Raw genomic sequence first — 57,671 nt, 5'->3', positions numbered from 1 at the left:
TCGACTGTTCTGCGGGCATCGTGCAGGGACAGAAACACGTTCTGATTTAAGCACTCATCCCGAAATTTTCCGTTAAAGCTTTCAATGTGCCCATTGTCCGTGGGCTTCCCCGGACGAGTGAACTCTATCTGTACTCCATGCTCAAAAGCCCAAGCGTCCAAGGCCTTACCGCTAAATTCTGGACCGTTATCAACCTTGATACGTTGCGGTAACCTTCCTTGGAGGCGTAGTTTTTCAAGGACGCGCACAACTCGAGCTCCAGGCAACGACATATCCACTTCGAGCACCGGGCTTGAACGATCCCACAGATCAGCAATTGTCAAAATTCGGATGCGTCGCCCTCCCATAAGGGAGTCGCTTACAAAATCCATCGCCCATTGTTCATCTGGGCCAGCCTGGACAATACGGGCATGGCTTGGACGCTTCACGCGTTTGCGGGTACGCAACGAAAGGTTTTCTTCCTGGTAAATCCTTTCTGTCCGCTTGGTCCCGGCGCAACAACTCATGTAGGCGCGGAGAACCGAAACGCCGCCGATCTTCCGCCAGTTCCAGCATCCGCGTCCGTAAAAGAAGATCACGGTCTTTAGATGGTGATCGCCTGGCTGAACAGCGGTTAAACTGAATCACTCGGCAAGCCCGCCGCTCTGAGTAGCCATGCGCAGTCTGAATGTGCTGCACGGCTGCTCTATTAGCTGCGGGCTTCAAAAGTTTTTTGAGATCACATCCTTCAGGACGACAATATCAAGTGCCTGTTCGCCTACAAGTCTTTTCAGCCGTGCGTTATCTTCCTCCAACTGGCGCAACCGCTTTGCGTCAGAGATGTTCATCCCACCGAATTTACTGCGCCATTTGTAAAAGGTCGCATCCGAAATACCATTCTGACGGCACAGATCGACAACGCGCACTCCAGCCTCGGCCTGCCGCAAGATCCCAATAATTTGCTCTTCGGTGAATCTGCTACGTTTCATTCTTGTGCTCCTATGTCAGGAACACTAACTTTTCAATGGCATACTTCTCGGGGGGAGGGTCAAAAGAATCTTATGTTTGATGAAAATGAGATTCGTAACGTTTTCAAATATGAAATAGAGAAAAAATCTATCTCCGATGATCCAAAACAGTACATGTTAGAGCGTTGTAAAGAATTGAAGGAAATTCATAAGGACAATGAAGATAATCTAAAGATAATTATGGCGTATATGTTGGCACTTGAGGGGATTGTGTGGAGAAAGATAAATGAAAAATTGTGGGATCATAGCAAAGATATAAATAATAATACGACTTTTGTAAGTCGGAGGCTAAAGGATTTTAAAGAGATAGCTGCAGAGTATAAAATTCCATTTATTGCAGCTAACATCTGGAATGGTAGGGGTAAAAGCAAGCGTGTAGATAGGGGATCCATTGTAAAAAACATGCTTGAACAGCTTGCATTTTTTTACGCAAAAAAGTGAGGTTGACCTCAAATTTTTTGAAGATTGTTTAAAGGCGGGTCTGGGTATGCGGCACATCTGACAGCGATTAAAGTGTCAAAAAGAGGAAGGGAGAGTTACCGGGCGTACGCTCGCGTTGGCGTAGACTCATATTTTTATTTTTCAATGGTGGTAGCCCGGTGGTAGCCCAACGAAAAAAGCCCTTACAGCGATTAACTGCAAGGGCTTGTTTTCTTTTGGCTCCCCGAGACGGACTTGAACCGCCAACCTAGTGATTAACAGTCACCCGCTCTGCCAATTGAGCTATCGGGGATCGTTCAGGCAAGGAAGTGTTTACGGAAAATACGGGGTAAGGTCAAGTCAAAAATGCAAAAATTTTTTTATCGGGCTAAAATCAGGCGTGCCAGCTTTTTTTCATAGCGCTCGGCTTCGCTATAAATACAGCCACAGTAGGGCTGGCGGTACAGTTCCATCGACTTTGATCTGTCGATGCCTTCCTGCCAGTCTTCACGAAAATCCCTGTACACGAAGTCGGGGCCCACGCCGTCCGGGCTGGACAGGCGTTCCCCTGTCTGCCTGATGACATCGTGGGGTTGATAGCGTGAATACAACAGGCTGCTGCTCACAAAGGCGAAGCCAAGCTGGCTGGCGGCGGCAAAGGCAGCCTCAATGCGGCTTGAGCAACAGTATGCGCAGCGTTGGGGCGCGACATCGCGGCCCGCCACTGCCCGCAACCATGTGGTGACGTTCCAGCTGGCATCGTCATAAAGAATGGGAATGCCCATCCTTTCGGCGCATTCGCCCGCAGCGTCCCTCCGGCGCAGATATTCGGAGAGCGGGTGTATGTTGGGGTTCATATACCAGGCTGTGACTGCAAAACCCTCATCCAGCAGCCGCGTGATGGGCATGACGGCGCAAGGGCCACAGCAGACGTGCAGCAGCAGGTTGCGCGCACGGGGCGTAGCGGCGGGGGAGGATTGCGGGCCGGAGAGGTCAGTGGGCACTGGATTTGCGGATATGGCTGCGGCAGCCTCCGGGAAGCCGGGCTTCCCGGAGGCTGTGCCTTGCCCGCCCATTACGGACGAACGGATATTTCCAGACATTTGCTGTAGCTTTGTTCCATTTCACGCAGACTGTCGCGCTTGTGGTTGAGCAGATACAGAGCCAGCTCGGGCGAGGCGTTATAGACGCACTTTTCTTTGTTTTCAGCGCGCAGCATGCGGTGCATTTCCCGCAGGGCCTGGAGGGCCTGCCACTCGATGTTGCGGCGCTGGCCCGTGCCGCCGCAGGAGGGGCAGGGTTCCATGGTGATGGCCAGGGCCGATGATCCGGTACGCTGACGCACGAGTTCGAGAAGGCCAAAAGAGCTCATGCGCCCCACATCATGCCGCGCGCGGTCATTTTTCATGATGTTGCGCAGGGTTTTTTCCACTTCAATGACGTGCTTTTTATCACGCATTTCAATGAAGTCGATGACCACCTGTCCGCCAATGTCGCGCAGCTTGAGGTGACGGGCAATGGCTTCGGCGGCTTCCATATTGGTTTTATGGGCCATGGCCTCGAAGTTGCCCTTGCCGGATATTTTGCCAGAGTTGATGTCAATGGCCATGAGGGCTTCGGTCTGGTCAAAGACCAGCCGGCCGCCAGAGGGCAGCAGCACTTCGCGGGTATAAATCTGGTCAAGCTGGCGGCGCAGGTTGAACCGTTCCCACATGGAGGTGCGCACGTCATTGTGCAGCCGCACGAGATCACTCTTGCGGGGGAAGAGCAGGTTGACGGTTTCGCGGATGCTCTGGGCCACATCCTCGTTGTCCACCCATATTTCGCCCACGTCTTCTGTCAGATAGTCGCGAACGGCGCGTTCCGACAGGCCTGGCTCCTGATAGATAAGGGCAGGGGCCGTGACCTCGGTGGCTTTTTTGCGAATGTCGCGCCAGACGCGCTTCAGATATTGCAGGTCGGTCTTGAGGGTCGTTTTGGTGGTTCCCGCGCTGACCGTCCGCACGATGACTCCCAGCCCCGGGCCGGGGTCAATGCCGTTCATCATTTCGCGCAGGCGGCTCCGTTCTTCATCATCGTCCACTTTGCGCGAAACGCCGATCTGTTCCTGTCCGGGGGTGAGCACAAGAAAACGTCCGGCCAGCGAGAGCCACGTGGTCAAAAACGCGCCCTTGCTGCCCGTAGGCTCCTTCACAACCTGAACAAGCACTTCCTGTCCGGCCTTGAGAACTTTCTGGATGGGCGGAAATTTTTTGCCCTTGGCTGGCTCGTGATGCGTCAGCCAGTATTCGGGATGGATTTCGTCAATCTGCAGGAAGCCGTTTTTGCCTGCGCCGTAGCTCACAAAAGCGGCCTGAAGATTGGTGTCTATGTTGTGGATGACGCCCTTGTAAATATTGCCCTTGATTTTGCGCTGATGCAGCATGTCCAGGTAATATTCAAGCAACTGTCCGTCTTCGGTCAGGGCCACCTCAACCTGCTCGCCTGGCAAAACGCTGATGAACATGCGGCGTCTGCCGGAGCTTGATTCGGATTTTCCCTTACCCTTGGCCGTAGGCGCTGCCGGAGCAGATTTCTGGTTGTTGGCAGTCTTGGCCGGTTCGGGGGTTTTCTTGTCAGGGCTGGCGGCAGGCGTGGCGGCGCTGGCCTGGCCCGTTTCGGCAAGGGCCTGGCTCTGACCATTTTGCGGGGCGTCGTCAAAAACCTCGTCGGCAGCAAGTCCATCGCTTGCCTGCATCTCGCCATTATCGCCATTCTGCTCTTTTCTGCGGTTGCGGCCACGTCCCCCGCGGCGTCCACGCCTGTTCTTGCGGCGCGGCGCGTCATCGGAGCCTTCAGGGCGTCCTTCAGTATCCTGGGTGTCGGTGACAGCTTCCAGCGCCAGGGTTTCGGAGGCCGTAATGGCAAGCGATTCGCGGCTGGCAATGGCCAGCTTTTCGCCGGAAGCCAGTGCCAGCACTTCTGTGGATGTTACCGTCGCAGTGACGGAAACCGTGGCGTCCTTGACCTCGGCAGCGGGTTTGCCAGTGTGCGCGGTCTGCGGCTGGCGCTGACCGGCTTCTGTTCTGGCCGGGGCAGGCCTGGCCTGAGGAGCGGCGGTGGAGGACGGAAGATTTTTCTTTTCAGGCTGTGCGGCGGCCTTTGGAGCAGGACTCTGGGCCGACGTTTTTGTGCGGGGCGCAGCGGCGCGGGCCCTGGCCGAAGGGCGGGCCCCGGCAGCGGTGGCCGGTTTTGCGTCAGGTTTTGCGTTGGGTCTGGCTTCAGATGTCGCACCCGCGCCCGGAGCGGCGTCGGCAGGCTTGCCAGCGGCGCTTGTGGCGGCATCCGGCTTGGCGGCCGTGCTTTTGCCAGCATGCGATCGGGCCGTGCCCCTGGCTGCTCCAGTTTTTGTGCCCCTGCTTCTGGCAGTGCCTTTTTCGTTGGCAGACATGTCTTTAGCCGTGGCTGTCGCTGGAGCGGCCTTGCCCTCTGCCTTGGCAGCGGTAACGTCGTCCTTGCCAGTCCTGGCAGCTGTCTGCCTGCCTCGGGCGGTTCTGGATTTTGCGGCGGACTTTTTGTCGCCGCTGGGCGTGGAGGGAGCGGCAGCAGCAGTGGCGGCTGGCGCTTTTTCCACACTCTTTTCCGCAGGCGTCTGCGCCGTGGTCGCGGCAGGCCGGGCTGTCTTTTCAGATGCAGCCTTTACCGCAGGCGCAGTGCCAGATTTTGCGGGCGCGTTGTCAGGCGTGCCAGCCTTGGGGGCGTCTGCCGTGCCGGAGCTTTTTTTGGCCGAGGCGGATTTGCCCGTCGTGTTTCTGGCAGTCTTGGGCCTGGCGGCTTTTGGCGCGGAATCCGCGCTGGCGGAGGAAGGAGAAGCCTTGGGAGAAGTCTTGGAAGCGGGGGAAGGGGGCGCGGTTTTTTCTGCCGTTTTGGCGACTGTTCCAGGGGCAGTAGCCGTCTTTCCGCGGGCAGAGGCGCGGGTCTTGGGTTTGGAAGGCTTCGGGCTCGGTTCGCCTGAATTTTGGGTCTCTGTCACTGGGGTTTCTTGGTCTTTGGTCATGAAAGTCCTTTGGCTGCGGGGCGGGTTCACCACCGCGAAAAATTTCAGCAGCATGCCGTAATCCCAAAAGGAATTTGCCGCAGCAGCACCGTGTGGCGCGCATTTGCGGCAGGCATACCAGTCTGCTTGTTGGAGAGTACGTTTTTTTGAAAAATATGCAAGCGTTCCTGTGCAGTGAAGAAGAGTAATACGTGTATGCCGTCGGTTGGGGCATTCATTGTGAATGTGCTTGACGACCGTGCTGGCAGGCGTCTGCCGCAAAGGCGTAAACAAAGCTTGAGCGGTGCCCGCAGAGCGATTTGAACTGTTGGGGGGGGCTGTCCTGCGGAGGGGGGAGCAGCGGCGCACTGTGCGGTATTCTATGCGAAAGACAGCACGCCGCTTCATGCGCTGAACGTTTTTGCGTGGAGCGCCATAGAGCTTTTGGCAACATACACTGTGCCTGCCGATATCGCAACCAGGAATCCTTACTGTCGCGACGGAAGAAAGCCTCATTCGACGATGGCATGAATCCACGTGCGCGCAGATGCAGGCATGTGGCAGGGAGCAGGGCTTTCACGCGCCACCGCCGACGTTTCCAAGCCTTTCAAAGAATTTAGCAGGGCAAAAAAGTGCGGTTCAACCTGGTGTGGCCGAAGGGCAGCCGCCCCTGCGGGCGGCCATCCTCCACATGACAGCACGCCATTATCCGGCATGCTTCTCTTTCAGGCTTTCGTGAGCGTCGCTTGTGGCGCGGGCTTCCCTGGTATTTTCATCTGCGAACACAAGCCAATGGAACAGGCCCACAAGCACGCCGCCGCCAAGGATATTGCCCAGTGTTACCGGGATGAGATTTTTCAGCACAAAGTTTTCCCAGGTGAGCAGCGAGAGCGTGTGAACAGGATCGGCCAGCTTGGCCGCTACTTCGGGCGGCATCATACCGCTGCACAGTATGCCCATGGGGATCATGAACATGTTTGCGATGCTGTGTTCGAATCCGCAGGCAATGAACAGGCCCACAGGAAAAAGGCAGGCTGCCATCTTGTCAAAGAGCGAGCGGCCGGAATACCCCATCCACACGCCAAGGCAGACCATAAGGTTGCACATGACGCCCAAAAACAGGGCCTCGATAAAGCTGTGGGTCAGCTTGTATTCGGTTGTCTTGATGTAATAAAGGGCAATGCTGCCGCCGTCGTTCCAGGGGTGCCCGCTGAGAAGGATAAGGGCTACCAGCGCAATGGCGCCGACGAAATTTCCGGCATAAACGATGCCCCAGTTTGCGAGCATCTGCCCCCAACTAATCCTGTTACTCGCGCGGGGCACAAGCGTCATGGTGGTCGAGGTGAAAAGATCGCCGCCCAGCACCACCACAAGCATGAGGCCAAGGCTGAACACAAGCCCGCCAACGATCTTGCCTGCCCCTGTCACATTGGCCACAGCGCAGTAAACAAAGCCCAATCCTATAAACAGACCCGCCATCACGGAAAGCAAAAAAGCCTGGCGGGGCGGCCGTGTGGCCTTGATTATCATGGTTTCCACAACCTTGCCGTACATCTGGCGAGGATTCAGCGCTTCAAAAGACGCTCCGGTCATGAACAGTCTCCTTATGGAGGGAACAGTGTGGATGGACTCTGAACAGTGCTGCGCGGGCAGAACCTGAAACAAAAAGTCCGTCACCGTACACCAGCCATGAAAAAATATCCATAAGGACAGGTGTTACTGTATATAAAATGATACAATAGGCCTTATGCGTTGATAAGGGTGGGTATTGAGTTGGTAAACGTACTTTTGAATATAAATATATTGTAGTTGTCGGGTATTGTTATATCTATGGCAAATGTATATTTTTTTTATTTGCACTGCGTTTCATGCATAATTTGCTCTAAGTTTTTTATATATATTTATGCTAGTTATTTTATTTTCTAAATATGCCAGCATATTAAATGATTATAGACAAAATTTGTCGCGGAGTATTGCCCGGTTATGTACAAAACCTGCCCTGCCTTTTTTGGGGCAAAACGGAAAAAAATTCTGTGCAGTAACACAGTAAATAACTGTACTATAAGGCGTATTTTAAAATTTATATTTTGTTGTCCGGGGATTGCTGAACAACAAAACAGTAATAAGGTTTGACCTGGATTCATTTAGCCCATAATACATGAAGAAATATCGTTGTATCTATTGTATCGCCCCGACCGCTTCAAATTGAAACTGAGGTAAGCGAGAGATGCATGTTGTTCTTATTTCTGAATGCACCAGGAAATCAGTTTCAAGAACGCAAAGAATTTTAGACAGCTACGCGCCAAGAGCCGGTATTCGCACATGGATAACGCCCATAACCCGTGAAGGGTTGGCAGAACTTCATGCGGCTCTTCGCAAAAGTGCAACCCGCAATACGGCGGTGGCCTGTTATCAAAATGACGGCCGCCGCCGTATGCGTTTACTGTGGATTGTGGGCGCGCGGGGCAGGTTTTCTGCCGATGGCGCTGTTGCCGTGCGAACATCGCGGCGCTTGGCCAGGCGCGCGGCAGAAATTCCGCTCTGGCTTCGCTGTGTCTGCCTGTTGGCGCAGGCTGCCGCCCTTGTTCATGACCTTGGTAAGTATTCAATATATTTTCAGAAAAAGTTGCGCGATCGCAAAATGCTGTGCGATGACGTGCGCCATGAGTGGATAAGTGTCTGCCTGCTGCGCGCTTTACGGCAAGGTGTAAGCTGGCAAGAGGCATGGCGGGTTTTGCATGACGATAAGGCGCTTGACGAAGTTATTAAACGTCCAACAGACCCAGGTTCAAGGGCGTTCCACGCCCCGGCCACCGCTTTGGAAGCCGTGGATTTTCTTGTGGCAAGCCATCATCTGCTTTTTTCTGGCGGTGAAGATGGCGGAAGGGTTCCTTCGGTGGCGGCTTCCCATGTCCGTTCAAAGAATGTTCCTCAAGACTACTGCCAGCCCCACGCGCCCCTGCCCGAAGACATATGCAAAAATTTTCAGCGGCTTGAATCAAAATTGAGCGCGCTGACCGAGGCGCTGCAGGGCCGGGAGCATACGGAATTCTGGTGGGCATGCCTCATCCTGGCCAGGGCCGCGCTCATTTTTGCTGATCACACCGTTTCGGCCAGAGCCTATCCCACCCCTCCTGATGACGGCACAAGCGCCGCCAATACCCGGTTTGTCGAAAACAAACGTGTCCTTAACCAGCCATTGCACTGGCATTTGACCGAAGTGGCCCATGTGGCTGCCAACGCCGCATGGCGCATGGGCCAACTGTCGCAGAGCACGGCGGGCCCGCTTGAAGGGCTGCAAGAGGCTTCAGTGGCGTCCATTGTGGAACCGGCGGACGAAGCCTCGCGTTATCACTGGCAAAACCTCGCTGCCGATGCCCTGGCCCGCTGGCGGCAGGATAACCCCGACACGCCCTGCCTTGTGTTCAATATGGCTGGTACGGGCAGCGGCAAGACAAGAATGAACCTGCGCGCGGCCTGCATTCTTTCGCGTGATGCCGCGCCGCGTTGCTCCATTGCGCTCAATTTACGCAGCCTGACCTTGCAGACAGGGCACTCCCTGCAATCTGACCTTGGCATTTTGCCCGCCGACATGGCCACGGTCATCGGCGATGGCGTCACCCAAAGGCTTTTTGACTGGGCCAGTCGAACAGAAACCGTTGACGACAGAGACGTGGTCGAATCCGAGATCCTCTGCAGCGGCGATTCCGGCCCATTGCCCGCATGGATGGAACCCTTCTGGCGCACGGCGCGTGAAAAGGTGATCGTCGGTTCGCCCTTGCTGGTATCTACCATTGATTTTCTGGATGCCGCCGGCCGTCCTGACCGTCAGGGGCATCACGTCAAAGCCCTGCTGCGCCTCATGACAGCCGATCTGGTGCTGGACGAGGTCGACGGCTATGAGCCGGAAGCCCTTGTGGCTGTCTTGCGGCTGGTGCAACTGAGCGCTTTTTTCGGGCGCAATATCATCTGTTCTTCGGCCACACTTTCTCAGGCCACGGCTGACGCCGTCCATGCCGCCTGGATTTCCGGCCAGAAGCTCCGGCGCGCATTGATGCAGGAGCCAGACGCGGCCCCTGCGCGTTCGGGCATTGCCGTCATTGATGACAGTCTCGCGCCGGAAGTGCTGGTTTCTGACAACAAAAGCGCTGCATTTTCAGAATGGTATGCCAAACGCATGCAGGATATGACGTCCCATTTGCAACGCATGCCCTGCATGCGACGGGCTTTTTTGCAGCCGGTGGAGCCCTCCATACAGGGATTTCAGAATGCGGTGCTGGAAGCAGTGCAGCGCCTGCACGCTGAAAACGCCTGGGAATTTTCGCCGGGCAGGCGGATTTCTTTCGGTCTTGTACGTGTGGCGAACATCAACGGCGCTGTTGCCACGGCGCGCAGCCTGGCCCAGGCGCTGCCCCATGCCCATGTGGCTTGCTATCACTCTGGCGACTGGCGCATCAGCCGGTTTCATAAAGAGCGCCGCCTCGATCATCTGCTGACCCGCAAAAGAGGGAATGCCCATATCCTCGCAGACAAGGAAATACGGGTGCTTGTGGCCCGCGCCACGCAGCCGCAAGTGCCTTTTATTGTTGTGGCCACGCCCGTGGAAGAGGTGGGCAGGGATCACGACTTTGACTGGGCTGTCATTGAGCCTTCCAGCGCGCAATCCATTGTTCAGGTTGCAGGACGTGTCAACAGGCACCGTCTTGTTTCCCGCGACAACGCACACAATATCGCCATACTCAGACACAATTTGCGTCATTGTAAAAATTGCGAACAGGGCTCGAAAGATACTCGTGCTTTTATTTTTCCTGGATACGAGGGCAAAGGTCAGGTGAGGCTATACAAGGGGCATGACCTTGCCCAGCTGCTGCCCTGGCAGGCGGAGGCGCTCACCATTGATGCCGGGCTGCGGCTTGGCGGAGGAAGTGCCTTTGCCGTTGCTGACGACAGGGCCATCGCCACGAGGGTTACGCGGTTTTTTGGCGCAGACAGCGATGGAAGTGAGGGGCTGTTCAGCCGTAGTCCCATAGATGCCTTTCGCATGTCGGCCACGCCCTATGAGCAAACGCCTCTGCGTAGCATATCTGGCCGCAAGCAGCTTTGGCTAATGCGGGTCGAGGGTGAAAATGCGCTGTATTTCCGTTGGGATGAGGATTCTCACGGCGCAAGCTGGGTATGTAACGAGCATGAAATGCGCAAAGAAAAGGCTATGCCCAATGCCTGGCTGGCGCTCAGCCCGCCGGAAATGGAACGCTTGTGTCATGAGGCGGGCATATGGCCGGAAGAAGGCCTGCAAGCCGAGCTGACCTCATATAATAATGACAGTTTTATGTATGATCTGGGTTTTGGCATACGGCGAATAACTTGAAACCAGCCGCAGTAGCGGACGGAAAGGAGCGCCATGAGCGAAGAATGGAAACCATACCCTCCCCAGAAATACCGAGAGGAAACGGAGCGTCTTGTCCATTTTAATTCAAAGACAGTCAATTCTAACGCAAGCCTTGTGGGCATACGCCTCGGGCCTGATGCCGCGCTGGACTTGCCCTATATTTCGTTGCGTACCCTTCTGGGGAGTGGTCTTTCCTTCCCGTTGGACTATGCGGAAGGCGGGGCAGCCAAGGCGGGCATCGTCAAGCAGATCAACTGGGTTCTCGCTGAAGCGCCAAAAGCGAAAGACGCGGGGGCTGACGAAAAAAAGGCAATCATTGAAGGCATCGCGGCTGCCAATGCGTCCGGCTACAGTATTGGCACGGACTTTGTGGATCACCGTCTGCGCCAGTTGCTTATTCCCAAAAAAGACGCGCCGGGCGGCTATGTGAGTATGACGCCAATAACGGCAAGCAGCATTTGCCCGCTGTTTTTTGACAGTGAGCAGGGTCTTGTGCCGCGTCATAACGAGGCAGCAACGGAAGAATCGGAAGGGGCAAGGCGAAAGCTGCGCCAGGCCCAGTTCGGTATTGGCGGATCCAACCCGCAAAACGTCGGCAGTCTGGTGCGCTCCATGCAACGTCCCCTCATGGTGTCGGCCCCAGGGGCGTCGGCGTCCACCCGTGATGCCTTCGCGCTCTATCATAAAGGCCTGCCGCTTGATGTGCATGTCCCCGGTCCCTTCAGGGAAGCTGTCCAGACATATGCCGCATTTCGTGAAGAAGTGCTGAGGGCGGAACCGGATGAAAGCACAATTACCTTGAGGGAAAGAGAGCGGGAAGAAAAGCTTGTTGCGGCCATTGGCCGTGCCGTGCTGGATATGGCGGTAGAGGCCCAGGAACTGCTGGTGCAGCATGAGCATCTTCTGCCGGAAGATGAGCTTTTGCCCCACCTGGACCCGCCGCGTCACGCCCGCGTCTCGCCCCATGTACGGCCGCTGGAAATCCGGGGATTGCTGGACCCGTCGCTATGCGGGCTTTGCGATAACTGGGCACGCCGTATGGCACGGCTGGTAGTCGCCAAAATGCTGATGCCCCACAAAGGCACCGGGCACAGCCTTTTGAAGCTGGATTCGTCTGCCCGCTTTAGCCTTGAGGTTATTCTGGAGGAGGCGTTTCGATGACATCCTATCTTGTTCTGTCGCATATGCGGGTTCAGGGCGCCAACATGTATAATGCCGCCTTTCTTTTGGGCGGACCGCCCGTGCTCGCAGCCTGGCTCATGGCGCACGCTCTTGGCCGTAAAGTAGATATGGCGGACGACGTGCTTTCAATGGCTTTTGTGTTGCACAGTTACACGCCGCTTGGAGATTCATTTTACGGTAGATTCAACCCACAGTTGCGGCGAGGAGCGGCCTATACTTTTATGTCTTCAAGGAAACATTGGGACTATTCCGCCAAAAATGACCATGCATTGTCCCTCCAGCCGGTGGCCCGTGCCCATATGGAGGTTTCTCTGGTTATTGGCATTCGGGATCTCGCCACCGCCGAAGATATTGATGCCCATGTTGCAACAAGCCGACTTGCTGGCGGCGCGATCACCCGTAAGGGAAAATCACGTTTGTGCAGTGATGTCAGTGAGGCTCTTGAACATATTGGCACTGGCTATGTTGTGATGGATCGCCGCGACCTGCTGGAAAGGGAAGGGGCAGGCAACCGCGCGGAGCAGTTCGTGGCCGCTCTGGGCCACAAACCTGTGGAAGGCGACGGCATGGGCTGGCTTTCAGCCACCTGCCTTGGCTATGCCGCCACCACCCCGTTTGAAAAACGCTCCGGCGTGCGTGAAGGGTACGAGCATGCCTTTGCGGAACCGCTTGTGGGGCTTGTGCAGTACGTGCCCATACGCCGCTGCCTTGATGAAGACAGGGCGGAACAAACTTTGTGGAGATCAGAGTGGGCAACGCCCGACGTGTACAGAATATATCAGGATCAACGCTAACCCCCAGTAAAAGGAAAATATCATGGCAAAAGCTCTTAAAAAACTGCCCGGTGTTCTTTCATTTCAGCGTTGCCTTATGGTTACTGACGCCCTTTTTTTCAATGTGTTTGCCGATGGCAGTATTTCGCCGCTCCCCGTCGTGCGGCATGGCATCAGGGGTACACAAAATATCAATAAACCTGATACGAAAGATAAAGAGAGCGCCAGCGCAAAAAGCGCCCCACGCGAAGAAGTTTCCAACATCCAGACCACAGATTCAGCCAAACTTGACCCCATGGCCGAAAAGTTGCGCGTCCGTTTTGACGTGCGTTTTCTTGATCTTTCTTCAGCGCTTTTTGCCTGCGCTCCTGGAAAAACAGATGATATGGAAGACCTGACTGCCTTCAGGGAAGGGCTGACTGCCTTTATCGACAAAGGCAAAGAGAGCGCAGGCATGACAGAACTCGCCTGCCGCTATGCGCGCAACCTGGCCAATGGCCGGTTCTTGTGGCGCAACAGAGCCATTGCGGAGCATGTAAGCGTTCGTGTGCGGGACAGGGCGGACCTGGATGTTCATTTTGACGCTCTGCAAGTACCCCTGAATACGTTTGATTCCTATTCCGAGGCGGAAAAGGCCGTTGCCGAACGCATCGCAGCCGGACTGCGGGGACAGCGCGACGTGTCTTTGCTGGTAGAGGCGGATGTGGACTTTGGCGTGCGCGGCGCACTGGAAGTCTTCCCCTCGCAAAACTATCTGGAAAACAAGGCCAAGGGCTTTGCCCGTCCTCTGTATTGCGTTGGCGAAGCGCCGAAAAATCAGGACAAGCACAGTGTTCAGGAGCGCGGGCAGGCGGCTTTGCGCGACCAGAAGGTGGGCAATGCCCTGCGCACCATTGATACCTGGTATCCGGGCTATGGGGAGCGCGGCCTTGCTATCCCTGTAGAACCCAACGGCGCAAGTCTTGATGCACAGCTCTTTTTCCGTAATGAGAAAAAAATCTCTGGTTTCGGCTATATGTTGCGGGCGGGCGATATGGACCCCGATACGCCCGAAGGCATGTTTTTGATGGCCTGCATCATTCGCGGCGGCGTCTTTTCAGAGAGTGCATAGCCATGATGCCGCGCGTGTATTTTGACATCGAGGCCTTGGCCGCCGCTGAAGACACGGGCATGAGCGCTCCCGCATTACGGGGGCGCATGCTGACCCTGCTGCATCCCTTGTTTGCGGCAAAGCCGCATACCTATGCTCTGGCAATACCGACAGGACGTCAGGCCGTATGCGACAGAGGTGGAGGAGCATTACGGGTATTCGCCTCCAGCAGGGATGATCTGGATGCCCTGGCGGCCTCGCTCTCTGGCCTGCCCTGGATGCGGGATTATGCCAGACTGCACTATCCCGCATCAGTTCCTGAAAACTATGCGGGAGCCTGGGTGGCCTTCAGACGGTATCGCGTACCTAGTTTGAAAAGCGACCGCAGAACAGGGGCAGAGGCCGGGCAGCTGCGCCAGCGCCGCATGCAGACCGTGCAAAAGGAGAAGATGGACTACTTTATTGTGAGCAGCAAAACCACGGAGCAGCGCTTTACGCTGGCGGTGCGTCGTGAGTCCGGGTCGCCGCCGCAGGCCGAGTGCCTGCCGAACAGCTATGGTCTGTGCAGCGCCCATAACGTTTTCTGCGTGCCGGACTTGCCGTGATCTGCCATGAAGGAGAAAAAACAGGTCAATCCCCGGCCCGTGATGCTCTCCAAGCGCGCCAATGTGTTTTATCTGGAACACGTGCGCGTTATGCAGATGGACAACCGCATCGTCTACGCAACGCAGGATGGCGGGGAGATTGAGTCGTATTTCAATCTTCCGGAGCGTAACACCGCCTTTGTTTTGCTGGGCAAAGGGTCATCCATAACGGATGCGGCCATGCGCCGCATGGCCGAGTCCCATGTGATGGTCGGGTTTTGTGGTTCAGGAGGGTCGCCGCTTTTTGGCGCTCTGGATATGGCTTTCATGCCACCGCAAAGCGAATACCGCCCGACAGAGTATATGCAGTCATGGATGGTCAAATGGTTGGACGAAAATGAACGTGTGAAAATTGGAAAACAACTGCTGAAAGAACGCGCCAGTTATGCTGATGCTCAATGGCGAAAAAATGTGGATCTGCAAAAGGCTGGCATTGGCATCCCCAATGCTCTTCACGAGTCATTCCTTAAAGATGTGGATGGCGCTGAATCCACCCAACAGCTATTGCTTGCCGAGGCCAGATGGGCCAAAGCGCTTTATGGTATATTGGCAAAAGCGTTCGATTTCAGCTTTACACGTGAGGAAGGCAAAAGGGCCGGAGCCACCCGCGCCGATGTGTGCAACGCTTTTCTCGATCACGGGAACTACATAGCTTATGGGTATGCCTCCGTTGCGTTGTGCGGGCTTGGAATAAGCTTTTCCTTGCCCGTATTGCACGGAAAAACACGGCGCGGAGCCTTGGTTTTTGACTTTGCGGACGTTGTAAAGGACGCTCTGGTCATGCCAACGGCTTTTACCTGCGCAGCGGGCAAAAAAACACATAAGGATTTTCGGGAAGAACTGATTGAACGTTGTCAGCAACAGGAGGTGTTGGACTATCTTTTCGGGTTCATTATTGGCCTGTGCGAAAATAGTTAATAGTTCAAGTGTAATAAGTGTGGCTTGAAAAAATGAAGCATACTGCTGCAAAAAACATATAACATGCTTTATGTGTTATATTTTTAGCGGGAAGTGTCTAGTTATCCGCCGCGTAGGCGGCTTAGAAGCGCTGACCAAGGCCCAGGTGGCCCCGTACTTCGTTATCCGCCGCGTAGGCGGCTTAGAAGCGGGCGCTGGCGCACCCAAAAAAGAAGAAAAAGTTATCCGCCGCGTAGGCGGCTTAGAAGTGTTGATGTGGCAGAGCTGGTTAGCAACCTCTGTTATCCGCCGCGTAGGCGGCTTAGAAGTGGGCGTGTGGCCACGCTGCTGCCCTGGGACTGTTATCCGCCGCGTAGGCGGCTTAGAAGTCAAAGACAACCCTGCTTTTTATGCGGTAGTTGTTATCCGCCGCGTAGGCGGCTTAGAAGGGGCCGCTGACCTCTTCCCCCTTGATATACTCGTTATCCGCCGCGTAGGCGGCTTAGAAGAGGTAGACCATAAGGTCGGCCTGCCCGCAGGAGTTATCCGCCGCGTAGGCGGCTTAGAAGTCTTGGCTCCCAGCCGCTGACGTGCTCATTGAGTTATCCGCCGCGTAGGCGGCTTAGAAGATGCCAATTTGAACCGCAGTGTCTTTGCCGGAGTTATCCGCCGCGTAGGCGGCTTAGAAGGGTACGAACAGTTTTTGATGCGGCGTAAGCACGTTATCCGCCGCGTAGGCGGCTTAGAAGGTCATGCACTTTCTGCTGCACTGACTGGATTTGTTATCCGCCGCGTAGGCGGCTTAGAAGAATTCTCGGCCTTGTGCTTCGCTTTTATATTCGTTATCCGCCGCGTAGGCGGCTTAGAAGCATGGTCCTTTCCAACGACGCTTCTGTCATGCGTTATCCGCCGCGTAGGCGGCTTAGAAGGCCATCGCCATCCCCGGCGGCCAAAAGCATGCGGTTATCCGCCGCGTAGGCGGCTTAGAAGACCGGGTAGATCACACCAGCGCCCATCTGCGGGTTATCCGCCGCGTAGGCGGCTTAGAAGACTACGGCGTGGTCAAATGCTTTTGGGATGAAGTTATCCGCCGCGTAGGCGGCTTAGAAGAGAGTGTGTTTTTAGCGGTAGCCCCCCACCCGGTTATCCGCCGCGTAGGCGGCTTAGAAGTATGCTCAACGATATGGAAAAATGGCAAAATAGTTATCCGCCGCGTAGGCGGCTTAGAAGATGATTAGCAGTCATGGCGGGCAGATTTAAAAGTTATCCGCCGCGTAGGCGGCTTAGAAGTATGAAATGCTGGCCCCCCTGCTGGGCGATCAGTTATCCGCCGCGTAGGCGGCTTAGAAGTTGACGGCTCTTCTCGCTCAACTGGCGAAGGAGTTATCCGCCGCGTAGGCGGCTTAGAAGTATCATGCGTGTGTGGCTGCACGGTCTGCCATGTTATCCGCCGCGTAGGCGGCTTAGAAGTTGAGCGTCGTGTTGTCCTTCGTCACTGTCATGTTATCCGCCGCGTAGGCGGCTTAGAAGAAGGTGAGCCTGTTCAATGGCGGTCTTTACGGGTTATCCGCCGCGTAGGCGGCTTAGAAGTTGCGCACACCAGCGTTCACGGAATCGGCAGAGTTATCCGCCGCGTAGGCGGCTTAGAAGATGGCGAGAGCGTAAACTATGGCAACGAACAAGTTATCCGCCGCGTAGGCGGCTTAGAAGCGCTACAGGACGACGACCCCGTGGAATACATGGTTATCCGCCGCGTAGGCGGCTTAGAAGTTCGAGAAAATCAAAGACTACATCAAGAACTTGTTATCCGCCGCGTAGGCGGCTTAGAAGCATATCGAAGGCGCGATTACAGATTCCAGTGAGTTATCCGCCGCGTAGGCGGCTTAGAAGATGATGCCCCTGCTGCAAACCCTGCGCGAATTGTTATCCGCCGCGTAGGCGGCTTAGAAGCATGGAAGATGCCCTGCTCAACAAGATGCTGAGTTATCCGCCGCGTAGGCGGCTTAGAAGACGATGCTAAGACCCGCAACGCTGCCCGTGCGGTTATCCGCCGCGTAGGCGGCTTAGAAGGGCACGGAAACGGGGATCGCCGTTGATGGCGAGTTATCCGCCGCGTAGGCGGCTTAGAAGGGCATGAGTGGCGGCGCGGAAGACAAGCCGCTGTTATCCGCCGCGTAGGCGGCTTAGAAGTTGGCCTGCGTGTATGCGGGAACACCAGAGCCGTTATCCGCCGCGTAGGCGGCTTAGAAGATTGCGCGTGAACGCATGACGCCGAAGGAAGAGTTATCCGCCGCGTAGGCGGCTTAGAAGAAAAAAACAAGGCAAACACAATTTGCAATAAGGTTATCCGCCGCGTAGGCGGCTTAGAAGCTATGCATCGGTCTACTGGCTGGGCTTTGGCGGTTATCCGCCGCGTAGGCGGCTTAGAAGAGTTGAGGGCTGGTAATTATACGTGTCGGTATGTTATCCGCCGCGTAGGCGGCTTAGAAGACGTCAGGGCCGGGCAACGCCCACTCCGTCAAGTTATCCGCCGCGTAGGCGGCTTAGAAGGTCAACATAATCGCAGTAAGCTGACGCGCTATGTTATCCGCCGCGTAGGCGGCTTAGAAGATGCCGGGATACATGTCCGCATAGCGGCCTTTGTTATCCGCCGCGTAGGCGGCTTAGAAGTTAAAAATGGACAGCGCCGTATCGTTCAGAGGGTTATCCGCCGCGTAGGCGGCTTAGAAGTGGTGATGTGCTTGTTGTCGTGCGGCTCGACCGTTATCCGCCGCGTAGGCGGCTTAGAAGTTGATAACAGGGTTTCAGTGTTGCAGTCGCACGTTATCCGCCGCGTAGGCGGCTTAGAAGTGCATGTCTGTCCTGGCCAGGCGGCCGACATAGTTATCCGCCGCGTAGGCGGCTTAGAAGCACCAGCGCTTCAACGCCGTCCACATCGTATAGTTATCCGCCGCGTAGGCGGCTTAGAAGTGCAGCAAACGTGGATAGGCGCAGACGACGCTGTTATCCGCCGCGTAGGCGGCTTAGAAGACCATAGGTGGCCCATCAGGAGACGTCTTTTAGTTATCCGCCGCGTAGGCGGCTTAGAAGACCCCCGTAAATGTCACCGTCACGGAGGTTTCGTTATCCGCCGCGTAGGCGGCTTAGAAGCAACCTCGTACACCTGGCCCAAAGCGTCAAGCGTTATCCGCCGCGTAGGCGGCTTAGAAGGCGTCACCTGTCCCCACCGTCCGCGCCTATTTGTTATCCGCCGCGTAGGCGGCTTAGAAGTGTCAGCCACGTCCAAAATGACTTCAATGTCTGTTATCCGCCGCGTAGGCGGCTTAGAAGCAAGTGCCGTTTTTCTTCAAGAGCTGGGGCGAGTTATCCGCCGCGTAGGCGGCTTAGAAGGGCATGTTTGTCGTGTCGGGCCGCATGAGAGGGTTATCCGCCGCGTAGGCGGCTTAGAAGGAGTGGAACAAGCTTGTTGACGATATCGGCAGGTTATCCGCCGCGTAGGCGGCTTAGAAGAAGCTGCGGATTACCAAGCAGGCGACCATTTCGTTATCCGCCGCGTAGGCGGCTTAGAAGATCGTGCAGGTGCGTTCGGCCAAACATGATCGGTTATCCGCCGCGTAGGCGGCTTAGAAGTCAAAGGGGGCGACTATGAGGGAAAGGATTTAGTTATCCGCCGCGTAGGCGGCTTAGAAGTCACCAGTGAGCGCGTGGCGCGCTCCTGCAGTGTTATCCGCCGCGTAGGCGGCTTAGAAGGTCACCCTCACCAAAGCTGACGGCGGTATCGGGTTATCCGCCGCGTAGGCGGCTTAGAAGTCTGAAGTGACCAGCTGCAGCTTGAAAAGCAAGTTATCCGCCGCGTAGGCGGCTTAGAAGTGCAGCCGGGCAATGTAACCGCGCCAGCATGGGTTATCCGCCGCGTAGGCGGCTTAGAAGTGTTGGTGTGGCAGAGTTGGTGAGCAGTCTTTGTTATCCGCCGCGTAGGCGGCTTAGAAGACATTGCCCGGCTGCAGGGCCACATTTTAAGCGTTATCCGCCGCGTAGGCGGCTTAGAAGGTACTGGTGCCGGATTCCCTCAAGTGCATCTTGTTATCCGCCGCGTAGGCGGCTTAGAAGACGGCAGGACGCAGAGGAATGGAATCGAGATTGTTATCCGCCGCGTAGGCGGCTTAGAAGTTGCCCTGGGCCTGCTGCTGCTCCTGAAAGGCGTTATCCGCCGCGTAGGCGGCTTAGAAGATGAGGTCGGTATCGGTGGGGGTCACGGTGAGGTTATCCGCCGCGTAGGCGGCTTAGAAGACGTCTTGAGGCGTCTCGCTGCTGGTGGCGGGGTTATCCGCCGCGTAGGCGGCTTAGAAGCTGCCGTCGATGGCGTCACCGTTGCACACCAGGTTATCCGCCGCGTAGGCGGCTTAGAAGTGGAGCTTGTTGTGCAAAACAAGCCCCTTTCTGTTATCCGCCGCGTAGGCGGCTTAGAAGAGACAATGGACGCCATTGCCAAAGACCCCGGCGTTATCCGCCGCGTAGGCGGCTTAGAAGTCTGTGCGATGCCAACGCGCGCCGGAACTGGCGTTATCCGCCGCGTAGGCGGCTTAGAAGCAGATTCGCCAAGCGCTACAACGAGATGGCCAGTTATCCGCCGCGTAGGCGGCTTAGAAGCTACAGGGACGCCGCTATGCGGCGACACGTGAGTTATCCGCCGCGTAGGCGGCTTAGAAGTAGAAAACACCGCCCGCTCCAGGGCAAATAATGTTATCCGCCGCGTAGGCGGCTTAGAAGTTGCAGACGTTGAGGATAACAGCAAGATTCTTGTTATCCGCCGCGTAGGCGGCTTAGAAGCAGGCCGCCCGCAACATGCTCACCCTGCCAGAGTTATCCGCCGCGTAGGCGGCTTAGAAGTTGCCGGAAAACGGCGCTATATCCATTGCGGTGTTATCCGCCGCGTAGGCGGCTTAGAAGTTGGACGGGTGAAACTTTTAATTTTGACATAAGTTATCCGCCGCGTAGGCGGCTTAGAAGAGTTGTGTGCGTAGGCTGCGAGGTTAATGCGGGTTATCCGCCGCGTAGGCGGCTTAGAAGCGGTGCGCAGCCCTCCGGGCTGTTGCCATCAAGTTATCCGCCGCGTAGGCGGCTTAGAAGTTAATGGGGGTGTTGCGACCTTGTCAAGCGACGTTATCCGCCGCGTAGGCGGCTTAGAAGACCGGGGGGTGGGCCGTGGCGCGTACTGCAGGAGTTATCCGCCGCGTAGGCGGCTTAGAAGCTTTCCTGCCGCTGCAACTGAAGCACATGATGGTTATCCGCCGCGTAGGCGGCTTAGAAGGAATTGAAACCGTGCCCAGCGTGCCGTGATAAGTTATCCGCCGCGTAGGCGGCTTAGAAGATGCTCAAACGGTCAAGGGCCGTGGCGTCCGCGTTATCCGCCGCGTAGGCGGCTTAGAAGGCCCTGGTGGCGGCATATAATCTGCACGGCACGTTATCCGCCGCGTAGGCGGCTTAGAAGCTTCTGCATCGGAATACCAAAAGTAATACACGGTTATCCGCCGCGTAGGCGGCTTAGAAGAAGCGCGAAACCGCCCCCCAGGGGCAGGAACCGTTATCCGCCGCGTAGGCGGCTTAGAAGTGCGCGGGGAGCGCCACAGGCGCGGGCGAGGCGTTATCCGCCGCGTAGGCGGCTTAGAAGCCCTTAAAGACAAGCCGTCGTGATAATCCAGTGTTATCCGCCGCGTAGGCGGCTTAGAAGTTGGGCGCATTTTGCATGGGCGTCGCGGCCTAGTTATCCGCCGCGTAGGCGGCTTAGAAGTTCTGTGGGATGTCCGAACAGCGTGATGCGCAGTTATCCGCCGCGTAGGCGGCTTAGAAGTGTATGACGTGCGTGTGCGGGCGCTCGACCCGGTTATCCGCCGCGTAGGCGGCTTAGAAGATATTTGGTATAAAAAAATCACGCCGCATGAAGTTATCCGCCGCGTAGGCGGCTTAGAAGAGCCATGCCAGAACTGAAACCCTGCCCAGCGTGTTATCCGCCGCGAAGGCGGCTTAGAAGTAGAGCCGCAGCTATCTCCGAATATCTCTTGCGTTATCCGCCGCGTAGGCGGCTTAGAAGTCGGCGGACATGCCGAGCTGGTTGCAGACGTAGTTATCCGCCGCGTAGGCGGCTTAGAAGCTGCCGATGCCGCGTGCCGTGGTGGTGGCGGAGTTATCCGCCGCCTAGGCGGCTTAGAAGGATACTGCGGACGCGATCTGCTATCACAGCCAGTTATCCGCCGCGTAGGCGGCTTAGAAGGCAAGCCTCGGAGGCCTCGGCGCTCCGCTGCCGTTATCCGCCGCGCAGGCGGCCCAAGCCGTGTATTCCGTCCCGCATTATGTATGTGCTGGTTCCCGGCTGCACAGACGATAGTAGAACAGCAAAATATACAGCGGGACGAGATACGCGGCAGCCATAAGAGCTTCTGTGGCGCTGAAGAACTCCATACAGACGATCATCAGCAGGACGTTGTTGATGACGCCGAATGAAATGAGAAACGCCAGCCGTGTCTGTCGCGTCATGTGGCGGGTGACGGGCAGCGCTGCCAGCGTCATGAGCACGCACAGCAGGCAGGCCGCGCCCAGCGCCTGAAAAATGAATGAAGGTGATTGCCGCAACAGATCACCATAATTGCTGAAAATGGAAATGTTGGAAACAGCAATGGCGACTGTCAATAAGGGAAACTGCTGTCGCAGCAAGGTGTGGCGCAGTTTGTTCCAGTAGGTACGGGTCAGATGGGCAGCGGCGAAGGGCAGCAGAATGGTCACGGCGAGAGAAAGCCCCATATGTCCGAGTTCCAGATGCGGGGGCAGGCTCAGCGGCGTGAGGCCGAGCATGCGCAAGGCGCTGTCCGTGAGCGAAAGCATGGCAGGCAGGCTCAGGGGCAGCAGCAGTGAGGTCGCGATATTGGCCACAAGAATGAGGGCGGTATTGGCCCTGAGCATGAGCGAAAAAACCGCAGCCATGACGCCCACCGGCGACGCGCCCAGCAAGAAAGCCCCAAGGGCGAATTGCGGCATGATCAGGCGAAAGACAGCCAGGCAGAGTATCGGCAGCAAGGCGAGCCGATAAATGGTCAGCAGACACAGCGGCACAGCCATGGTGCGGGTTTCCTGCCGCAGTTCCTCTACGCCCACGGCCAGAAAACTCATGTACAGCATAAATATGAGGATAAGACGTGGCATGGCCGCCAGAGGATCTGCCAACTGGGGTAAAAAAACGCCAGCCGCCATGGAGGCCAGCGAAGAAAATACCATGACGAGATCACGAGGATTCATTAAAGCCCCAATTTTTTCGCCACCCTGCCCAAATCGGACATAAAATTCAAGAGGGCGGCAGACAGTGCCTTCCCCGGATTCTTGCAAAACCGTCCAAAGCGTAAATGCCGCCTTGGCGCTGCACACATCCTTTTTTTACGGGCGGGTGGAAGTTTGCGGCGGTGAAGGCAGGCAAAAGCCTTCCGAGAGGAAAGATTGTTGAAACAGCAAGGCCCCGACGCATGTCGGGGCCTTGTCGGCAGAAAATTCTAGGAAGCACTGATTAGAGCATTGTAACTTTGAAAAAGTGTAAATGCTCTAACGCTGCACGAAGGTGCAGCGCGCCACTACGTGGCGTGGATTCAGCCGCAAATAGCATTTTCGGCTGAATGAAAACTTTGAAATGAGAAGCATTTCAAAGTTGATCTGCGCTAGTGATCCACCCGGATGTCCAGCGAGAGCTTGTCCTTGGACAGGACAAAGCGGACATTGGCCGGCTTGCCGGAAAGATCAATGACAACTCTGGTCTGGCCGTCCATTTTGCCCAGCCGCACATTGGTCACCGCGGGGTTTTTGGGCACACCCGGCGCTTTGACCAACCACTTGCCGTCCAGATCAACCACAAGCCTTTCAGGATTGTTGAGGGTCATGTTCTTGTAGTTGAGGGGAGCCGTACCCACGAGGCGAATGGTTGCCCCCTTGTCGCGGGCAAAAACCACAAATCGCGTGATTTCCAGCTTTTGAGGCGCGGCCTTTGCGGCCTTTTCCGTATTGCTGGAAGCGGGCTTTTCCGCAGGGGCGGTTTTTTCCGGCGTTCTGGCTTTTTCTGGAGCGGCGGCCGCGCCAGATACGGCAGGAGCGCCAGACGCGCCAGACGCGCCAGACGCGGCAGAAGCGGCGGTGCTGGCCGTTTCGGGCCTGGCGGCGTCTGAGGGTTTTTCAGGCGCGCCGGAAAGATCGGGTTTGTGCTTCACCGGTTCAGGCAACGGCGGGTGCACGGGAACGGCTTCAGCCTTGTACGGGGTTTTGTCGCCCAGGCGGGGAGCGGTGTCGGCCGGGGCCGGGGTATGCCCGGATTCCACGGGCAGGGGCGGAAGATAGGGCTGCGCGCCGCCACTGGTTTTGGGTGTCTGCGCGATGTCGCCGAGCGTCGGCAATGCCGCCTCCGGGCCTGTCTGACTGTCCACGCCGGGAGCGGTGGCCTGCTGATTCATGCTCGACTGAGCAACGGGGGCCTGCTCCGGCTTGCGCATCTTTTCATTGAGCATAATGAGGGCCATGCCCAACACGCAGACTGCCAGAAGAAGACTTAAAATCACTTTATTCATGCCAAAAGGCTCCTGCCGAAACGAGTTTGTCCTGAATATGATCAGCGGTCACGGGAGGCGGATTGTTCCCGTTTTTGCAGCATTTCTTTGCGAATATGCACCAGCATACGAAAGTACAACGGTTCTTCGCCACCCATGTTCATGGCTGTGCGTACATGGGCTGCGGCTTCATCAAATTGGCCCATCAAACAGAGAATCCGGGCCAGGTTGAAGTGGGCATGGTCATCATTAGGGGCCAGTTCCACCACTCTACGGCTGAACAAAAGGGCCAGTGCGAGTTGCGAATTCTGACGCAGACTGACGCCGAAATCTCTGAACATATGCTTGTGCGCGGTGCAGATGTCTTCAGTCGATTGTGCAAGCTGTTCAAGGGCGGTCAGCGCGGCCTTGCGTTCGCGCGGGCGCTTGAGGCGCAGCAAGGTCTGACGAAAAGTTTCGCGCAGGCGCGTTTCCGTCCTCTTGGCTTTGCGCATGGCCGCCAGATCCATCGGGCGACTCGTGCCCATGGGGCTTGTGTCCGGCAGGGGCAGGCGCGCCGACATGTCCGTTATATCTGTCGAAAGATCTTTTTCCACCGGTTGCAGGCGCAACTGGGGGGTTCGCGCCGGAGTGGCGACCTCTTTTTTCGTTGGAGCGTCTGTTCGCTTCAGGCTTTCTGGCTCATCGGCGTCCACAGGGCGCAGCGACTTGGAAGAAGGCTTGCGCGCTTGCTGCGCGCCAGGCGTTGCGGCTGAAGCTTTAGCCTGGCCCATGGGCGCCGCGCCTGCGGGCGACGCCAATGGAGCGGCGCTTTGGCGCACGCTGGCGGCAAGGCTGTCAGATTCATTGGCAAAAATTTGCGAATCAAGGGATTGCGGCCCAGCCTGCGGGGCGGGCTGGGCTCCACCTTGCGCGCGGCTTTTCTGGGCAGTCGGTACTTTGCCAGTCGCGTCGCCGGAAGTTCCGGCCGAAGTTCCGGCAGGTGTTCCGCCAGACGTGTCAACGGCTATGCCGCTGGAAGCGCCGTCGGGCGTGATGGCGTCTGGACGCGCGCTCGTCGCAGCCGGAGTTTTGGGTGGCGGGCTGGTTTTGTCAGACGGCTCCGAGACTGCCGCATCCGTTTGCCCGGTCTGCTGTGCGGTATCGGAACCGCCAGCGGATTTTCCTCTGGCTTCAAGACGTGAAAGATCCGGGGTCATGACGGGCATTGCCAGGATTTCTGGCTCTGCCCTGAAGTTTTTGGCAAATGAACTGGCGCTGATTCTTTCTGGCTCGGCTAACGGCTGGAACGCTTTGTTGAGTTCCTGTACCGCAAAGGCTCCGTCAGGCAGTTCCCAGACGAAGTAGTGGTTCTTGCGGTTATTTCCCGTCCAGTCGGTGGAAAAAGAGTACACGCCTGAAAATTTTGAGCGACGCATGGCAGAAATGTACATTATTTACGCCGAATGGCAAGAATGCCTTCCAGCCTTTACCTTGCCGGGGGTTTGCGTTATTGTGCCGTATGCACGAAATGGCAATTGCACAAAGTCTGCTGAAGATGTCGGAAGAAGAAATCTCCCGGCAGGGCTGCACACGTATCGAGGCCGTGAACGTCAAGTACGGGGCCCTCGCCGGTATTGTGCCCGAATCGCTTCAGTTCTGTTTTGAGACCATGATTCAGGGCACGCCCCACGAAGGCGCGCGCCTTGAACTTGAAGAACTTCCCCTGCAACTGCACTGCCCCTTCTGTGGCGCGGATTTTGGCGGCGAGGGTCAGGAAGCCCTTATCCAGCCCTGTCCGGGATGCGGCGAGCAGTTCGGTCATGTGGTCAAGCAGGGCAGGGAACTGTACCTGAACCGCCTTGAGGCCAGCTAGAGCAATTTCGCTTTGAAATTGCTCTGGCGGATGCGGAAGCAGACGCCCGCCGCAGAGGTGTAAGCGCAGTTTATCTGCGCGGTTAAGCACCGAAGCGAGCGTATCTTAAACTTTGAGAATGTACATTCTCAAAGTTTATCTGCTCTAGGGTATTTTACCCTTAAAAAAACATGCTTGAGCGACGCACGAGAATGCGGTGCGCCGTAGCGTGGCGTGCACACTAGAGGGTTTCAGCCGGGAATCCATTTTTACTGTGAAGCATTCCCAAGGTAATCTGCTCTAGATCCGCCCGGATGTTCTCATATCGCCCCATACTTCAAGACCAGGGACTCCGCACGGAGTCTGACAGGAGACAGGCATGCAAATTCCCGTGGTTCGCAATGTGCTGGAAGCCAATGAAAAAATGGCGGCCCATGTGCGCAAGCGTTTGTCTGACAGTGGGATTCTGACGCTGAATCTCATCAGTTCGCCAGGCGCAGGCAAGACGACGCTGCTCGAGCGCACGCTGACCGATCTGGCGGGTGAGTTTCGCATGGCCGTGGTTGAAGGCGACCTGCAAACGGATAACGACGCCCGCCGTGTGGCCGCCACTGGCGCTCAGGCCGTGCAAATCAATACGGACGGCGGCTGCCACCTCGACAGCAACATGATTCTGACCGCTCTGGACAGCCTTGATCTCACAGGCGTGGACATCCTTTTTATAGAAAACGTGGGCAACCTCGTGTGCCCGGTGGAGTTCGACTGCGGCGAAGACGCCAAGGTCGCCCTGCTGAGCGTGGCCGAAGGTGACGACAAGCCCGAAAAATATCCCCTTCTTTTCAATCTGGCGCGCGCCCTAGTGCTCAACAAGGTCGATCTTTTGCCCTATGTGGACTTTGATATGACGCGGGCCCGCAACTTTGCCACCAAGCTGAACAAAGACCTGGATATCTTTGAGGTCTCCTGCCGTCAGGGACAGGGACTTCAGGCATGGTACGACTGGCTGCGCGACAAGCGTGCGGCCAAAAAGGAAGGACGGCCTGTTTAGGGCCATGTCATTCTGAAATGTTTTGTGGGTGAGAAAATTTTGCGGGAAAGAGATATTTTGTGGGGGAGGGAGATTTTGTGGGGGAGGGACCCTTTTGCAAAAGGGTCTCCTCCCCCACGCCCCCACCCCCTAAAACTCTTATTGTATTCTGTGATTGTACAAAGTGTGCTGTGAACTGAAGCGGGGATGGTATTACATCCAGTCAGCTTGAGACAAAAACCCGGCCCGGATTTATCTGGGCCGGGTTTTTGTCTCAAGATTTATGAACCGTACGCAGCCAAAGAGCCGGATCAGCGGCCGCCTTCGCTGGCCTGATACGCAGCCACATCCACCACAAGGTTTTTTGAGCTGTGACGCAGGGTCAGCGTAAACAGCTGCACATCGCTCTGTGGCTTGTCGGCGTCAGCCAGTTGGGGCAGCATGGACGCGGGGGCCAGCATGATTGTGGCTTCGCCCTGACCGGCAGACATGAAGTAGTCCAGCACTTGCTGCAGTATTTCCCTGTGCTTGGCTGTATCTGTCTTGGGCATTTCAACAAAGTTCATATCCAGGCCCGGCAGTTCGGCCTGCCACGGGGCGTAACCCTGCGCGTACAGGGTTGTCAGCAGTTTGTTCAGCGTTGCGGCGTCCAGCTTGCGGCGCAGTTCCATATGCTCAAGGCGGTCAGGCCCGCTTGTGCGGGCAATGCCGGGTTTGCCGTTTTCCACCTGGCCCGGCAGCAGACGTGCCGCCCACACCATGCCCGCGAAACCCAGGCTGGTGAGCACGGCGTCATTGTCGTCATGCGGGGGGCTTTGGTCCAACAGGGCGCACACGTCCTTCATGCGCATGCCAGGGCGAAACTGATCCAGAGCACAGACCGGCCCGCTGTTTTCATCCGGCAACAGGCTGCGCATGCGGGCGCGAAACTGGAGGCTCTCGCCCTTGCCCGTGGCCACGGTCAGGACGTCGGGCTGCGGGCCGAAGGTCAGACTTTTTGCCTGCCCAAGGGGGACGCGGCTGAACGTCCACAGGGCCAGCCCCGTGTCAAGGCGCAACTCGGCCGTGCCGCCGGGATTTTCAATTTCTTCGCTGTTGCCGGGCGTCATGTCCAGCCGCATGAATTGCGTGACCTTGCCCTTTTGCAGGTGGATATTGAGCAGATCTTCGCCTGTCTGGTTGACGATGGTCAGATTTTGCGGCGTTGCCGCCATAGAGGCGGCGCTCCACAAAAAGAGCATGAGGCAGGCGAGAATTAGAGGCAGATTGCACCGTGAGCTATTGCTGATGGTCATGAGCGTACTCCCAATGTCTTTGTAAGACACAGCATATATACCAGAGCGCAGGCCGTGCCCGCAAGTCAGGACGCGGGCGCGTTGCCGCCGCTCTTTACGCTTGAAGCAGCGCCTGTTATGTTATGGCAGGTTTAAAGATTCGTATAAAAAACATAAATGATTCAGTGAAATTAAGGAAAAACCATGCCTCCAGTGTCACGTAACTCTCCGTCAGACCAGCAAGACCCCCCCAAAAGCCTGTGTCTGCGGCCTTCTTCACTGCTGGCGGCCTGTTTTCTTGTTGTGGCAGCCGTAGCGCTTGCCTATGTGGGCGGCGTCATGAGCGGCAGAGCCTACTGGCGGGGGCATCCGGCGCAGGTCAGTGTAGCCGGTGGCGCGCTGAAAAAGGGTGTTGTTGTGGAACCGGCGGAAGAGGACGTTCCCAAGCAAAAAATTCTTGCCGCCGAAGAACTGCGCTTCGCCCGCGTGCTGCGTGGCGAAAGCCTGCCTCCCGGCATGACTGACGGGCCTCAGGCGCGCACACCCGCCGCTGCGGCCATGCAGCCTGTCGGGGCACCGACGGCTCAGGCGGCCGGGCAGCGTTCGCAGGTGCCCGCGCCCGCAAACGCGCCCACAGCAGGCGCAAACGCGGGGCAAGCTGCACAGCCTGTCCCGGAAAACCACCCCGTGGTGCTGAACAGCCTGCAGCCCGTGGGCAATATGTTTGATTACGTGTTTCAGGTTGGAGCCTTCAAGGATGAAGAGAGCGTCGACAGCCTGCGCCAGCGCCTTGAGGGGCGCGGCTTGAGAACGCGCTTGCAGCGGTCGGGCAAACTGCTTGTTATACTGGTACTTTTGAGAGGGAATGAAGCCAGAGCGGCGGAAGTGGTGCATGCCTGCGAAGGTTTGAACCTTGGCAAGCCCATTTTGCGCAGCAAGACTCCGGTGAAGCAATAAGTTATCCATAAAGTTCAAAGAGTTTGAGGGGGTTTAAAGGATTGTTGGTAAATAGTAACAATTACTATTTACAATAGGCTCTTTCCATGTCATCGTCTTGTCAGGGCAGGCAGTAGCGCCCCTTGGCCCGCACAGACAAACCAAGGAGAAGACCACAATGCCGAACGATCAAAACAAACTCACCAACAATGCCGGTGCACCGGTGGCCGACAACAACAGGGTTCTCACCGCCGGGCCGCGTGGGCCCATGCTTTTGCAAGACGTATGGTTTCTTGAAAAGCTGGCCCATTTCGACCGCGAAGTCATCCCGGAAAGGCGCATGCACGCCAAGGGATCGGGAGCCTACGGCACGTTCACAGTCACCCACGACATAACGCGTTTTACCAAGGCTTCGCTTTTTTCCAAGGTTGGCAAAAAAACTGATCTTTTTGTTCGTTTCTCCACCGTGGCTGGCGAGCGCGGCGCGGCCGACGCCGAGCGCGACATTCGCGGCTTTGCCATCAAGTTCTATACTGATGAAGGCAACTTTGACCTTGTAGGCAACAATACCCCTGTCTTTTTCCTGCGTGACCCCCTCAAATTTCCCGACCTCAACCATGTGGTGAAGCGCAACCCGCACACCAACATGCACAGCGCCCAGGACAACTGGGATTTCTGGTCCCTCCTGCCCGAAGCCCTGCATCAGGTCACCGTGGTCATGAGCGATCGCGGCATCCCGGCCTCATACCGGCACATGCACGGCTTCAGCAGCCACACCATGAGCTTTATCAACGCCAAGAACGAGCGCTACTGGATCAAGTTCCACTTCAAAACCCAGCAGGGCATCAAAAACCTCACTGACGCCGAAGCCCAGGAACTTATCGGGCGCGACCGCGACAGCCATCAGCGTGACCTGTTCGAACATATCGAAAAGGGCGATTTCCCGCGCTGGAAGCTCTTTGTACAGGTCATGCCCGAGCTTGACGCCGAAAAGCTGCCCTATCATCCCTTTGACCTCACCAAGGTCTGGTACCACAAGGACGTGCCCATGTATGAAGTGGGCGTGATGGAACTGAACCGCAATCCCGACAACTACTTCGCCGAAGTGGAGCAGGCTGCCTTCAACCCTGCCAACATCGTGCCCGGTATCGGCTTTTCGCCGGACAAGATGCTCCAGGGACGGCTCTTCTCCTACGGGGATGCGCAGCGCTACCGTCTGGGCGTGAACCATCATCTTATTCCGGTCAACAAGGCCCGCTGCCCCTTCCACAGCTACCACCGTGACGGCCAGATGCGGGTGGACGGCAACTATGGCGGCCACACCAATTATGAACCCAACAGTTACGGCGCGTGGCAGGAGCAGCCGGGCGCGGCCGAGCCGCCGCTCAAAATCAACGGCGATGCCGATCATTGGTCGTATCCCTGCGATGACGCTGATTATTACGAACAGCCCGGCAAGCTCTTCCGCCTTATGACGCCCGAACAGCAGGAAGCCCTTTTCGGCAATACTGCACGCCAGCTGGGCGATGCTCCCAAAATGATCAAACTGCGGCACATCCGTAACTGCGCCAAGGCCGACCCGGCATATGGAGCGGGTGTTGCCCGCGCCTGCGGCATCGATCCTTCTGAAATATGATAGCTGAGGGCCAAGCGCCCTCTGCCTGCCCTTGAGCCTCACAGGTCTGTATACGCCCCAATTCCGCCCCCGGCAGCAATGCCGGGGGCGGCTCGTTATGGCGCCGTTCATGTGCAACGCTGTGGACAAGGCGCGCGGCACTGGGTATGTTTTGTACAGGTCGCTTTACGTGGTATGCGGCGGCCGGTCATAGAGCAGATTAACTTTGAAATGCTTCACATTTCAAAGTGTTCATTCAGCCGAAAATGCGATTTGCGACGGCCATCAGCAGGCTGCACGCTCTATTAACCAATTGCTTTTGTCCGTAGCTTCCTTCGTCGCAACGGCCAAAGCTCGGCTGAATCCACGCCACGTTGTGGCGCGCTGCACTTTCGTGCAGAGTTAGAGCATTTACACTTTTTCAAAGCTAAAATGCTCTGGAAGAGGCGGGCAGACAGCGGCGTTAGCCCTGAGGCCGCCCTCAACTACTGCGGACGCTCACTCAAGGCGTCTTGAAATATCGGGAGGCCCATGCAAACTTCTCGCAAGGTTGTAAGTGTGGCTGCCGTGGCGGTTCTGGTACTGGCAGCCCTTTTTTTATGGCGCTGGCTGGACGGCCGACACGCGGGCAGCCTTACGCTATACGGCAATGTCGATATCCGCCAGGTAGACCTGGCCTTTCGCGTTGGCGGGCGTATATCCGCCGTGCTGGTGGATGAGGGCGACAGCGTGGCCGAAGGGCAGGCCTTGGCCAGACTGGACGCTGATCTGCTGACCCAGCAGCGGGATGAGACCGCTGCCCGTCTTGAAGGCGAAAAGGCCGCTCTGGCCCGCCTTGAGCGCGGGTACCGGGTTGAGGAGATTGCCCAGGCCAGGGCTGCGGTAAACGCGGCCACGGCCCTGTCTGAAAATGCCGCCATCAATCTGCGCCGCGTTGCGGCCATGCGTTCTTCCAACGCCGTTTCCCAGAAAGAGCTGGACAATGCCCGCGCCCAGTCGCGCGAAACGGCGGCAAAGCTCCGTTCTGCCCAGGATCAGCTGGATATGCTGCTTTCCGGCTATCGGGAAGAAGACGTGCTGGCGCAGCGCGCCGCCGTGGCTGGCGCGCAAGCCGCCCTGAAGCGCGTGGAAATACAGTTGCACGACAGCGTGCTTGCCGCGCCGCAAAAGGGCATTGTGCTTACCCGCGCCCGCGAGGCCGGGGCCATCGTGCAGGAGGGGCAGACCGTATACACGCTGACTCTCACGGATCCGGTCTGGCTGCGTGCCTATGTGGACGAGCCGAACCTGGGGCGCATCAAGCCGGGCATGGCTGTGCGCGTCATGGTGGATGCGGCTCCGGGCAAGAGTTTTCCCGGCACGGTGGGTTTTATTTCTCCCACGGCGGAGTTCACGCCAAAAACCGTGGAAACCCGCGAGGTGCGCACCGCGCTGGTGTACCGCCTGCGGGTGCAGGTCGCTGACCCTGAAAACCTCATGCGCCAGGGCATGCCCGTCACCATTGTTGTTGACGAGGCCGCCGGATCATGAGCGCGGCCACAGCGGTTCAGAGCCCTTCCTCCGAGGGTGAAACTGCCGTGCAACTGCGTGATCTGGGCATGACTTTCGGCAAGGGCGCCCACCGCGTGACAGCGCTGAGCGGCGTTTCGGCCACAGTGCCCGCCGGACGCATAACCGGGCTTGTGGGGCCGGACGCGGCGGGCAAAACCACCCTTATGCGCATCCTCGCGGGGCTCATGCTCCCAACGAGCGGCGAGGTGCGCGTTTTTGGCAAAGCCCCGGACAAACTTTTGAGCGAGAGCGCCAACAGCATTGGATATATGCCGCAACGCTTCGGCCTGTACGAAGACATCAGCGTCATGGGCAATCTGCGTCTGCACGCCAGTTTGCGCGGGCTGGAAGGGCAGGCCCGTCAGGAGCTTTTTGACCGTCTTCTTGAGTTTACGTCCCTGGCCGCGTTTACGGACAGGCTGGCCGGGCGACTTTCAGGCGGCATGAAGCAAAAGCTTGGCATTGCCTGTGCGCTCCTGGGGTCGCCCCGCCTGCTGCTGCTGGACGAGCCGGGCGTGGGCGTGGACCCGCAGTCGCGCCGCGAACTGTGGCGGATGGTGCAGGATCTGAGCCGCGACGGCATGACCGTGATCTGGGCCACCGCCTATCTGGATGAAGCCGAACGCTGCCCGCAGGTGGTTGTTCTGGACAAGGGCGGGGTTCTTTATTCCGGTACCCCGCAGGAGTTCACGGACAGGGCGCGGGACAGGGTTTTTCTGCTCAAAGCGCCCCCCGGGGGCCATCGGCGTGAGCTGGCCATCTGGAGTATGCGCCCCGGCATTGAGGACGCGCTTGTTCAGGGCAGCCGTATCCGTCTTGTGCTGGCAAAGGATGCCCCGCCGGAGTTGCGGCGCGAAGTTCAGGAAAAAGGCGGCGAACCCGTGCCACCGCATTTTGAAGACGCCTATATGAGCGCTGTGGGCGGCATTAACCAGAAGCCTTCGCCGTATGGCAGGCTGTATGCGATAAACGGCTCCGGCGCGTCAGGAGTATCCGGCGTTCCCGGCCCGGCGAATTCGCCCGGTACAGGGGCAGGACTGTCAGGCACAGGGGCAAACCCGTCAGGCACAGGGGCAGGCCTGCCCGATGCCGGGTCTGGCCCGGCCAGTTCATCCGGCGCGAAGGCTGGCGCGTCAGGCTCGTCCGGCGCACCGTCTGTCTCCGCGCCCGGCGTAAGGGGTGACGCCCCGGCAGAGTCCCAGCCCTCACCAAGTATTGAAGCCAACAACCTCACCAAAAAATTCGGCGACTTTACCGCCGCGCGCGACATCAGTTTTTCCGTGCGGCCTGGCGAGATTTTTGGCCTTCTTGGCCCCAACGGGGCGGGCAAATCCACCACCTTCCGCATGCTTTGCGGCCTTTCACGGCCCACATCGGGCCAGTGCGCGGTCGCGGGCATGGATCTGCTCACGGCGGGCAGCAATGCCCGCGCCCGCCTGGGCTACATGGCGCAGAAATTTTCTTTGTACCCCGACATTCCGGTGACGGAAAACATAAAAATATTTGCGGAACTGTACGGTCTGAGCCGTCAGCGGCGCGACGAACTCTTGCCCATACTGGCTGACGCCCTTGAATTGCAGGATTTTTTGCACAGCCGCACCGCTGACCTGCCCCTGGGCCAGAAGCAGCGCCTGGCCCTGTTGTGCGCCACGCTGCACGAGCCGCCCGTGCTTTTTCTGGATGAGCCCACCTCCGGCGTGGACGCCCGCACCCGCCGCGACTTCTGGAAGCATATTTCGGCCATGACCACAGCCGGGGCGGCCGTTCTGGTCACCACGCATTTTATGGAAGAAGCCGAATACTGCGACCGCATAGCCCTCATCTACCGTGGGGCCATGATCCATATGGGCACGCCCGACGAACTCAAGGCCTCCTGTAAAACAGTGGAAGACCCCACGCTGGAGGAGGCCTTTATCGCCAGTATTGAAGAATATGACAGGCAGCATCCCCAGTAGGGCATGCGCGATACTGGCGCGATACTGGCGCGATAATGGAATGTCCGCGCTGCCCTCAAGGCGCGGCACCGCCCTTTGTTTTAGAGCAATTTAACTGGCGATGCTGTCGCCATTCGTAAGGCTTCTTCGTCGCCTAACGGCTGCCGCTTGAAATTGCTCTGCTGACGCGAAGGCGGCAGCCGCCACGAAGTGGCGTGGATTCTGGCGCAAACCACGTTTTTCGCCAGAATGATGCGTTGAAACAGGGAGTGTTTCAAAAGCAAAATGCTCTAGGGTGAAAGGCATATGAAGCAAAACCTCTGGCTCCGACAACTGCTTGCCCTTGTCCGCAAGGAGTTTCAGCAGATCGTGCGCGACCCGTCCTCCTATCTGGTGGCCGGGGTTCTGCCTTTTGTCTTTCTGCTGCTGTTCGGGTACGGCATCACGCTGGATGCGGGAATACTGCGCCTTGCGGTGCTCAATGAAAGCGGCGGCAGGCACTCCCTGGATCTCGCGGCGGATTTTGCGCATTCCCCCTGGTTTTCCACGCGCGGGGTCAGCGGTATGGACGAGGCCGCCCGCCTTATGCGCAACTCTGAAGTGCAGGGGATTCTGGTGTTCAGGCAGGATTTCGATGCGGCGCTGGATCGCGGTGGGGTAGGGGAACTGCAGGTTCTGGTGGACGGTTCGGAACCCAACACGGCCCAGTATATCCAGAGCTACAGCCAGGGCCTTGTGACCAGGTGGCAGACCACAGCCCTGCCCGGCGGCGTGGCGGCCGAACCTCCCATCAACGTGCAGCCCCGCTTCTGGTTCAACCCGGCGGCCAAGAGCGTGCAGTTTCTGGTGCCGGGGGCCATTACGGTTATCATGACGCTCATCGGCACCCTGCTGACCTCCCTGGTTTTTGCCCGCGAATGGGAGAGGGGCACCATGGAGGCCATGTTCGCCACGCCTGTGAGCCGCATGCAGCTTTTGCTGGGCAAGCTCATTCCCTATTTCTGCATGGGCATGTTCAGCATGGCTCTGTGCGCCGCAGCGGCGGTGCTGCTCTTTGCCGTGCCGTTTCGCGGCTCGTTGTGGATACTGCTGCTGCTGTCATCGGTATTTATGCTCAGCGCGCTTGGGCAGGGGCTGCTTATTTCCGTCAGCTTGCGCGGGCAGCTTGTGGCCGCTGAGGCCGGACTGTTTTCCGGCTTTCTGCCCGCCCTGCTGCTGTCGGGCTTTGTTTTTGACATCAACAGCATGCCGCCTGTGCTTCAGGCCATTACCAGGCTGCTGCCCGCCAGCTACTTCAACACCTGCCTGCGCACCATTTTTCTTACGGGCGACGTTTGGGCGATTTTCGGCCCCAGTCTGGCCTTTATGGGGCTGCTGGCCGCCATATTGCTGGGGCTGGTGTATAAAAACCTCGTCAAAAGGCTGGATGTGTGATGGCGCGGCGCTTGGGAGCTTCTTCCACCGAGGGTAGGGGGTTGGTTGCAAGAGGGGCGGCCCGTCTGAGCCAGTTTTTCCCCCGCCTGAACCTGCGGCGCATGGCCATCATTGTGCGCAAGGAACTGTTGGTTCTTTTGTGTAACAAGGTTTCGCGCCTCCTTATCATTGTGCCCCCGCTCATGCAGATCGTCATCTTTGGCTGGGCGGCCACCATGGAGGTGCGTAATGTGGATGTGGCCGTGCTGAATCACGACAGCGGGCGCTGGAGCAAGGACATCATACACGCCCTTGAGGGATCGCCCACCTTTCGCAGCGTGATGCGTTTGCAGGGGGAGGGGCAGATACGCCCTGTGGTGGATCGGCAACAGGCGCTTTTTGTGCTGGTTTTTGACGAGGAATTTTCGCGGCATATCGAAAAGGGCGAACCGGCGCAGGCCCAGGTTATCCTGGACGGACGGCGCTCCAATGCCGCGCAGATCGCTGCCTATTATTTCGAGCGCATCGTGGCCCAGGTGGCGACTGCCACGCCACGCGGCCAGGCCATGCAAAGCGCTGCCGCAGAAGTGCCCCGGCTGGACATACGCATGCGCTGCTGGTTCAATCCCAATCTGGAATTTCAGTGGTTTTTTCTGCCCAACCTCATTGGCATGCTGAGCTTCATGCTGGGGCTGGTGGTTACGGGGCTTTCAGTGGCGCGCGAGCGCGAGGTGGGTACGTTTGACCAGTTGCTGGTGTCGCCCGCCATACCCACAGAAATTGCCCTGGCCAAACTTGTGCCGGGCTGTCTTGTGGGCATGGTGCACGGAACCATATTTCTGGTCATATCGGTGCTGGGGTTCGGCGTGCCCTTCACAGGCTCCGTGGTGCTGCTCTATCTGGCCATGCTGGTGTTTGCGGCGGCTTCGGGCGGGGTGGGGCTTATGGTGTCCTCCCTGTCAGCCACGCAGCAGCAGGCTTTTCTCGGCGCGTTTACCGTGGGGGTGCCCTGCATTCTCATTTCGGGCGGCGTGACGCCCATCATGAACATGCCGGTTTTTTTGCAGCATGCCAGTCAGTTGAATCCCTTGCGGCACTTTACGGCCATCATTCAGGGCGTTTTTCTTAAAGACATAACCGTGGCCGCCGCGGCTGTCAGCCTGGGCAAGATCACCTGCATCAGCATTGTGACCGTAAGCGTGGCCGTATGGATGTTCAGGCGCAAGGCCTAGAGCAATTTCATTAGCGATGCTGTCGCCATCCGTGAGGCTTCCTCGTCGCCTAAAGGCTGCCGCTTCAAACTGCTCTGGCGGCGGCATGAACGGGCGTTTGTCATAAAAGGCGCAGCATACGTATGTGCGCGGAGAATTTGCGTGCTTCCTGCACGAGTTATGTGCGCGGCGTATGTGCGCGGCGCAAATATGCGTACATGTGCACAGTTGCGCCGGTGTGGGCGTTTTTTTTGACCCTTGAAGAGCTTATGCCTGATGACTCGTGGAGTCAGCGTGGGGCACGTGCTGCGTTGTCTACTGCGTCTGCTGGCCCGCCTGCGGGTCGACATGCGGGTCGACATGCGGGTCGACATGCGAGGCAACATGCGAGGCAACAGGCGGGTCAATTTGCGGCCCGGCCGGAGATTTGGCCAGCGGGTTGGTCTGCCCATCATGCTGCGGAACCGCCAAATGCGTCGCCGGGTGTGCAGAAGGGTGGGGCTGTGCAACAGGTATGCCCGTTGCCGGTCCGGCGGGTGAGGAGTGCGGCGTGCGCTGTACCCTGCCCACAATGGTGGCTATGACCACAATGGAGTAGACGTAGGCGATAAAGGCCACCAGCACGACGGCGTTTTTGGCGATCCAGGTGTGTGGCGTGATGTCGCCGTAGCCAATGGTCAAGATGGTGATGTAGCTGAAATAGAAAAGATCGTTAATGGCGTTTTCGCCTGCGCCGAGGCCATTGAAGGAGCCAGGGGTGGAGAATTCGATGGCCAGAAAGAGATAGAATCCGCAATAGGCGATGAGCATGAGGCCGCAGATGGCCGCGAATATCATACGTGTGCCGACCATTTGCACGTGGGCTATCTGCCGGAAAACCTCCAGGGTAACGCTGCCGAAAAAGCAGATGTAGAGCAGCAGTACTTCGGCCAGCAGGCTGCTGGCAAAAAAGAGGTTCAGCGATCGGCAGATCATCAGCAACACGCCAAAAAGTACCACAAGCCAGATGACGCGCTTCTTGAATTCAAAAAGCACCAGGCCAGCCAGCAACTGGAAGGGCAGGTAGATGGACTGGGCCATGCCGCCATAGATATTGTCGGGAAAAAAGATATTGAAAACAAAGACGCACAGAAGGGATGCCATCAGCAGCTCAAAACGGTAAACGTAGAGCTTTGAACGAAAAGAATTCAGTTTTTGCAGCATGGTACCCCTCACTGGAACGCGATACTACAAACATTGTCCTCGCCGGGCAAGGGGTGGTAAAGCCCTTTTTATAGACATGGAAGCTTGCGGGCCGTACACTGATCCATGTGAGATTTTTTGTAAAAAATCCCTTTAAACATGTGCTGCCGCAAAAGGCGAAGGCGCTCACCACGTTGGGGGCTGGCGCAAATCAAGGGTAATCTGTTTTTTCTGTGCTACGTGGTCTTGCGTTGGGCGGCCCCGCCCCGCAAGGCCTGCGGCCCCGCTCCGCAAGGTCTGCGGCCCGCCCCGTAAGGCCTGCGGCTTGGCCCTGCAAGGCCTGCGGCCCTAAGGGCCAGGCTGAAACCGTTTTTGCAACTGCGCGCCGTGCCTGCCCATGCGTTTGTCAGGGCATCTTCATCATGAAATTACTTTGGAAAATACTGGAGAACGCCATGCAGTCTTTTTGCCGCTTCAAAATGTCATGGGCAATGCTCTGCCTGTTGGCCGCGATGGTTCTGCCTCCTCTGGCTGGCAGCGCCCATGCCGTGCCTGTGACGACAAAATATTACAGCATCGAATTGCCTGCCGACTGGGTCGTAGTCAACGGGCCAAGCAAGGTCAAGGATGCCATTCAGGTTCTGCTTGGGCAAAAGGAGCATAAGTCCTCGATACTCATTATCGTGGGGCCCGCCAAAGCCGGAGAAGCCGAAGCCGCCGCAAGGGCCAATGCGCAACGGCTGGGTGGCAGCACCCCGGTGCTGCGTCAGGGGCAATGGGAATTCACTTTCGAGCAGCAGGGCGTCAAGGGGTATGGAATTGTGCGCGAGGACAAATCCTCTGGAGTGCTGCTCATGATGCTGGCCAGCGGCGACCTGAAAATGGCAGACTTTATTTACAAAATGCGTGGCCCCTACAAGGCTCTTGTGCCTTTGAAGCCGTAACAGGCGCGCCGGATACATCTTGCACACAAGCCCGGAAGGCCAAAGGCCTTCCGGGCTTGTGTGCGTTCTGGCCGCCACCTTGGCATTGCTCTGACTCCGTTCTGGCCGACGCGCTTTGTGCTCTGCTACAATACGATAAGAGTTTTAGGGGGTGGGGGCGTGGGGGAGGCGACCCTTTTGCAAAAGGGTCCCTCCCCCACAAAGCATATCACCGTAACAGTACAGTACGGTTAGCGGATGAAGTTGGTGGCTTCCCAGGCTTCAATGGCGGGTGGGTTGATTCCGGCGGCCTTGCCGGCGGCAATGCACTTGATGAGCCAGGCCATGTTGTCGCCTAGGGTGCGCATGATCTGCATGCCTTCCTTGTCCTGCACAACTTCCTCGGCATTGTTGCCATGCACGGAGTTCCAGTACTGGGAGGCGACCACGGGCATGCGGGCAATGGTGAAGTATTTGTTCAGTCTGTCAAAGGACGCGCTGGCCCCGCCACGGCGGCAGCTTACGACGGCCGCCGCAGGTTTGAAGGCGTAGGGCGCGGACTTCATGAAGAACGCGCGGTCCAGCAGGGCGCAGAGGGTGGCATTGGGGCCAGCGTAGTACACGGGCGAGCCCACGACCACACCGTCGGCGGCGCGCAAAAGGTCAATGACTTCATTGACGGGGTCGTCCTTGAAAACGCAGTAGCCCGTATCCTTGCATTTTCCACAGGCGATACAGCCGCGTATGGCCTTGGAACCGATCTGGATCAGTTCGCTTTCAACGCCGTTTTTTTTCAGTTGCGCCGCAACGGTGGACAGCGCCGTAAAAGTACAGCCCTTGGGATGGGGGCTGCCGTTGATAAGAAGCACCTTCATGAAGAACTCCTTCTGTTCTCTGCTCAGGCGGTAGGCCTGGGCGGCAGGTTTTTTAAAAAGGTTATCAAATCCGGCGTATCGTGGCTTTTGCATGCCAGATAGCAGCTCGTGTACTGGGCATGGGTCAGGCTGGTCTGGTAGACGGGGTAGCGCCGTGCGGGGCTGGCGAATGGCAGGCCCAGCAGCGCGCCCGCTTTGGGGTGTATGGGCAGCCAGAAGTCCTCAAGGGGATGGGTGTAGGCGCGGCGGGCGGCTTGTGGCAGGCCGCCAAGCCCGAGCAGGCGCAACAGGCTGTCGGCCATGTGGAACATCAGTGTGCGGCCCGGATGGTTGACGGTAATGAAAAGCTGCTCCTCTTGCCACAACTCGCGCAGCAGGGGCGCGCAGACAATGGGGCTTTGAGCCTGTTTTTCTTCCTCGCGGCGAAGGCTTTCTTCCGCCACGGCGGCTACGTCGCCCATCAGGCCCGGTGTCGCGCGCAGGTAGACATGCAGCGCTTCTTCCGGGTTCAGCCCACGCTCCAGCAGGCTTTCCAGCAGGCTGTCGCCAAAATTGATGGATGTTTTGCTGGTCCAGAACGGCCAGTAACCCTTGAAGAAAAGGTTGGGAATTTCAATAGCCTGGCAGTTTTTGGGCAGCCGGGGAAGAATCTGCTCCGTGGAAATGTCGCCCCATTTGGGGGCCAGCCTCTGATACAGAAAGAGCGCGCACTGGCTCAAATCCTGGCTGTCGATATGCTCCCGCGTGTAATTGACGTAGTGGCGGAGGGCAAAGCGCCGCGCAAAGGCCGGAGCATTCTGCAGCAGCGGCAGCAGGGCTTCGCCCTGGCAATTGGCGTGCAGAAGACAGAGGGCCTGTGGCATTGGAGCGCTCCGCGAGGGCGATGCCGCTAGTCCGTTTCCAGATAGGTGGCGCTTTGAGCGCCCTTTTCTGAAACAGTGACGCTGTGCAGGCGCACCAGTCGGGCCTGGGGATCGTCGTGGGCGGCCAGATGCGCCTGCATGCCCTGCCAGATATGGCGCGCCAGATTTTCGGACGAGGGATTGATGCGGTCAAAGGGCGGGGTTTCGTTGAGCAGGCGGTGGTCCAGGGCGTCGAGCACGGCCTTGAGGCCCTTTTTCAGGACTTTGAAGTCCAGCAGCATTTCCGTGCCAGCGGCAAGCTGGCTGCCCTCAACGGTAAGCTCCACGGCAAAGTTGTGGCCGTGCATGCGTTCGCATTTGCCTTCATAGTGGCGCAGGGCATGCCCGGCGGAGAAATCATCACGCACAGTAAGACGCCAGAGTTTTTTTGACATCAGGACAGTATCCTGTAGACCACGAAGGCCGAGATTATGACGATGATAATGGCCAGCACGATACGGACGTTCTGGTTCCACTGAAGACCCTGACCCCCGCTATCGAGGTCATGACCGCCAGTGGAAGGAGGTGTGAAGACGCGTTGCAGCCATGAAAGAAAAGACATGCAATACCAAGGTGTTTAAAGTTTTATCAGTATGGTGCTCTGTTGAGACAATAGCAATTGCATGAAATTTGTCAAAACAAGCTTACGGCGTCCCCCCGTGTCTGCCGTGACGGCGTCGGGCAGGGTACCTTTGTGCGGTCGGGCACCACGTTACCCCGCCCCGGAGGGGCGGCGGGCGGCGCGTGGAAGCCTGCAGGACTCCGGCGGCGGCACGCGTGACATCTGGCGGCTCCCGCATGCGCGTATGGCAGCGTGCCCGTCGGCAGGGCATATGTGCCCCCGGCATCCCTCGCATGCACGTATTGACGGCCGCCCGCACCCTTGACACACTGCCCGCATGAAATGGCCTCTTGTCACCATCACTGCCGCGTCCGGCCCCGTGCGGGCCGTAGCGCCCACCCTGCTGGCGGTGAGCCGCGCCACGGACATTCCCGCCTTCTATATGCCCTGGTTCATGAAAAGGCTGGAGGCTGGCTATGCGTGTTGGGTAAATCCCTTCAGCGGCAAGCCGCAGTACGTCTCCATGGTGCGGGCGCGGGCAGTGGTTTTTTGGAGCAAAAATCCGCTGCCCCTCATTGCGCATCTGCCTGCCGTGGAGGCGCGCGGCCTTGCCTCTTACGTGCAATACACGCTCAACGACTACGAGGCCGAAGGCTGGGAACCGGGGGTGCCGCCGCTGGAGCGTCGGGTGGAGACATTCCGGCGTCTGGCGGAAGCGGTGGGGCCGGATCGTGTGGTGTGGCGTTTCGACCCTCTTATGCTGGCCGCCAATCCCGGCGGCCGCATGCTTTCCTGCGAGGATTTGCTGGAGCGGGTGGAGCGGCTGGCGCAAGCTCTGGCGGGTTGCACCACAAAGCTCGTCTTCAGTTTTGCCGACATCGCCCCCTACCGCAAGGTGGCGGAAAATCTGCGGCGCAAGGGCATGGCCTGGCGCGATTTTACGCCCGATGAAATGCGCCGTATGGCGGCGGCCATAGCGGCAATCTGCGCGCGGCACGGCATGCGGGCCGCCACCTGCGGCGAAAAGGCGGATTTGTCAGCCCAGGGAGTGGAGCATAACCGCTGCACTGATCCTGAACTCATACTTCAACTGACCCGCCGTCATCCAGACGTGCTGGATCTTTTCGGCATGAGCGTCAGCGAGCAGATGCTTTTGCCCGGTGCGTCGGGCGTTTTCGGCGCCGCTCTGGGGACGGAGTACCCCCGTGACCCCGGCCAGCGGCCCACCTGTTTGTGCGTGCCCTGCAAGGATATCGGCCAGTACAATACCTGCCCCCACGGCTGTGTGTACTGCTACGCCAATACTTCGGAAGCGGCGGCGCGCAGGAGCTATCAGGCCCATTCTGTAGACGGGGAATCCATAGCCGAACTGCCGGGAGGCAGAGAATAAATCAACGTTTCCAGGAGGCTCTTTAATCAGAGCTTACCTAGAGCATTTAACACTTGAAATGCTCGCGTACGGCAGGCAAAAGCCTGCCTACTCGCATTTCGTGGCAAGGATTTTCAGAAAAATCCTTGCAGAGCAGTTAACTCATTTCATTCGTAAACTGCTCTAAAATAAGCCGTGGCCGCGCGCCTATATTCTGGTTCCTTCCGGAGCCTGTTACCTTTGAAAAAGGTAGCAGGCTCCGGAAGGGAATAAAAGTTTTAGGGGGAGGGGGTGTGGGGGAGGAGACCCTTTTACAAAAGGGTCCCTCCCCCACAAAGCATTTTAAACAGTTGCCCTAAAAAACTGCCAAAAAACAAGCGCGGCGTTCGTAATGAACGCCGCGCTATATTTTTATCCAGACAGCCGAAGCTGCTGTGCGCTACATGCCCAGATAGGCTGTGCGCACTTCTTCGCTTTTCAAAAGATTGGCGGCGCTGTCGCTCATGACAATACGGCCGTTTTCCATCACATAGCCGCGCGTGGCGATGCGCAGGGCCTGGTTGGCGTTCTGCTCCACCAGAAAGACCGTGGTGCCGTTGGCATTGACTTTCTGAATGATGGAAAAAATCTGCTGAATGATAATGGGGGCAAGCCCCAGCGAGGGTTCGTCCAGCAGGAGCAGCTTGGGCCTCCCCATGAGGGCGCGGCTGATGGCCAGCATCTGCTGTTCGCCGCCGGAAAGGGTGCCCCCGGCCTGCTTGCGGCGTTCCGCAAGGATGGGAAAAAGGCTGAACACGTAGTCCAGGTCGTCCTTCACCGCTTCCTTGTCCTGCCGCAGAAAAGCGCCAAGATCCAGGTTTTCGCGCACGCTCAGGTCGGGAAAAATCAGGCGGCCTTCGGGAACCTGCGAAATGCCGAGGGCCACGATTTCGTGAGGGGGCAGGGTATGTATGGGTTTGCCATACCAGAAAATCTCGCCCTGACGGGGGCGGTTGATGCCGCACACGGTCATGAGGGTGGTGGATTTTCCCGCGCCGTTGGCCCCGATGAGGGTTACGATGTCGCCTTCTTCCACCTTGAGCGAAATATCGCGCAGGGCCTGAATATTGCCGTAAAACGTATCAACATTACGCAGCTCAAGCATCGCTTTCTCCCAGGTATGCCTTGATGACGCGCGGGTTGGCGCGTATTTCTTCGGGTTTGCCGGTGGCGATGCACGAACCGTATTCCATAACGTAGATGCGATCCGAAAGGGACATGACCATGCCCATATCGTGTTCAATCAGCAGGATGGAAAGCTGCTGGTCGTCACGAATGGAGCAGACCAGTTCCTTGAGTTCATTGGTTTCCTGTGGGTTCATGCCTGCGGCGGGTTCGTCCAGCAGCAGCATGTGCGGCTCGGTGGCCAGCGCGCGGGCAATTTCAAGGCGGCGCTGCGCTCCGTAGGGCAGGTTGCGGGCCGCTTCGTTCCAGAAGTCCTGCAAGCGCACCAGTTCCAGCAAGGCGTAACTGGCGTCGATGCTTTCTTGCTCTTCACGCCGGGTGCGCCCGTCCCGCAGGATGGCCCCCACAACGCCAGCCCTGGTGCGGCAGTGACGGCCTATCATGACGTTTTCGAGCACAGTCATGTCGCCGAAAAGGCGGATATTCTGAAAGGTGCGGGCCATGCCCATGGCGGTGATGGTGTGGGGCTTCTTGCCGTTGAGCAGTTGCGGCTCGCCCTGGCTGTCGTGCAGAAACATCTTGCCCTCTGTGGGGGTGTAGATGCCCGTCACGCAATTGAAAAACGTGGTCTTGCCCGCGCCGTTGGGGCCGATAAGGGCCACAATCTCACCGCTGTTGACCGTGAGCGACAGCTCGTTGAGCGCGCGCAGGCCGCCAAAATCCTGAGAAAGCTCCTGCACTTCAAGTACGGGTTTCACTGGCGGCCTCCTTCGGCGTCGTGGAGGGCGCTGATGCGGTATCTGCGGCGTTCGCCGCTGATAAGACCCTGAGGCCGGAAAATCATCATAATAACCATAATGGCCCCGAAGATAAGCATGCGGTATTCCGAAAAGGCCCGCAGATATTCCGGCGCAAGAATGAGAATGAACGCGGCTATGGCAACGCCAGTGATGGATCCCATGCCGCCAAGCACCACCATGGACAGGATCATGGCCGATTCCATAAAGGTGAAGCTTGACGGATTGATATAGGTGGTCTTTGCCGCAAAAATCACTCCGGCAAAGCCTGCCCAGCACGAACCGAGGGCAAAGGCGGAAAGTTTGACCCGCATGATATCGATGCCCATGGCCTCGCAGGCGATCTCGTCTTCACGCAGCGCTTGCAGGGCAAGGCCCACACGCGAGTTCTTGAGTCTGCTGATGACCACAATGGTAATGACCACGGCCACCAACACGAGATAGTACACGTAGGTGGTGCTGGTGTTGATGTCCATCTGCATGCCGAAAAGGCCGGGGCGGGGAATGTCGCTCACGCCGCGGGGCCCGCCGGTGAGGGTGGTCCAGTTTTGCAGGGCCAGACGCACTATTTCGCCAAAACCGAGCGTGACAATGGCGAGGTAGTCGCCACGCAGACGCAGCACGGGAAAGCCCAGCGCCAGACCAAAGATAACGGCCACAAAGCCGCCGATGGGCAGACACATCCAGAAGCCAAAGCCGAAGAACTGGTGCAGCAGCCCGTAGGCGTACGCGCCCACGGCGTAAAAGGCCACATAACCCAGCACAAGCTGACCGGCCAGACCCACCACGATATTCAGACCAAGGGCCAGCATCACGTAGAGCAGGGCCGAGATCATGATGTTGGTCTGGTAGAAGGAGCTCACCATGGGCATGATAATCATGACGGCCGCCAAAGCAGCCAGACTGGCCGCCATGAGCTTGGGCTTTTGCGAAAGCGCGGCCATGGCGGGGCCAATGCCGAAACCGGCAGGCAGTTTGATGATGGCCAGGCCTCTTGCCTTGCGCGAGAAGCACCAGTCCCACAACAGGGCGAGGCCAAAGATGGCAATGCCCAAAAGCGCAATGCGATCCAGCCGCCAGGTGACGGTGCGTTCAATGGTGTTCAGCTTGAGGCCAAGAACGGGCAGGGTGAGCAGCATGAACCAGAGTGCCGCAATGGCGGCCTTGATGACTCTTTGCATGGCTACACCTTCTGCACTTTGGCTTTGCCGAGGATGCCGTCGGGCCGGAAAATAAGGATGAGGATAAGAATGGCAAAGGCCAGCATGTCCTCATAGTTGCCTGAAAAATAGCCAGTGGTGAAGCTTTCGGCCAGTCCCAGCACAAGGCCGCCGAGCATGGCGCCGGGGATGGAGCCGATGCCGCCGAGCACTGCGGCCGTGAATGCCTTGAGCCCCGCAAGAAAGCCGATGCCGAAGTTGACCTGCCCCATGTGCGAGGCAATGAGCACGCCGCCCAGGGCCGCCAGTGAGGAGCCGATGATAAAGGTCAGCGAAATGATGCGGTCGGCGTTGATGCCAAGCAAAAGCGCCATCTTGCGGTTTTGCGCCGTGGCGCGCATGGCTTTGCCCATGCGGGTGTAGCGGATAAAGAGCGTAAGGGCCAACATGGCCAGAGTGCTGACCAGCAGAATAAGAAAGTCGCTGGGCCCCATGACGTTATCGATATAGTCAAGAAAACTCATTTCGGGAAGCAGATTGGGAAAGGGCACAAAGTCCGCTGTCTGGGCCAGCAGCACATAGTTCTGCAAAAAGATGGACATGCCAATGGCCGAAATCAGCGGCGAAAGGCGCGGCGCGCCGCGCAGAGGCTTGTAGGCTACCTTTTCAAGGGTGAAGCCATAGGCCGCACACCAGACAATGGCCGCAAGGGCGGCAACAACCAGTATGCCCCCGGCAGGAAAGCCGTAAACGCCCAGAGCTCCGGCGACCAGAAGGGCCGTGAAAGCGCCAAGCATATAAATTTCACCATGCGCAAAGTTGATAAGCTCAATGATGCCATACACAAGAGTATAGCCCAGAGCTATAAGCGCATAGATACTGCCTCTGGTGAGTCCACCAAAGAAAAGTTCTATAAAAAATTGGATGTCCATGCCGTCCCACGCGCCAGAGCGGGTGCGCCTCTGGCGTAAGTTCCGTTATTGCCGTCGACCGGGGCCGAAAATGCGTGTGAAAACGGGGGCGCGACCTAGGCCGCGCCCCCCATGATCATTTATTGAAGAACGATGCTGTGGTCGAGTTCCACAAACTTGCCGTCCTTGACCTGGTAAATGGAAAGTCCCATACCGGCGGCGTCGCCCTTGGCGTTGAAGCTGATCTTGCCAAGCGGGGTGTCCACCTTGTTGTCGCGCAGAATGTCCTTGACCTTGGCGGTGTCGGTGCTGCCGGCCTTTTCAATGGCGGCAAGCAGGCACTGGGCGGCGGCATAGGCATTGTAGTAGCCAAAGCCAGGCTCGCTGCCGAAAGCCTTGATGTGGGCTTCACGCGCGGCTTTGTACTCGGGCAGGGTACTGGTGTCCTTGGGATAGGAGGCATAGGTGCCTTCGCTGTCCTTGCCGGTCATCTTGAGGAAGGTTTCATCCTTCACGCCGTCGGGGCCGATGAGCGGGGTCTTCAGGTTGTCGCGGCGCATCTGCTGCAACAGCTTGGAGGCCACGGGCTGGTAGCCGCCGAAAACGATGATGTCGGGCTTGGCGCGGCGCAGTTTGCGCACCACAGCGGAAAAGTCCACGGCATCGGGGGTAACGGCTTCAAAAAGCACGGTTTCCGTGCCGCCTTTTTCCATGATTTCGCGGTTCTTGTCGGCAAAACCCTTGCCGTAGTCGCCGTTGTCATGCAGGTAGGCGACCTTTTTGACCTTGAGCTTTTTGAGCATGAAGTCGCTGGTCAGCGCGGCCTGGGCATTGTCATTGGCCACGGTGCGGAAGAAGAGCGGGTTCTTGCCTTCTTCAGTCAGGCCGGGCGTGGTGGCCGTGGGCGACACCGCGATAAGGGCTGCTTCCTGGAACATGGGCAGCGAAGCCTTGGTGGGGCCGGAGCAAATGGGGCCGACAACAGCGTTGACTTTTTCAGAAATCAGTTTGGTGGCCGCGTTGGTGGCCATTTCGGGTTTGCACTGGTCGTCCTGCGCCACAACTTCAATGGTGCGGCCAAGCAGACCGCCCTTGGCGTTGGCCTGATCCACAACGATTTTTACCGCGTTCAAGCTGGGAACGCCGTAAGAAGCCAGGTCGCCGGACTGAGCCCCCTGCACGCCGATCTTGATGGGATCAGCAGCCTGAGCAGGCGCGGCCAACGTCACGCAGACAGCCATTGCGGCAAGCCATGTCATACCTTTTTTCATCTGCCCCTCCTACGAGAAAATTGTGCGCGCAGACTTTGCACGTCATATTAGATGAAGGATTTTCTATTGCCTTATTGCGGGCATTCTGTCAATGCGAGCCCGCCGCGTTTGTCAAGTGCCGCATGGGGGATGGGCGGAAAAAAGGGGTGGCTGCGGCGGGGTAAAAACAGAAGTCCGAAGCGGATGTTCCGCATTCGGACTTCTTGTATGTTTGCGCAGTGGCACGCCGGTAAAGGCGAACTGCCCGTGCAGGCTTACGCTGTTTTCTTTTTGTGGCTTGAGCGCAGGTGGATACGCATGGGCGCGTGCGAGATTTCGAAGATTTTGCGCAGCGCCCGTTCAAGGTAACGGGTGTAGCTTTCAGGCACACGTTCCGCGTCGCTCACAAAAAAGACAAAGGTCGGCGGCTCGGATTCGGCCTGAGTGAGATAGAAAAATTTGGCCCGCACGCGCTTGACCACCGGAGGCTGGTGCCGCGTGAGCACTTCTTCCATGGCGCGGTTGAGCTTGCCCGTGGTGATGCGGACGCTGCATTCATCATGAATTTTCTGCGCCAGAGGCAAGATCTTGTTGATGTCCTTGCCCTTGAGGGCGGAAACCAGCAGGACGGGCACATGGGGGCAGAATGACAGCAGTTCGCTGACGTTCTTTCTCAACTGGTCAAGCGCGTTGCGGGGGGCAAGGTCGCACTTGTTGATAAGAACCATGAAGGGAGTCTTGCGGGTGTTGAGCATGTCCATGAGGCGCTTGTCCTGCTGGCTCACGCCTTCGGCCGCATCCAGGGTCAGAAGGGTCACGTCCGCCTTGGTGGTGGACTTGATGGCCGAGTTGACCGAATACTTTTCCACGTTGTCCGAAATCTTGGTGCGGCGGCGAACGCCTGCCGTGTCCACGAAGACATAGTCCTTGCCATTCTTGGTAAAGCGCACGTCCACGCTGTCGCGGGTAGTGCCCGCCACGTCCGAGACGATCATGCGGTCTTCACCCGACAGGGCGTTGATAAGCGAGGATTTGCCCGCATTGGGGCGGCCCAGCATGGCCAGGCGCAACGTGGGAGGGGCCGGGGGCTCCTCCGAGCTGTCTTCGGGCAGCAGGGCAATAAGGTCCTCGACCAGGGCGTTCATGTTGTGTCCGTGCTCGGCGGAGACCGCCAGCAGGGGAAAGCCCAGGGCGTGAAATTCCGCCATGTGCTCGTCTTCGTGTTCCGCGCCGTCAACCTTGTTGACTACGCAGAGGGTCGGCAGCCCCTTGCGCCGCACGTGGGCGGCCAGATGCTCGTCCAGCGGCAGCAGGCCGTCACGGCCATCCACAACAAAGGCCACGGCTGTGGCGTCCTTGAGTGCGGCCTCTGTCTGGTTCAGGATGTCCTGCTCAAAGCCGCGGATGCCCTCCGGGCCTTCCACCACCATGGCATGTGCGTCAAGGGTGATGCCGCCTGTGTCGACAATGCCGAATACGGGCATGTCCTTGCGGCGCACCACGCCGTCCATGCGGTCACGGGTGATGCCCGGCCTGTCATGGGTGATGGCGCGATTGCTGCGGATAAGGCGGTTGAACAGAGTGGACTTGCCCACGTTGGGGCGGCCCACAAGAATGATGCGCGGCGGATTTTCAGCCATGTCTATAACCTTGTGGCGGCCTGAAAACAAGGCCGCGTGCAGTGCGCGGGACGCTTTTTGAAAGCCCCGCCAGTGCGAGTTCTAATGTAAAAGAGAAATTGTAGCACCTTCGGCGCCCAATGGGAATACCCCACACAAGAGGGGTGGCGGCGAGGGCAGGTCGTCGCCGCAGGCGATGGGGTCGGGCAGGTCTGTCACGGCACGCGCGCCTCCCCAGGGGGGCAGGCTGGCAAAGGACGCGCCTTCCGGCAGGATCATGCGCAGGGCGTGCAGATACAGTGGGCTTCCAGGCCTGGCCTGGCCGTACTTGGCGTCGCCAAGCACCGGATGCCCAAGGCTGGCAAGCTGGGTGCGAATCTGGTGGGTGCGGCCCGTGAGCAGGCGCACCTGCACAAGGCTTGCCCCGTCCTCCACAATCAGAGGGCGCACAAGGCAAAGGGCTTCTTTACCGTCGGCCGCGTCCGCGCCCACGGTGCACATTTTTTCAAAGCCGTGTACCGCGTCCTTGCGCAAAAAATGCCGCACAAGGCAGGTTTCTTCGTGGGGCCAGCGTCCGGCTACCCATGCCACGTATTCCTTGACCATGCGCTGGCCGCGAAGGGCTTGCTGGGCTTCGTCCAATGCCGCATAGGATGCGGCCACAAGCAGGATGCCCGAGGTTTCCTTGTCCAGCCGGTGCACGGGCGTGGGCATAAAGCTTGCGTTGGCAAAATGCCGGGCCAGGCGGGTTGTCAGGCTGTCTTCATGCCCGGTTCCGGGATGGGTGGGCAGGCCGGCGGGCTTGTCAAAAGCCCACAGGTAGCCGCTGGAGCCCACAAGAGGAGGCAGCGGAGGGCCGCTTGCAGCTTCTTCATCGTTACGGAGTTTGCGTGCGGGCGCTGGCAGCGGATCGTCGCACTGCGCGGCCATTTTTATGGCAAAGGGGGGCAGGCGAACGAGGTCACCGGCCTGTACGCGCGAAAAAGGTTTGCATCGGCAACCGTTTATCCTCACTTGTCCCGTGCGCACCCAACGGTGCAGCATGGCTTGGGGGAGGTTCAGACGGCGCTGCAAAAACTGAAGTAACTTCTGGCCGCTCTCGGTCTCATGCACAACGGGGCATTCCGTTGCGGAAGAGTCGAGGGCCATTGTAGGGGGAGGGTTATCATCCGACATGGGCACACTTTGTCTCAAAGCGCGGGCCGCGTCAAGAGGCATGCGCCAGGAGGCATATGTCAGGCGCTACATATAGCGGCTGTCTTCTATCTGCACAATCTTGTTTGTATTTTTTTCAATCCACTTTTTTATGTGCTTGCGCCACCGGGGGCGTTCCTTGTGTTTGCCACGCAGCATGTTGCGATCCGCCATTACCTGAAGCTGGTCCAGCGAGGTGCCCATATCTTCAGCACAGGCACCGCCGAGAGACATGCGGATGGGGATGTTGTCCGGGTCGGCATTGTGGGTTTCAAAGGCCTTGCTGATGCGCGCAATGGCTTTTTCAAGCTGCTCCTGCGTACAGCCGGGCAACAGGGCGATGAATTCGTCCCCTCCCATGCGGGCTATGCAGTCGGGGGCGTAAAGGCTGGTGCGTAGAATAAGCGCTGCCTGGCAAAGCATTTGGCTGCCTTCAGGGTGGCCGAGGTAATCGTTGATAAGCTTGAGCCCGTCCATATCACAGGCGATAATGCCCACGGGGCGTATTTGTTGCTGCTCCAGCCTCTCGACCGTCATGTCATAGTAGGTTCGGCTGCGCAGCCCGGTGAGCGGGTCATTGCGCACAAGGTCTTCAAGCTGCGCCCGGTCTGCCTGGCCTGCGCTTACATCAGTGTGCAGACCCACGATGCGGGTGGCCTTGCCGCTGGCGTTTCGCTGGGTCACATAGCCGCGGCCCAGTATCCAGGCCCACGTGCCGTCAGCCCGCAGAAAGCGGTAGGTACATTCAAAGCTGTCTCCGTAATCGGGGCTTTCAACAATACGTATTTGCATGGGCACAATGTTTTCAAAGTCATCGGGATGCACCCTGCTTGTCCACGACTCCACCACCTGGGGGAAGGCATTGTGGGTATAGCCTATCATGGAAAGATAGCGCGGGCTGTAATATACCGAGCCGTCAATGGGGTTCCAATCCCATAGGCCGTCACTGGCAGCGTTGAGGGCCAGCAGCAGACGGCTTGCGTCGGAGCTTGGGGCGGGGGATTGATCAGGGAACGGCTGTTCAGAACAGGAGTGAGGGTCGGTTCGATTCTTTGCCTGTCGATGGCGGCCAGTGCGCCCACCACAATGGTGCCACGGCCAAAAATGTCGCGCTGTAAAACCGTCATCTGGGCACGCACCATAAATTTGCCCAACATGTAAATAAGCTCAAGAAAAGGGCCCTGTGAGCCATTAAGAATCTTTTCCACCGACTCAAGGTAGGGTACGAGGCCCTCCAGAGGACAATAGCTCAGAAATTCCTTCATGCTGCGCGGTAGGTTTTCTTCAAATTGCAGCAGCTTGATTGCTCCGGCGCTCAGGTACAGCTTGTCTGAAGGAATATGCCATTCCCATATGGGATCGCGTGTTTCAAGCTGTATAAACTGAGAGCCAGAGTATGGCAGTTTTGACATAACAAAGCCTTTGGCATCGTTTTTTTCGCAAAAAGCGAACGCATTGGGGCGAGGTTTCAGGTGCAGGTTGACCAGCGCGGATACTGCTCGGGATTACGCAACTTATATCAAAAATGAATGGCGCCCCAGGAAAAATATCTTATACCTGTACGGAAATCTAGTGCCGGCCAGGCGGCGTATTCGCAGACGCAGTGGTAATAGTACAAAATTGTTTATGAATCATGTTTGGAATTCTCAGAAATTTTTGTGGCATGCCGGAATGAAAGCCGGTGTTGGTGTGGAATGTTCCCGCAGTATTCCATGGAGCTATTGTGTAATCGTTCTGCGGTCTTGCGGGCTGTCCGGCATTGCCGGGCCCAAGGCTGGTCGCTGCCTCTGCCCCCCCCACATCAGGTCAGAAAAACCTTGAAACGCTATAGAGCACACCAAGAGTTTTAGGGTAATTTCACTAGCGATGCTGTCGCCATTCGTAAGGCTCGTAGACTCGCCAACGACTGCCGCTTGAAATTGCTCTGCTGACGCGAAGGCGGCAGCCGCCACAACGTGGCGTGGATTCTGGCGAGCTTTAGCCGTTGCGACGAAGGAAGCTACGGATTAAGACAGCAATTGGTTAATAGAGCGAGCAGCCTGCTGATGGCTGGCGCAAACCACGTTTTTAGCCAGAATGATGCGTTGAAACAGGGACTGTTTCAAAAGCAAAATGCTCTAGGGGGTGGGGGCGTGGGGGAAGGACCCTTTTGCAAAAGGGGCCCTCCCACACAAAAGCCTTTCAATTTGAAAATAGCGTTGCCCTGGACAGTGTCTAGAGCAGTTTACGAATGAAATGAGTTAAATGCTCTGCAAGGATTTTTCTGAAAATCCTTGCCACGAAATGCGAGTAGGCGGGCTTTGCCTGCCGTACGCGAGCATTTCAAGTGTTAAATGCTCTAGTGGGCGTGGGGTTCGTCGCCCAGGGGGTGGGCGTGGGCGTGCGTGTGGCTGAAGCTGGGGGCGCAGGCGTCAAGGCGGCCGTGAGCGAGCGTCAGATAGGTGGTGGATATGCGGGCGAGAAAGTCCCAGTCGTGCGAGATGGTGATGCGGGCTGTGGGAAGTTTTTGCAGGATATCGATGATGCGTTCACGGGCCTCGTTATCAAGGCCGTTGGTGGGTTCATCAAGCAGCAGGGCTTCAGGCCGCATGGCCAGCACTGCCGCGAGGGAGACCAGTTTTTTTTCACCGCCCGAAAGCCGGTGGGTAAGGCGGTTTTCAAAACCGTCCAGTCCGAGGTTGCGCAGGGTTTCATGCGCCCGCTCGCGTGCAGCTTCAGGCGACAGGCCCAGGTTCAGCGGGCCAAAGGCCACATCTTCAAGCACGGAGGGAAAGAACAGCTGATCCTCGGCATGTTGCAGCACAAAGCCCACGGCGCAGCGCAGGCTGTGAAAGTCTTTTTCGGCGCGCATTTCGCGGCCATGAAAGCGCACACAACCCTGCTGCGGGGTTATCAGGCCTGTGATACAGCGAAAAAGCGTTGTTTTGCCGCTGCCGTTGGGGCCGTAAAAACCGATATGCTGCTCCGGCAGGAGGGCCAGGTCAATTCCCTTGAGCACCTGGCGGATATTGCCATCCCGTTCATACTGAAAATGGATGTTTTCGAGGCTGAAGATGCAGTTGTTTTCTGTATTACAGTCCATAGATTTGATCCCGGTACTCCATAAGCACAAGTCCTGCAAGGCAGAGCAGCATCAAGAGGGCAAAAAGGCCGTCCACAGGACGCGCCTTAAATACCGCCACCGAGTGGAACTGGCCTGAAAATCCCCGCAGCAGCATGGCTTCGCGCACTCTTTGTGAACGTTCGTAGCTGCGCACCAGCAAAAGTCCCAACAAGGAAGCCACTGTGCGGTAGGTGTGCATGCCGGTGCGCGGGCGAAAGCCGCGCAGCCGCGCGGCAACGCTCAGGCACTGCCATTGCCGCGCGATGTCATGCACCTGCCGGGCCGTAAACAGAAAAAGAAACACCAGCTTTCGCGGGCAGTGCAGGCATTCCAGGGCATGCCCTGCCGTTGGCGTGTCCATTGTGGCCACAAGGGCCAGAAAAACACAGACTATGGCATTGGACTTGATGGTGACGAGCAGGGCCAGATGCAGACCCTCGGCGCTCAAGCTTATGAAACCCCACCGCGCCACTTCCTGTCCGGGCATGGTCAGCGGGGTGACACACCACAAAAAGGCCGCAAACATGTTGATCACCGCCAGACGACGTAACAGCGGCAGCAGGGGTGGACGGGCCAGAAGCAGCAGCGCCAGGCCCAGGCCAAGCCCCGCGCAGCTGGCGGTCACGTCCTGCAGCGTCGAAAGGCACAACGCGGTCAGCGCTGCAAGGGCCATACGCACACGCGGGTCAATGCGCTGTATGGCCGAAGGGCGTACAAAGGGCTGGTCAAACATGCCGACAGTTACCGCCGCCGGGAACGGAAGTAAAGGGCCAATCCGGCCAGACCCACAAACCAGCCCATGCCGCCCACGATTTCGCGCATGCCCGGTTCGTCTGTGCGCATTTCGGCAAGTTGCCGCTTCACGGGGGACAGGCGGGAGTCCAGCAGGGCGGAGAACTTTGCCTCCTGCGCCTCAAGGGCGGCATCCACAATGGCCTGTATTTCTGCGGCGCTCACAGGGCCGGAAGCTGAAATTTCCGGGGCGGCGGCGGGAAGCCCCGTGCTTGCGGGCTGCGGCCCGGTGCTGGGGCCGCCAGCGTTTTTCGCCGCTGCACTGGCGGTGGTTTCGGCATGGCGGGGCGCAGCCGGAGCCGCAGCCGAAGCCGGAGCCGGAGCAGAGGCCAGTTCGGCCGCTTCCAGCAGCCATTCGTTCTGATGCCCTTCGCCAGCATTGATACGTATGCGCAGGCCGTGCTCCCGTCCCCTGGGCGGAATATCAAAGCGAAAAAGTCCTTCCGTATCTGTCTGGCCTGTGAGCAAAACCTGGCCGTCAGCCGCATCATATACCGTGACCTCTCCGTTCCTGACGCTGTTGCCGCCGCTGAAGCCGCATTTGACGGCAACCTGCGGGCCTTCAGTCCAGGCGAAGATGTTCACCCGGTGCGCCAGGGCGGGCGTCTGCAGCACAAGCAGAAGCGCCGCGGCAAGCAGCAGGGCAGCCAGAGGCGCGGATAACGGCAGCGCCGGGGCAAGCGCTGGAGCAAGCGCTGGGGCAGGCGCCGGGGCAAGCGCTGGGGCAGAGGGTCGCTGCGCAGGCAGGCAAGCGGGTGCGGCACCGTCAGCCCGTCCTGCACGGATTGTCCGAAATAAAGTGGCATTGCGGAAAAACATGAAAACTCCTTTCCGGCTGCTCAAGCCTTGTCCGGCTGAAGGGCGGCACGGGAAATGTGCAGCATTTCCGGGCGGACGCGGGCAATAAAGCCCACAGTAAACATGGTGATGAGCCCTTCGACCAGCATGATCGGCAGGTGAGCAAGAAAAATGAGCCGCGCGGCGGTAAGAAAGCCCTCATTGCTCCACGCCAGGGCCAGAGCGGTGAGCAGCCCGGCGCCCAGCACGCCGACGGCTCCCCCGCAAAAGGCGGCGGCCCGTAAACCCTTCATACCGGGCCAGAGGTGGACAAGGCTGCGGAAAACGTACCAGGCCACGAGCCCGGAAAAGCCCATGGTGAACGTATTGACGCCCAGAACAACAAGGCCGCCGTACTGAAAAAGCAGAGCCTGCAAGGCAAGGGCGGCCAGAATGGCGGGAAAGACGGCCCACCCCAGCAGTACGCCCAGAAGGCCATTGAGAATAAGGTGCGCGCTGGAAGGGCCGATGGGAACATGTATGAGCGAACCCACAAAAAAGGTCGCGGCCAGGATGGCCACTGTCATGAGCTTGTCATAGTCCAGGCGGCGCAGGCCAAGGGCCGTGCCCACGGCCGTCAGGGCGTATCCTGCGGCCAGAATGGGGGGAGACAGAACACCTTCGGCAATATGCATGGATCATCCTTGTCTGGAGCGTCGTCTGTTGGGGCGCGTTCCGGGATTTTTCACAGTCAGCTTTCGCAATCCGGCCCCATGCCGTGGCGTACGGTATGGGGCCGGAGTCTGTTTCTCAAAAGGGCGCTGCCAGGAAGGCGCGCACCTTTGCCGCACTGTGCAACCGTCTTTTATTTTGTGCGGGGAGCCGCAAAGTTGACCCAGATAACTGCGCCAAGCTCAACGGATTTGGCTTCGCCTTCATAGTTCATTTTTTCTTCAGCCGTGTTCAGTGCGGCAAAGCCCCACCAGCCGGCCCAGGGCACGCCGTAGGTGAATACGCCGTTCTGGTCGGCCTTGACAACCTGGGTGACGTAATATTCGTTGGGGGCGGTGTGGCCCTTGCCCTTGTTGTAGCTTTCCACCTCAACTTCCGCGCCGGGAACGGGCTTGCCGTCAAGCAGCACCTGGCCCTGAAAAACATTGCCGGCGTAGTTGCCGAAGGGCCGCATCAGAGGAACGATTTCGGTCTTGAGGCCCAGCGGCTGCCCCCAGTTTTCCTCTTCGCCAAAAGCGGCGACCACGGTCTTGGTATAGTGGATGATGAAGCAGTCCTCGGCAGGTTCAAAATAGGGCTGCGGCTCGACCGCGAACTGATAGACGCCGGGCTTTTTGATGGCGTATGCGGCTGTCCAGGCTTTGTTGCCCATAATGGTGGCGGGCTTGAGCAGGCTTTTGAGATCTTCGGTCGTGCCGTCATGAGTGACGGTGAATGCCTTGGGTTCCGCCATGGGCATGCCTTGCAGCTCCATTGGGTGGGCAAAGGCTATGTCCAGTTTGAGCGGAGATTCTTTTTTGTCCGTGACTGTGGGGGTGGAAGGAATGACCATGCCAAAATGGGCCTGAGCCTGGGTTCCCCAAAAAAGCGCAAGCGCCAAGCACGCGCAACAGAACTTCCACATAATCGCATCCTTCCGTTGAATTTTATGGCCGTGACAATGTTTGACGGCGTTATGCCTCATGCGATGTATGTAGCACAAAAAAATAAAAAGTAGCAAGAAAATTGTGGGCGTCTACCTGGATACGGTGGCCCTATGTTACTGCCGTAACAGGTGTTCGCACATGCTTTGAAGGGGCCGTTTGCGCGTTCGCGGCAGGGCAGCGATGGGAAGCAAGGGATTTTTTGCCACGACGTATACTGCCATGATGTCTACTGCCACGGCGTATATGCCGGGGGATATTTATTGCCAAATGAAAAACGGCCATGTCGCAGATGACATGGCCGTTTTTTCGTCAAAACAGACGAAAACTTACTTGGGCAGCAATGCCGGATAATCGGCGCTCTTAACGTATTTTTTTACAAAGGCCGCGGCAGATTTACGGTTGCCAGCCATGACCGTGAGCATGAACACGTCGCCCTGTGAGGCGACCCATGCCTGACTTGTGATGTCCTGCTGCACAAAGGTGAAGGTATACTGACCGCCCTTTTCAACAGGGGGCTTGGTGGCCTTGAACTGGTCGGCAAACATGTCGGCGATGGTTTTGGTATCCGCGCCGCTGTTGGGGCTGATCACAAGCGTCACCGAGGCATCCCCGGCGGAATTGGCGAAACTGGCGCTGGTGGTGCCC

General features: G+C 57.8%; 44 protein-coding genes, 1 tRNA gene, 1 pseudogene and 1 CRISPR repeat array (2 of these 47 cut by a window edge). Of the genes and pseudogenes, 17 read left to right on the top strand and 29 right to left on the bottom strand.

Going from position 1 to position 57,671, the window contains the following annotated elements; genetic code table 11:
• Positions 1-968, bottom strand: a pseudogene (locus tag RBR41_RS04450) (IS3 family transposase) (it extends 139 nt beyond the left edge of the window).
• A gap of 72 nt (positions 969-1,040) precedes the next feature.
• Between RBR41_RS04450 and RBR41_RS04445 the strand changes: the two are divergent.
• Positions 1,041-1,448, top strand: a complete 408-nt coding sequence (locus tag RBR41_RS04445) for a hypothetical protein (RefSeq protein ID WP_320351383.1) — start codon at positions 1,041-1,043, stop codon at positions 1,446-1,448.
• A gap of 216 nt (positions 1,449-1,664) precedes the next feature.
• Here RBR41_RS04445 and RBR41_RS04440 read toward each other — a convergent pair.
• From RBR41_RS04440 to focA, 4 genes are all read right to left on the bottom strand, one after another.
• Positions 1,665-1,740 (bottom strand) — tRNA-Asn (locus tag RBR41_RS04440).
• A gap of 67 nt (positions 1,741-1,807) precedes the next feature.
• A complete protein-coding gene (locus tag RBR41_RS04435) occupies positions 1,808-2,530 on the bottom strand; it encodes an epoxyqueuosine reductase QueH (protein WP_320351382.1) in 723 nt (240 codons plus the stop codon).
• Positions 2,503-5,439 carry an Rne/Rng family ribonuclease gene (locus RBR41_RS04430; RefSeq protein WP_320351381.1) on the bottom strand — a complete coding sequence of 979 codons (2,937 nt, stop codon included), beginning with the start codon at positions 5,437-5,439 and terminating at the stop codon, positions 2,503-2,505. The genes RBR41_RS04435 and RBR41_RS04430 overlap by 28 nt, the downstream gene beginning before the upstream one ends.
• Before the next feature lie 708 nt (positions 5,440-6,147).
• On the bottom strand, positions 6,148-7,035 hold the full coding sequence (gene focA / locus RBR41_RS04425) for a formate transporter FocA (RefSeq protein WP_320351380.1): 888 nt from the start codon (positions 7,033-7,035) through the stop codon (positions 6,148-6,150).
• A gap of 634 nt (positions 7,036-7,669) precedes the next feature.
• Between focA and cas3f the strand changes: the two genes are divergently transcribed.
• Genes cas3f through cas1f form a run of 6 tightly spaced genes read left to right on the top strand, consistent with a single transcriptional unit; the run spans position 7,670 to position 15,438 of the window.
• Positions 7,670-10,810: a type I-F CRISPR-associated helicase Cas3f gene (gene cas3f / locus RBR41_RS04420; RefSeq protein ID WP_320351379.1), complete on the top strand. Its 3,141-nt coding sequence runs from the start codon at positions 7,670-7,672 to the stop codon at positions 10,808-10,810.
• 33 nt (positions 10,811-10,843) lie between these two features.
• A complete protein-coding gene (locus tag RBR41_RS04415; protein WP_320351378.1) occupies positions 10,844-11,992 on the top strand; it encodes a hypothetical protein in 1,149 nt (382 codons plus the stop codon).
• Entirely contained in the window at positions 11,989-12,807 is an 819-nt protein-coding gene (locus RBR41_RS04410) for a type I-F CRISPR-associated protein Csy2 (protein ID WP_320351377.1), read from the top strand. The genes RBR41_RS04415 and RBR41_RS04410 overlap by 4 nt, the downstream gene beginning before the upstream one ends.
• A gap of 22 nt (positions 12,808-12,829) precedes the next feature.
• Positions 12,830-13,897, top strand: coding sequence for a type I-F CRISPR-associated protein Csy3 (csy3, locus tag RBR41_RS04405; protein ID WP_320351376.1), 1,068 nt, complete (start codon positions 12,830-12,832; stop codon positions 13,895-13,897).
• A gap of 5 nt (positions 13,898-13,902) precedes the next feature.
• Entirely contained in the window at positions 13,903-14,481 is a 579-nt protein-coding gene (gene cas6f / locus RBR41_RS04400; protein WP_413785130.1) for a type I-F CRISPR-associated endoribonuclease Cas6/Csy4, read from the top strand.
• Positions 14,482-14,487: 6 nt separating this feature from the next.
• Positions 14,488-15,438 carry a type I-F CRISPR-associated endonuclease Cas1f gene (cas1f, locus tag RBR41_RS04395; RefSeq protein WP_320351374.1) on the top strand — a complete coding sequence of 317 codons (951 nt, stop codon included), beginning with the start codon at positions 14,488-14,490 and terminating at the stop codon, positions 15,436-15,438.
• Between the two features lie 100 nt (positions 15,439-15,538).
• Positions 15,539-21,688: direct repeats of the CRISPR family, unit length 28 nt; unit sequence GTTATCCGCCGCGTAGGCGGCTTAGAAG.
• Between the two features lie 77 nt (positions 21,689-21,765).
• Here cas1f and RBR41_RS04390 read toward each other — a convergent pair.
• From RBR41_RS04390 to RBR41_RS04380, 3 genes are all read right to left on the bottom strand, one after another.
• Positions 21,766-22,707 (bottom strand): symporter, encoded by a 942-nt coding sequence (locus RBR41_RS04390; RefSeq protein ID WP_320351373.1) that lies wholly within the window; start codon positions 22,705-22,707, stop codon positions 21,766-21,768.
• A 410-nt stretch (positions 22,708-23,117) separates the two neighbouring features.
• Positions 23,118-24,014: an AMIN domain-containing protein gene (locus tag RBR41_RS04385; RefSeq protein WP_320351372.1), complete on the bottom strand. Its 897-nt coding sequence runs from the start codon at positions 24,012-24,014 to the stop codon at positions 23,118-23,120.
• A 41-nt stretch (positions 24,015-24,055) separates the two neighbouring features.
• A complete protein-coding gene (locus RBR41_RS04380; protein ID WP_320351371.1) occupies positions 24,056-25,426 on the bottom strand; it encodes a tetratricopeptide repeat protein in 1,371 nt (456 codons plus the stop codon).
• Positions 25,427-25,503: 77 nt separating this feature from the next.
• Here RBR41_RS04380 and RBR41_RS04375 point away from each other — a divergent pair, with 77 nt between their 5' ends.
• Both RBR41_RS04375 and hypB read left to right on the top strand, forming a co-directional pair.
• Positions 25,504-25,848 carry a hydrogenase maturation nickel metallochaperone HypA gene (locus RBR41_RS04375; RefSeq protein WP_320351370.1) on the top strand — a complete coding sequence of 115 codons (345 nt, stop codon included), beginning with the start codon at positions 25,504-25,506 and terminating at the stop codon, positions 25,846-25,848.
• Between the two features lie 358 nt (positions 25,849-26,206).
• Positions 26,207-26,875, top strand: a complete 669-nt coding sequence (gene hypB, locus RBR41_RS04370; RefSeq protein WP_320351369.1) for a hydrogenase nickel incorporation protein HypB — start codon at positions 26,207-26,209, stop codon at positions 26,873-26,875.
• A 290-nt stretch (positions 26,876-27,165) separates the two neighbouring features.
• Here hypB and RBR41_RS04365 read toward each other — a convergent pair whose 3' ends face one another.
• Positions 27,166-28,149 carry a peptidoglycan glycosyltransferase gene (locus RBR41_RS04365; protein WP_320351368.1) on the bottom strand — a complete coding sequence of 328 codons (984 nt, stop codon included), beginning with the start codon at positions 28,147-28,149 and terminating at the stop codon, positions 27,166-27,168.
• Positions 28,150-28,332: 183 nt separating this feature from the next.
• Between RBR41_RS04365 and RBR41_RS04360 the strand changes: the two genes are divergently transcribed.
• The 6 genes from RBR41_RS04360 (at position 28,333) to RBR41_RS04335 (ending at position 36,809) form a co-directional block, all read left to right on the top strand.
• On the top strand, positions 28,333-29,085 hold the full coding sequence (locus tag RBR41_RS04360; protein ID WP_320351367.1) for an SPOR domain-containing protein: 753 nt from the start codon (positions 28,333-28,335) through the stop codon (positions 29,083-29,085).
• Positions 29,086-29,242: 157 nt separating this feature from the next.
• The gene (locus RBR41_RS04355; RefSeq protein ID WP_320351366.1) at positions 29,243-30,700 is read left to right on the top strand and encodes a catalase; all 1,458 of its coding nucleotides are present in this window, start codon (positions 29,243-29,245) and stop codon (positions 30,698-30,700) included.
• Between the two features lie 510 nt (positions 30,701-31,210).
• Entirely contained in the window at positions 31,211-32,209 is a 999-nt protein-coding gene (locus RBR41_RS04350) for an efflux RND transporter periplasmic adaptor subunit (protein WP_320351365.1), read from the top strand.
• Positions 32,206-34,185, top strand: a complete 1,980-nt coding sequence (locus RBR41_RS04345) for an ATP-binding cassette domain-containing protein (protein WP_320351364.1) — start codon at positions 32,206-32,208, stop codon at positions 34,183-34,185. The genes RBR41_RS04350 and RBR41_RS04345 overlap by 4 nt, the downstream gene beginning before the upstream one ends.
• Before the next feature lie 285 nt (positions 34,186-34,470).
• On the top strand, positions 34,471-35,598 hold the full coding sequence (locus RBR41_RS04340; protein ID WP_320351363.1) for an ABC transporter permease: 1,128 nt from the start codon (positions 34,471-34,473) through the stop codon (positions 35,596-35,598).
• Entirely contained in the window at positions 35,598-36,809 is a 1,212-nt protein-coding gene (locus RBR41_RS04335; RefSeq protein ID WP_320351362.1) for an ABC transporter permease, read from the top strand. Before RBR41_RS04340 ends, RBR41_RS04335 begins: the two co-directional genes overlap by 1 nt.
• Positions 36,810-37,103: 294 nt before the next feature.
• Here RBR41_RS04335 and RBR41_RS04330 read toward each other — a convergent pair whose 3' ends face one another.
• Entirely contained in the window at positions 37,104-37,991 is an 888-nt protein-coding gene (locus tag RBR41_RS04330) for an ion channel (RefSeq protein WP_320351361.1), read from the bottom strand.
• A gap of 434 nt (positions 37,992-38,425) precedes the next feature.
• Here RBR41_RS04330 and RBR41_RS04325 point away from each other — a divergent pair, with 434 nt between their 5' ends.
• Positions 38,426-38,914, top strand: coding sequence for a hypothetical protein (locus RBR41_RS04325; RefSeq protein ID WP_320351360.1), 489 nt, complete (start codon positions 38,426-38,428; stop codon positions 38,912-38,914).
• A 230-nt stretch (positions 38,915-39,144) separates the two neighbouring features.
• Here RBR41_RS04325 and RBR41_RS04320 read toward each other — a convergent pair whose 3' ends face one another.
• From RBR41_RS04320 to RBR41_RS04305, 4 genes are read right to left on the bottom strand one after another with little or no spacing between them, the layout of a single operon-like run.
• Positions 39,145-39,768, bottom strand: a complete 624-nt coding sequence (locus RBR41_RS04320; protein WP_320351359.1) for a flavodoxin family protein — start codon at positions 39,766-39,768, stop codon at positions 39,145-39,147.
• A 23-nt stretch (positions 39,769-39,791) separates the two neighbouring features.
• The gene (locus tag RBR41_RS04315; RefSeq protein WP_320351358.1) at positions 39,792-40,631 is read right to left on the bottom strand and encodes a WcbI family polysaccharide biosynthesis putative acetyltransferase; all 840 of its coding nucleotides are present in this window, start codon (positions 40,629-40,631) and stop codon (positions 39,792-39,794) included.
• Between the two features lie 26 nt (positions 40,632-40,657).
• Positions 40,658-41,065: a 6-carboxytetrahydropterin synthase QueD gene (queD, locus tag RBR41_RS04310; RefSeq protein WP_320351357.1), complete on the bottom strand. Its 408-nt coding sequence runs from the start codon at positions 41,063-41,065 to the stop codon at positions 40,658-40,660.
• A complete protein-coding gene (locus tag RBR41_RS04305; RefSeq protein ID WP_320351356.1) occupies positions 41,065-41,232 on the bottom strand; it encodes a hypothetical protein in 168 nt (55 codons plus the stop codon). Before RBR41_RS04305 ends, queD begins: the two co-directional genes overlap by 1 nt.
• Positions 41,233-41,569: 337 nt before the next feature.
• Between RBR41_RS04305 and RBR41_RS04300 the strand changes: the two genes are divergently transcribed.
• Positions 41,570-42,622 (top strand): DUF1848 domain-containing protein, encoded by a 1,053-nt coding sequence (locus RBR41_RS04300; protein WP_320351355.1) that lies wholly within the window; start codon positions 41,570-41,572, stop codon positions 42,620-42,622.
• A gap of 418 nt (positions 42,623-43,040) precedes the next feature.
• On the opposite strand, the gene RBR41_RS04295 is transcribed toward RBR41_RS04300, so the two are convergent.
• The 15 genes from RBR41_RS04295 to RBR41_RS04225 all read right to left on the bottom strand — a co-directional run.
• Positions 43,041-43,745 (bottom strand): ABC transporter ATP-binding protein, encoded by a 705-nt coding sequence (locus RBR41_RS04295; protein ID WP_179979511.1) that lies wholly within the window; start codon positions 43,743-43,745, stop codon positions 43,041-43,043.
• Entirely contained in the window at positions 43,738-44,523 is a 786-nt protein-coding gene (locus tag RBR41_RS04290) for an ABC transporter ATP-binding protein (protein ID WP_320351354.1), read from the bottom strand. Before RBR41_RS04290 ends, RBR41_RS04295 begins: the two co-directional genes overlap by 8 nt.
• Positions 44,520-45,743 (bottom strand): high-affinity branched-chain amino acid ABC transporter permease LivM, encoded by a 1,224-nt coding sequence (livM, locus tag RBR41_RS04285; protein WP_320351353.1) that lies wholly within the window; start codon positions 45,741-45,743, stop codon positions 44,520-44,522. Before livM ends, RBR41_RS04290 begins: the two co-directional genes overlap by 4 nt.
• 2 nt (positions 45,744-45,745) lie before the next feature.
• Positions 45,746-46,654, bottom strand: a complete 909-nt coding sequence (locus tag RBR41_RS04280; protein WP_291303190.1) for an ABC transporter permease subunit — start codon at positions 46,652-46,654, stop codon at positions 45,746-45,748.
• Between the two features lie 119 nt (positions 46,655-46,773).
• On the bottom strand, positions 46,774-47,904 hold the full coding sequence (locus tag RBR41_RS04275) for a branched-chain amino acid ABC transporter substrate-binding protein (RefSeq protein ID WP_320351352.1): 1,131 nt from the start codon (positions 47,902-47,904) through the stop codon (positions 46,774-46,776).
• 254 nt (positions 47,905-48,158) lie between these two features.
• Positions 48,159-49,523 (bottom strand): ribosome biogenesis GTPase Der, encoded by a 1,365-nt coding sequence (gene der / locus RBR41_RS04270; protein WP_320351351.1) that lies wholly within the window; start codon positions 49,521-49,523, stop codon positions 48,159-48,161.
• A gap of 81 nt (positions 49,524-49,604) precedes the next feature.
• Positions 49,605-50,678, bottom strand: a complete 1,074-nt coding sequence (locus tag RBR41_RS04265; RefSeq protein ID WP_320351350.1) for an RluA family pseudouridine synthase — start codon at positions 50,676-50,678, stop codon at positions 49,605-49,607.
• 66 nt (positions 50,679-50,744) lie between these two features.
• Positions 50,745-51,578, bottom strand: a complete 834-nt coding sequence (locus tag RBR41_RS04260) for a sensor domain-containing diguanylate cyclase (RefSeq protein WP_320351349.1) — start codon at positions 51,576-51,578, stop codon at positions 50,745-50,747.
• The gene (locus RBR41_RS04255; RefSeq protein WP_320351348.1) at positions 51,575-52,108 is read right to left on the bottom strand and encodes a hypothetical protein; all 534 of its coding nucleotides are present in this window, start codon (positions 52,106-52,108) and stop codon (positions 51,575-51,577) included. The genes RBR41_RS04260 and RBR41_RS04255 overlap by 4 nt, the downstream gene beginning before the upstream one ends.
• Before the next feature lie 926 nt (positions 52,109-53,034).
• Complete coding sequence (locus tag RBR41_RS04250; RefSeq protein ID WP_320351347.1) at positions 53,035-53,778, bottom strand: ABC transporter ATP-binding protein; 744 nt, start codon at positions 53,776-53,778, stop codon at positions 53,035-53,037.
• A complete protein-coding gene (cbiQ, locus tag RBR41_RS04245; RefSeq protein ID WP_320351346.1) occupies positions 53,768-54,532 on the bottom strand; it encodes a cobalt ECF transporter T component CbiQ in 765 nt (254 codons plus the stop codon). The genes RBR41_RS04250 and cbiQ overlap by 11 nt, the downstream gene beginning before the upstream one ends.
• Before the next feature lie 8 nt (positions 54,533-54,540).
• Entirely contained in the window at positions 54,541-55,206 is a 666-nt protein-coding gene (locus RBR41_RS04240; RefSeq protein WP_320351345.1) for a cobalamin biosynthesis protein CbiL, read from the bottom strand.
• Positions 55,207-55,430: 224 nt separating this feature from the next.
• Complete coding sequence (gene cbiM, locus RBR41_RS04235) at positions 55,431-56,063, bottom strand: cobalt transporter CbiM (protein WP_320351343.1); 633 nt, start codon at positions 56,061-56,063, stop codon at positions 55,431-55,433.
• Between the two features lie 170 nt (positions 56,064-56,233).
• A complete protein-coding gene (locus RBR41_RS04230) occupies positions 56,234-57,004 on the bottom strand; it encodes a DUF4198 domain-containing protein (protein WP_320351342.1) in 771 nt (256 codons plus the stop codon).
• Positions 57,005-57,352: 348 nt separating this feature from the next.
• On the bottom strand, positions 57,353-57,671 hold the 3' portion of the coding sequence (locus RBR41_RS04225) for a hypothetical protein (RefSeq protein ID WP_320351340.1). 137 nt of this gene lie beyond the right edge of the window; the window shows 319 of its 456 coding nt (coding positions 138-456); the start codon falls outside the window, past its right edge; the stop codon is at positions 57,353-57,355.

This window comes from Desulfovibrio sp., from assembly GCF_034006445.1.
Taxonomy (GTDB): Bacteria; Desulfobacterota; Desulfovibrionia; order Desulfovibrionales; family Desulfovibrionaceae; genus Desulfovibrio.
Note: the sequence above shows the minus strand (reverse complement) of the source record. Positions and strands in the feature narration are given on the sequence as shown.

Excerpts from the sequence above, each read along its gene's own strand:
- RBR41_RS04410 (WP_320351377.1), top strand. The coding sequence starts at position 11,989 with ATGACATCCTATCTTGTTCTGTCGCATATGCGGGTTCAGGGCGCCAAC.
- RBR41_RS04260 (WP_320351349.1), bottom strand. The coding sequence starts at position 51,578 with ATGATAGGCTATACCCACAATGCCTTCCCCCAGGTGGTGGAGTCGTGG.
- RBR41_RS04380 (WP_320351371.1), bottom strand. The coding sequence starts at position 25,426 with ATGTACATTTCTGCCATGCGTCGCTCAAAATTTTCAGGCGTGTACTCT.
- RBR41_RS04435 (WP_320351382.1), bottom strand. The coding sequence starts at position 2,530 with ATGTCTGGAAATATCCGTTCGTCCGTAATGGGCGGGCAAGGCACAGCC.
- RBR41_RS04320 (WP_320351359.1), bottom strand. The coding sequence starts at position 39,768 with ATGAAGGTGCTTCTTATCAACGGCAGCCCCCATCCCAAGGGCTGTACT.
- RBR41_RS04275 (WP_320351352.1), bottom strand. The coding sequence starts at position 47,904 with ATGAAAAAAGGTATGACATGGCTTGCCGCAATGGCTGTCTGCGTGACG.
- RBR41_RS04340 (WP_320351363.1), top strand. The coding sequence starts at position 34,471 with ATGAAGCAAAACCTCTGGCTCCGACAACTGCTTGCCCTTGTCCGCAAG.
- RBR41_RS04360 (WP_320351367.1), top strand. The coding sequence starts at position 28,333 with ATGCCTCCAGTGTCACGTAACTCTCCGTCAGACCAGCAAGACCCCCCC.
- hypB (WP_320351369.1), top strand. The coding sequence starts at position 26,207 with ATGCAAATTCCCGTGGTTCGCAATGTGCTGGAAGCCAATGAAAAAATG.
- RBR41_RS04305 (WP_320351356.1), bottom strand. The coding sequence starts at position 41,232 with ATGTCTTTTCTTTCATGGCTGCAACGCGTCTTCACACCTCCTTCCACT.
- RBR41_RS04350 (WP_320351365.1), top strand. The coding sequence starts at position 31,211 with ATGCAAACTTCTCGCAAGGTTGTAAGTGTGGCTGCCGTGGCGGTTCTG.
- RBR41_RS04365 (WP_320351368.1), bottom strand. The coding sequence starts at position 28,149 with ATGACCATCAGCAATAGCTCACGGTGCAATCTGCCTCTAATTCTCGCC.
- RBR41_RS04375 (WP_320351370.1), top strand. The coding sequence starts at position 25,504 with ATGGCAATTGCACAAAGTCTGCTGAAGATGTCGGAAGAAGAAATCTCC.
- cas1f (WP_320351374.1), top strand. The coding sequence starts at position 14,488 with ATGAAGGAGAAAAAACAGGTCAATCCCCGGCCCGTGATGCTCTCCAAG.
- csy3 (WP_320351376.1), top strand. The coding sequence starts at position 12,830 with ATGGCAAAAGCTCTTAAAAAACTGCCCGGTGTTCTTTCATTTCAGCGT.
- RBR41_RS04345 (WP_320351364.1), top strand. The coding sequence starts at position 32,206 with ATGAGCGCGGCCACAGCGGTTCAGAGCCCTTCCTCCGAGGGTGAAACT.
- RBR41_RS04265 (WP_320351350.1), bottom strand. The coding sequence starts at position 50,678 with ATGTCGGATGATAACCCTCCCCCTACAATGGCCCTCGACTCTTCCGCA.
- RBR41_RS04255 (WP_320351348.1), bottom strand. The coding sequence starts at position 52,108 with ATGTCAAAACTGCCATACTCTGGCTCTCAGTTTATACAGCTTGAAACA.
- RBR41_RS04280 (WP_291303190.1), bottom strand. The coding sequence starts at position 46,654 with ATGGACATCCAATTTTTTATAGAACTTTTCTTTGGTGGACTCACCAGA.
- RBR41_RS04295 (WP_179979511.1), bottom strand. The coding sequence starts at position 43,745 with ATGCTTGAGCTGCGTAATGTTGATACGTTTTACGGCAATATTCAGGCC.
- cbiQ (WP_320351346.1), bottom strand. The coding sequence starts at position 54,532 with ATGTTTGACCAGCCCTTTGTACGCCCTTCGGCCATACAGCGCATTGAC.
- cas3f (WP_320351379.1), top strand. The coding sequence starts at position 7,670 with ATGCATGTTGTTCTTATTTCTGAATGCACCAGGAAATCAGTTTCAAGA.
- queD (WP_320351357.1), bottom strand. The coding sequence starts at position 41,065 with ATGTCAAAAAAACTCTGGCGTCTTACTGTGCGTGATGATTTCTCCGCC.
- der (WP_320351351.1), bottom strand. The coding sequence starts at position 49,523 with ATGGCTGAAAATCCGCCGCGCATCATTCTTGTGGGCCGCCCCAACGTG.
- focA (WP_320351380.1), bottom strand. The coding sequence starts at position 7,035 with ATGACCGGAGCGTCTTTTGAAGCGCTGAATCCTCGCCAGATGTACGGC.
- RBR41_RS04325 (WP_320351360.1), top strand. The coding sequence starts at position 38,426 with ATGCAGTCTTTTTGCCGCTTCAAAATGTCATGGGCAATGCTCTGCCTG.
- RBR41_RS04250 (WP_320351347.1), bottom strand. The coding sequence starts at position 53,778 with ATGGACTGTAATACAGAAAACAACTGCATCTTCAGCCTCGAAAACATC.
- RBR41_RS04330 (WP_320351361.1), bottom strand. The coding sequence starts at position 37,991 with ATGCTGCAAAAACTGAATTCTTTTCGTTCAAAGCTCTACGTTTACCGT.
- livM (WP_320351353.1), bottom strand. The coding sequence starts at position 45,743 with ATGCAAAGAGTCATCAAGGCCGCCATTGCGGCACTCTGGTTCATGCTG.
- RBR41_RS04390 (WP_320351373.1), bottom strand. The coding sequence starts at position 22,707 with ATGAATCCTCGTGATCTCGTCATGGTATTTTCTTCGCTGGCCTCCATG.
- RBR41_RS04415 (WP_320351378.1), top strand. The coding sequence starts at position 10,844 with ATGAGCGAAGAATGGAAACCATACCCTCCCCAGAAATACCGAGAGGAA.
- RBR41_RS04335 (WP_320351362.1), top strand. The coding sequence starts at position 35,598 with ATGGCGCGGCGCTTGGGAGCTTCTTCCACCGAGGGTAGGGGGTTGGTT.
- RBR41_RS04355 (WP_320351366.1), top strand. The coding sequence starts at position 29,243 with ATGCCGAACGATCAAAACAAACTCACCAACAATGCCGGTGCACCGGTG.
- RBR41_RS04385 (WP_320351372.1), bottom strand. The coding sequence starts at position 24,014 with ATGAATAAAGTGATTTTAAGTCTTCTTCTGGCAGTCTGCGTGTTGGGC.
- RBR41_RS04300 (WP_320351355.1), top strand. The coding sequence starts at position 41,570 with ATGAAATGGCCTCTTGTCACCATCACTGCCGCGTCCGGCCCCGTGCGG.
- cas6f (WP_413785130.1), top strand. The coding sequence starts at position 13,903 with ATGCCGCGCGTGTATTTTGACATCGAGGCCTTGGCCGCCGCTGAAGAC.
- RBR41_RS04445 (WP_320351383.1), top strand. The coding sequence starts at position 1,041 with ATGTTTGATGAAAATGAGATTCGTAACGTTTTCAAATATGAAATAGAG.
- RBR41_RS04230 (WP_320351342.1), bottom strand. The coding sequence starts at position 57,004 with ATGTGGAAGTTCTGTTGCGCGTGCTTGGCGCTTGCGCTTTTTTGGGGA.
- cbiM (WP_320351343.1), bottom strand. The coding sequence starts at position 56,063 with ATGCATATTGCCGAAGGTGTTCTGTCTCCCCCCATTCTGGCCGCAGGA.
- RBR41_RS04315 (WP_320351358.1), bottom strand. The coding sequence starts at position 40,631 with ATGCCACAGGCCCTCTGTCTTCTGCACGCCAATTGCCAGGGCGAAGCC.